Annotated in this window: 44 protein-coding genes (1 of these 44 running past the window's edge); 23 read left to right on the forward strand and 21 right to left on the reverse strand. The window is 61.7% G+C overall.

Translation table 11 applies throughout. The annotated features are described in order from the left end of the window. Positions 1–166: 166 nt before the first annotated feature. From I5S59_RS11965 to I5S59_RS11975, 3 genes are all read right to left on the reverse strand, one after another. On the reverse strand, positions 167–1207 hold the full coding sequence (locus I5S59_RS11965; protein WP_197876803.1) for a low specificity L-threonine aldolase: 1041 nt from the start codon (positions 1205–1207) through the stop codon (positions 167–169). A 190-nt stretch (positions 1208–1397) separates the two neighbouring features. Continuing rightward, a complete protein-coding gene (locus I5S59_RS11970; protein ID WP_197876804.1) occupies positions 1398–2150 on the reverse strand; it encodes a hypothetical protein in 753 nt (250 codons plus the stop codon). A gap of 23 nt (positions 2151–2173) precedes the next feature. Further along, complete coding sequence (locus I5S59_RS11975) at positions 2174–2650, reverse strand: hypothetical protein (RefSeq protein ID WP_197876806.1); 477 nt, start codon at positions 2648–2650, stop codon at positions 2174–2176. Positions 2651–3014: 364 nt separating this feature from the next. Between I5S59_RS11975 and I5S59_RS11980 the strand changes: the two genes are divergently transcribed. The 9 genes from I5S59_RS11980 to I5S59_RS12020 all read left to right on the forward strand — a co-directional run bounded on the left by I5S59_RS11980 (position 3015) and on the right by I5S59_RS12020 (position 13338). Further along, positions 3015–4268: a serine hydroxymethyltransferase gene (locus I5S59_RS11980; RefSeq protein ID WP_197876807.1), complete on the forward strand. Its 1254-nt coding sequence runs from the start codon at positions 3015–3017 to the stop codon at positions 4266–4268. Positions 4269–4288: 20 nt separating this feature from the next. Next, on the forward strand, positions 4289–5539 hold the full coding sequence (locus I5S59_RS11985; protein ID WP_128323341.1) for a sarcosine oxidase subunit beta family protein: 1251 nt from the start codon (positions 4289–4291) through the stop codon (positions 5537–5539). Between the two features lie 14 nt (positions 5540–5553). Then, complete coding sequence (locus tag I5S59_RS11990; protein WP_128323342.1) at positions 5554–5883, forward strand: sarcosine oxidase subunit delta; 330 nt, start codon at positions 5554–5556, stop codon at positions 5881–5883. Continuing rightward, complete coding sequence (locus tag I5S59_RS11995) at positions 5880–8897, forward strand: sarcosine oxidase subunit alpha (protein WP_197876809.1); 3018 nt, start codon at positions 5880–5882, stop codon at positions 8895–8897. Before I5S59_RS11990 ends, I5S59_RS11995 begins: the two co-directional genes overlap by 4 nt. 169 nt (positions 8898–9066) lie before the next feature. Beyond that, positions 9067–9699 (forward strand): sarcosine oxidase subunit gamma, encoded by a 633-nt coding sequence (locus I5S59_RS12000; protein WP_197876811.1) that lies wholly within the window; start codon positions 9067–9069, stop codon positions 9697–9699. A gap of 10 nt (positions 9700–9709) precedes the next feature. Then, the gene (gene purU, locus I5S59_RS12005) at positions 9710–10567 is read left to right on the forward strand and encodes a formyltetrahydrofolate deformylase (RefSeq protein WP_197876812.1); all 858 of its coding nucleotides are present in this window, start codon (positions 9710–9712) and stop codon (positions 10565–10567) included. 142 nt (positions 10568–10709) lie between these two features. Further along, positions 10710–11909 (forward strand): formaldehyde dehydrogenase, glutathione-independent, encoded by a 1200-nt coding sequence (gene fdhA / locus I5S59_RS12010; RefSeq protein WP_128323346.1) that lies wholly within the window; start codon positions 10710–10712, stop codon positions 11907–11909. 384 nt (positions 11910–12293) lie between these two features. Beyond that, positions 12294–12605 (forward strand): DUF3077 domain-containing protein, encoded by a 312-nt coding sequence (locus tag I5S59_RS12015; protein ID WP_128323347.1) that lies wholly within the window; start codon positions 12294–12296, stop codon positions 12603–12605. 166 nt (positions 12606–12771) lie between these two features. After that, complete coding sequence (locus I5S59_RS12020; RefSeq protein ID WP_197876814.1) at positions 12772–13338, forward strand: DUF2780 domain-containing protein; 567 nt, start codon at positions 12772–12774, stop codon at positions 13336–13338. A gap of 41 nt (positions 13339–13379) precedes the next feature. Here the strand turns inward: I5S59_RS12020 and I5S59_RS12025 are convergent, their stop codons facing one another. Then, positions 13380–14744, reverse strand: coding sequence for an APC family permease (locus I5S59_RS12025; protein WP_197876816.1), 1365 nt, complete (start codon positions 14742–14744; stop codon positions 13380–13382). A 225-nt stretch (positions 14745–14969) separates the two neighbouring features. Then, on the reverse strand, positions 14970–15857 hold the full coding sequence (locus I5S59_RS12030; RefSeq protein WP_197876818.1) for an acyltransferase: 888 nt from the start codon (positions 15855–15857) through the stop codon (positions 14970–14972). A 180-nt stretch (positions 15858–16037) separates the two neighbouring features. On the opposite strand from I5S59_RS12030, the gene I5S59_RS12035 reads away from it, so the two are divergent. From I5S59_RS12035 to creD, 4 genes are all read left to right on the forward strand, one after another. After that, positions 16038–16538 carry an ATP-dependent zinc protease gene (locus I5S59_RS12035; RefSeq protein ID WP_197876819.1) on the forward strand — a complete coding sequence of 167 codons (501 nt, stop codon included), beginning with the start codon at positions 16038–16040 and terminating at the stop codon, positions 16536–16538. A gap of 87 nt (positions 16539–16625) precedes the next feature. Further along, the gene (gene creB, locus I5S59_RS12040; RefSeq protein WP_197876821.1) at positions 16626–17309 is read left to right on the forward strand and encodes a two-component system response regulator CreB; all 684 of its coding nucleotides are present in this window, start codon (positions 16626–16628) and stop codon (positions 17307–17309) included. Further along, a complete protein-coding gene (gene creC / locus I5S59_RS12045) occupies positions 17309–18742 on the forward strand; it encodes a two-component system sensor histidine kinase CreC (RefSeq protein ID WP_197876822.1) in 1434 nt (477 codons plus the stop codon). The genes creB and creC overlap by 1 nt, the downstream gene beginning before the upstream one ends. 84 nt (positions 18743–18826) lie before the next feature. After that, positions 18827–20161 carry a cell envelope integrity protein CreD gene (creD, locus tag I5S59_RS12050; protein WP_197876824.1) on the forward strand — a complete coding sequence of 445 codons (1335 nt, stop codon included), beginning with the start codon at positions 18827–18829 and terminating at the stop codon, positions 20159–20161. Between the two features lie 187 nt (positions 20162–20348). Here the strand turns inward: creD and msrA are convergent, their stop codons facing one another. The 4 genes from msrA to aceE form a co-directional block, all read right to left on the reverse strand. Next, positions 20349–21014, reverse strand: coding sequence for a peptide-methionine (S)-S-oxide reductase MsrA (gene msrA, locus I5S59_RS12055; protein ID WP_128323355.1), 666 nt, complete (start codon positions 21012–21014; stop codon positions 20349–20351). A 67-nt stretch (positions 21015–21081) separates the two neighbouring features. Further along, positions 21082–23775 carry a putative bifunctional diguanylate cyclase/phosphodiesterase gene (locus I5S59_RS12060; protein WP_197876825.1) on the reverse strand — a complete coding sequence of 898 codons (2694 nt, stop codon included), beginning with the start codon at positions 23773–23775 and terminating at the stop codon, positions 21082–21084. Between the two features lie 318 nt (positions 23776–24093). Then, positions 24094–25725, reverse strand: coding sequence for a dihydrolipoyllysine-residue acetyltransferase (gene aceF, locus I5S59_RS12065; RefSeq protein ID WP_197876826.1), 1632 nt, complete (start codon positions 25723–25725; stop codon positions 24094–24096). A 12-nt stretch (positions 25726–25737) separates the two neighbouring features. Further along, complete coding sequence (aceE, locus tag I5S59_RS12070; protein ID WP_197876827.1) at positions 25738–28383, reverse strand: pyruvate dehydrogenase (acetyl-transferring), homodimeric type; 2646 nt, start codon at positions 28381–28383, stop codon at positions 25738–25740. Between the two features lie 383 nt (positions 28384–28766). Between aceE and glnE the strand changes: the two genes are divergently transcribed. The 8 genes from glnE (at position 28767) to I5S59_RS12110 (ending at position 38821) form a co-directional block, all read left to right on the forward strand. After that, on the forward strand, positions 28767–31703 hold the full coding sequence (gene glnE, locus I5S59_RS12075) for a bifunctional [glutamate--ammonia ligase]-adenylyl-L-tyrosine phosphorylase/[glutamate--ammonia-ligase] adenylyltransferase (protein WP_197876828.1): 2937 nt from the start codon (positions 28767–28769) through the stop codon (positions 31701–31703). A 157-nt stretch (positions 31704–31860) separates the two neighbouring features. Then, entirely contained in the window at positions 31861–32910 is a 1050-nt protein-coding gene (gene waaF, locus I5S59_RS12080) for a lipopolysaccharide heptosyltransferase II (RefSeq protein WP_197876829.1), read from the forward strand. Continuing rightward, positions 32911–33969: a lipopolysaccharide heptosyltransferase I gene (gene waaC / locus I5S59_RS12085; RefSeq protein ID WP_197876830.1), complete on the forward strand. Its 1059-nt coding sequence runs from the start codon at positions 32911–32913 to the stop codon at positions 33967–33969. Continuing rightward, positions 33969–35093: a glycosyltransferase family 4 protein gene (locus tag I5S59_RS12090; RefSeq protein ID WP_197876831.1), complete on the forward strand. Its 1125-nt coding sequence runs from the start codon at positions 33969–33971 to the stop codon at positions 35091–35093. The genes waaC and I5S59_RS12090 overlap by 1 nt, the downstream gene beginning before the upstream one ends. After that, positions 35090–35896: a lipopolysaccharide core heptose(I) kinase RfaP gene (rfaP, locus tag I5S59_RS12095; protein ID WP_197876832.1), complete on the forward strand. Its 807-nt coding sequence runs from the start codon at positions 35090–35092 to the stop codon at positions 35894–35896. The genes I5S59_RS12090 and rfaP overlap by 4 nt, the downstream gene beginning before the upstream one ends. Continuing rightward, the gene (locus I5S59_RS12100) at positions 35896–36630 is read left to right on the forward strand and encodes a lipopolysaccharide kinase InaA family protein (RefSeq protein ID WP_197876833.1); all 735 of its coding nucleotides are present in this window, start codon (positions 35896–35898) and stop codon (positions 36628–36630) included. The genes rfaP and I5S59_RS12100 overlap by 1 nt, the downstream gene beginning before the upstream one ends. Further along, the gene (locus I5S59_RS12105; RefSeq protein ID WP_197876834.1) at positions 36627–37379 is read left to right on the forward strand and encodes a lipopolysaccharide kinase InaA family protein; all 753 of its coding nucleotides are present in this window, start codon (positions 36627–36629) and stop codon (positions 37377–37379) included. The genes I5S59_RS12100 and I5S59_RS12105 overlap by 4 nt, the downstream gene beginning before the upstream one ends. Continuing rightward, positions 37379–38821: a lipopolysaccharide kinase InaA family protein gene (locus tag I5S59_RS12110; protein WP_197876835.1), complete on the forward strand. Its 1443-nt coding sequence runs from the start codon at positions 37379–37381 to the stop codon at positions 38819–38821. The genes I5S59_RS12105 and I5S59_RS12110 overlap by 1 nt, the downstream gene beginning before the upstream one ends. Here the strand turns inward: I5S59_RS12110 and I5S59_RS12115 are convergent. From I5S59_RS12115 to I5S59_RS12150, 8 genes are all read right to left on the reverse strand, one after another. Next, complete coding sequence (locus tag I5S59_RS12115; protein WP_197876836.1) at positions 38794–41586, reverse strand: dermonecrotic toxin domain-containing protein; 2793 nt, start codon at positions 41584–41586, stop codon at positions 38794–38796. The genes I5S59_RS12110 and I5S59_RS12115 overlap by 28 nt on opposite strands. Before the next feature lie 67 nt (positions 41587–41653). Then, entirely contained in the window at positions 41654–41845 is a 192-nt protein-coding gene (locus tag I5S59_RS12120) for a hypothetical protein (RefSeq protein WP_197876837.1), read from the reverse strand. Next, entirely contained in the window at positions 41842–42960 is a 1119-nt protein-coding gene (locus I5S59_RS12125; RefSeq protein ID WP_197876838.1) for a PepSY-associated TM helix domain-containing protein, read from the reverse strand. Before I5S59_RS12125 ends, I5S59_RS12120 begins: the two co-directional genes overlap by 4 nt. A gap of 82 nt (positions 42961–43042) precedes the next feature. Then, complete coding sequence (locus tag I5S59_RS12130; protein ID WP_197876839.1) at positions 43043–45478, reverse strand: TonB-dependent siderophore receptor; 2436 nt, start codon at positions 45476–45478, stop codon at positions 43043–43045. 143 nt (positions 45479–45621) lie between these two features. Continuing rightward, positions 45622–46587, reverse strand: a complete 966-nt coding sequence (locus I5S59_RS12135) for a FecR domain-containing protein (RefSeq protein WP_197876840.1) — start codon at positions 46585–46587, stop codon at positions 45622–45624. Then, positions 46584–47102 carry an RNA polymerase sigma factor gene (locus tag I5S59_RS12140; protein ID WP_128323372.1) on the reverse strand — a complete coding sequence of 173 codons (519 nt, stop codon included), beginning with the start codon at positions 47100–47102 and terminating at the stop codon, positions 46584–46586. The genes I5S59_RS12135 and I5S59_RS12140 overlap by 4 nt, the downstream gene beginning before the upstream one ends. A gap of 95 nt (positions 47103–47197) precedes the next feature. After that, the gene (locus tag I5S59_RS12145; protein ID WP_197876841.1) at positions 47198–47902 is read right to left on the reverse strand and encodes a PolC-type DNA polymerase III; all 705 of its coding nucleotides are present in this window, start codon (positions 47900–47902) and stop codon (positions 47198–47200) included. Continuing rightward, entirely contained in the window at positions 47899–49836 is a 1938-nt protein-coding gene (locus tag I5S59_RS12150; RefSeq protein WP_197876842.1) for a DUF294 nucleotidyltransferase-like domain-containing protein, read from the reverse strand. Before I5S59_RS12150 ends, I5S59_RS12145 begins: the two co-directional genes overlap by 4 nt. A 237-nt stretch (positions 49837–50073) precedes the next feature. Here I5S59_RS12150 and I5S59_RS12155 point away from each other — a divergent pair, with 237 nt between their 5' ends. After that, positions 50074–50517 (forward strand): response regulator, encoded by a 444-nt coding sequence (locus I5S59_RS12155; RefSeq protein WP_197876843.1) that lies wholly within the window; start codon positions 50074–50076, stop codon positions 50515–50517. A 45-nt stretch (positions 50518–50562) separates the two neighbouring features. On the opposite strand, the gene I5S59_RS12160 is transcribed toward I5S59_RS12155, so the two are convergent. Beyond that, positions 50563–52740, reverse strand: a complete 2178-nt coding sequence (locus I5S59_RS12160) for a malate synthase G (RefSeq protein WP_197876844.1) — start codon at positions 52738–52740, stop codon at positions 50563–50565. Positions 52741–53172: 432 nt separating this feature from the next. On the opposite strand from I5S59_RS12160, the gene I5S59_RS12165 reads away from it, so the two are divergent. Next, complete coding sequence (locus I5S59_RS12165) at positions 53173–53691, forward strand: glycine cleavage system protein R (RefSeq protein ID WP_197876845.1); 519 nt, start codon at positions 53173–53175, stop codon at positions 53689–53691. 349 nt (positions 53692–54040) lie between these two features. Here I5S59_RS12165 and rarD read toward each other — a convergent pair whose 3' ends face one another. From rarD to I5S59_RS12180, 3 genes are all read right to left on the reverse strand, one after another. After that, entirely contained in the window at positions 54041–54928 is an 888-nt protein-coding gene (gene rarD, locus I5S59_RS12170; RefSeq protein WP_197876846.1) for an EamA family transporter RarD, read from the reverse strand. A gap of 63 nt (positions 54929–54991) precedes the next feature. Next, positions 54992–55966, reverse strand: coding sequence for a serine/threonine protein kinase (locus I5S59_RS12175; protein ID WP_128323379.1), 975 nt, complete (start codon positions 55964–55966; stop codon positions 54992–54994). A gap of 65 nt (positions 55967–56031) precedes the next feature. Continuing rightward, on the reverse strand, positions 56032–57671 hold the 3' portion of the coding sequence (locus I5S59_RS12180) for a PhoX family protein (protein WP_197876847.1). Its footprint extends 262 nt past the window's final position; only the last 1640 of its 1902 coding nucleotides appear in the window; its start codon lies off the right edge, out of view; it ends in the stop codon at positions 56032–56034.

Genomic DNA, 57671 nt, shown 5'->3' on the forward strand with positions numbered 1-57671 from the left:
TTAAAACCCCCCCGGGGGGGGTCCGGGTGGGCAAGCGTTCGCCGGGGGCTACGCCGGCTACCGCGCGCGCCGCGGCCGCCTATTGTTCCAACCTAAATCGGCCGGGGGGGGGGGGGCGCCCCCCATCGCCGGCGCTGCCGACTCCCACAGGGGGCAACTTACGGCGTCAGGCGCCCATGGCCTCGCGAATGTCCGCGGCCAGTTCGCGCACCCGCGCTTCATCGGTGTCCCACGAGCACATGAACCGCGCACCGCCGCTGCCAATGAAGGTGTAGAAGCGCCAGCCCTTGTTGCGCAACGCTTCCAGGGCCGGTTCAGACATTTGCAGAAACACCCCGTTGGCCTCGACCGGGAACATCAGCTCGACACCTGGCACATCGCTCACCAGCTTGCTGAGCAGTTGTGCGCAGCGGTTGGCGTGGTTGCCGTACTTCAGCCAGGCGTCACCTTCGAGCAAGCCTACCCAGGGGGCGGCCAGGAAGCGCATTTTCGACGCCAGTTGGCCGGCCTGCTTGCAGCGGTAGTCGAAGTCTTCGGCCAGCTTGCGGTTGAAAAACAGGATCGCCTCGCCGACCGCCATGCCGTTTTTGGTACCGCCAAAACACAACACGTCGACACCAGCCTTCCAGGTCAGCTCGGCTGGCGAACAGCCCAGGTAGGCGCAGGCGTTGCTGAAACGGGCGCCGTCCATGTGCAGGTTAAGGCCCAGTTCCTTGCAGGTAGCACTGATCGCCTTGAGCTCGTCGGGGCGGTACACGGTGCCGACTTCGGTGGCCTGGGTAATGGTCACGACCCGGGGCTTGGGGTAGTGGATGTCCTGGCGCTTGAGGGCAACTTCGCGAATCGATTCGGGAGTCAGCTTGCCGGCCACAGTGCGCGCGGTCAGCAGCTTCGAGCCGTTGGAGAAGAACTCCGGGGCGCCGCATTCGTCAGTCTCGACGTGGGCGGTCTCCGAGCAGATAACGCTGTGGTAGCTCTGGCACAAGGACGACAGCGCCAGGGAGTTGGCCGCGGTGCCGTTGAAGGCGAAGAACACTTCACAGTCGGTTTCGAACAGCTTGCGAAAGTACTCGGCGGCACGGGCGGTCCACTGGTCATCGCCGTAGGAACGGTCGTGCCCCTGGTTGGCTTTTTCCATCGCCGCCCAGGCTTCGGGACAGATGCCGGAGTAGTTGTCGCTGGCGAATTGTTGATTATTATCGGTCATGACGCCTTTCCTTGTTACGACTCACAAGGAGGCACTGTAAACCATTGATTTGAAGCTTGCCTATAAAGTTTTTGGCACCACGAAGCTGCGGTTGCGTAACTTCCCTGCTGCGGTGTTCGTCTTTCACGTTATAGCGGTTTATTTGATGTGGGCTTGCAGTCACACAAGCCCGCATCATCAAGTCTATTTGTTAGACGGGGTGAAGGCTGCCAAGCATTCGCACCGGGTTGAATCTAGGGCAGCCGGTTGCATGAAGTTCCAGGCGACCGAAATAAATCTCATATGCCTGGCCATCGATTTTTAGTTTATGGTTCTGCGGAAGTCCCATAATGCTGAGTGCGGAGTCACCAGCAATATCAAGGTAGGTTTCGGTGGCATAGTTATATAGAATGCACCTGGGGGAAAAGTTGGAAGTGTCGGCGTTTGCGGTGGGGGCGGTGTCACGGCCTTTTGGAACGGAAGTCTGGGTGCCGAAAATTTCGATAGTATCGATCTCGACAGTGCCATAATTTTCTTTGGTCAGAAAGTTGTGCGATTCGATTTTGACTTCGAAGCCCGTATCGTTATCGAGGAATACGGCAACCGAGCCAAGGCCTGAAAGCTTGGCGATTAGCCAGGCGATTCGATCGTGTACTTCGAATGTATGTTGTTCAAATTTGATTTTCATGGTGTGTTCTCCGGGTTGTTTGTTGGTTGCGAAGTAAATATCGGGCTTGGCGCGAATGTGTTCAACTGGTGAAGTTGTTAGTTGGCAGGTGGTGAGTTCTTGAGCTTTGCGATCCTGTTTATTGCAATTTTGACTCGAACGGTTGTCTGTTTCATCAATTGACCATCGCCAACGGATGGCACCGCGAAGCTGAGGCTGGGTAACTTCCCGATCGTGGTGTTCGTCTTTCGCGTTATAGTGATTTTTTGATGTGGGATGATGGGCTTGCAACTGCACAAGCCGATCATCAAATCTACTTGTCAGACGCGCTCAATGGTGCCAAGTAACTGCACTAGGTTAGATCCAGGCTGATCTACTATATGAAGTTCCAGGGAAGTGAATTCAATCTTATGCTCCGTGCTATCGATTTTTAGCCGTTGGTCCTGCGGGTATCCCATAATGCTAAGTGCGGAGTCGTCAAAAATATCAAGGTAAGTATTGGTGGTTCGGTTCCATAAAGTGACCCTGGGCGAGAAGCTGGAAATTTTGATGTCGCGAGTGTCGCCGGTGTCATGGTCTTGCGCAGCGAAATGCTTGGTGCCGAAAATTTCGATAGCCTCGATTCCGATGTTGCCATTAGTCTCTTTGGTTTGAAAATTGTGCGACTCGACACTGGCTGTGAAAATATGTTTATTTCCGTTGACTACTCTAATCGTGCCGCGGCCTGTAAGTTTGGTGATTGCCCAGGCGATTTGATCCTGTACTTCGAAAGTGTGTTGCTGAAATCTGAATTTCATGGTGTATTTTCCGGGTTGTATGTTGTTTGCGAAGTAAATATCGAGCCTGGCGCGAATGTGTACAACTGGTAAGGTTGTTAGTTACCAGGTAGTGGGTTCTTGAGCTTTGCAAACTTGTTTGATGCAATGTTGAGTCAAACAGTTGTCTGTTTTCATCAATCGACCTCGCCAGCGTATTGGCGCGGCGACTGCGGGTTCAAGGCCTGTCCTCCGAGGACACGCCTGCATCATGTTTGGTTGAGCAATGTCGTAAACGCGCCATTGCAAGGCGCGCGCAGGCATCTGGCTTGCCCGCTGCAGTCATACCATCGCTGCAAAAGGGCCAACGCCCGACAAGACCGATGCCGCTGCCGGGAGAGATGCAATGTTCAGCAAGCAAGACCAGATCCAGGGTTATGACGACGCACTGCTGGTGGCGATGAATGCCGAAGAACAACGCCAGGAAGATCACATCGAACTGATCGCCTCGGAAAACTACACCAGCAAACGCGTCATGCAGGCCCAGGGCAGCGGCCTGACCAACAAGTACGCCGAAGGCTACCCGGGCAAGCGCTACTACGGCGGCTGTGAGCACGTCGACAAAGTCGAGGCGCTGGCCATCGAGCGCGCCAAGCAGCTGTTCGGTGCCGACTACGCCAACGTCCAGCCGCACTCCGGCTCTTCGGCCAACGGCGCTGTGTACCTGGCCCTGCTGCAGGCCGGCGACACCATTCTGGGCATGAGCCTGGCCCACGGCGGTCACCTGACCCACGGCGCCAAGGTGTCGTCCTCGGGCAAGCTCTACAACGCGGTGCAGTACGGCATCGACACCGCCACCGGCCTGATCGACTACGATGAGGTCGAACGCCTGGCCGTGGAGCACAAGCCGAAGATGATCGTTGCCGGCTTCTCGGCCTACTCCAAGACCCTCGACTTCCCGCGTTTTCGTGCCATCGCCGACAAGGTCGGGGCGCTGCTGTTCGTCGACATGGCTCACGTTGCCGGCCTGGTTGCCGCCGGCTTGTACCCGAACCCGCTCCCGTTCGCCGATGTCGTCACCACCACTACTCACAAGACCCTGCGCGGCCCGCGTGGCGGCCTGATCCTGGCCAAGGCCAACGAAGAGATCGAGAAAAAGCTCAACGCCGCGGTGTTCCCCGGCGCTCAGGGCGGCCCGCTGATGCACGTAATCGCCGCCAAGGCGGTGTGCTTCAAGGAGGCGCTGGAGCCGGGCTTCAAAACCTATCAGCAGCAAGTCATCGACAACGCCCAGGCCATGGCCAAGGTGTTTATCGAGCGCGGCTATGACGTGGTCTCCGGTGGCACCGACAACCACCTGTTCCTGGTCAGCCTGATCCGCCAGGGCCTGACCGGCAAAGACGCCGACGCCGCCCTGGGCCGTGCGCATATCACCGTGAACAAGAACGCCGTCCCCAACGACCCGCAGTCGCCATTCGTTACCTCGGGCCTGCGCATCGGCACCCCGGCCGTCACCACCCGTGGCTTCAAGGTGGCCCAGTGTGTGGAGCTGGCCGGCTGGATCTGCGACATCCTCGACAACCTCGGCGATGCCGACGTCGAGGCGGATGTAGCGAAGAACGTGTCGGCACTCTGTGCAGATTTTCCGGTTTACCGCTGAGTGGGTCAGGAGTGAAAACTATGCAACGTTACTCGGGCTTCGGCCTTTTCAAACACTCGCTCAGCCACCACGAAAACTGGCAGCGCATGTGGCGCACGCCGACCCCGAAAAAGGTCTACGACGTGGTCATCGTCGGTGGTGGCGGGCACGGCCTGGCGACCGCCTATTACCTGGCCAAGGAGCACGGCATCACCAACGTTGCCGTGGTCGAGAAGGGCTGGCTGGGCGGTGGCAACACCGCGCGCAACACCACCATCGTGCGCTCCAACTACCTGTGGGACGAGTCGGCGCACCTGTATGAACACGCCATGAAGCTGTGGGAAGGCCTGTCGCAAGACATCAACTACAACGTGATGTTCTCCCAGCGCGGCGTCTACAACCTGTGCCACACCCTGCAGGACATGCGCGACTCCGAGCGCCGTGTCAGTGCCAACCGCCTCAACGGCGTGGACGGCGAACTGCTCAATGCCCAGCAGGTGGCCGACGAGATTCCGTACCTGGATTGCTCGAAAAACACCCGCTACCCGATCATTGGTGCCACTGTGCAACGACGCGGCGGCGTGGCCCGTCACGATGCCGTGGCCTGGGGCTTTGCCCGTGCCGCCGATGCCCTGGGTGTGGACCTGATCCAGCAGACCGAGGTGATTGGCTTTCGCAAGGAAAACGGTGTGGTCATCGGCGTCGAGACCAACAAGGGCTTCATCGGCGCCAAGCGCGTCGGTGTGGTCACTGCCGGTAACTCCGGGCACATGGCCAAGCTCGCCGGCTTCCGCCTGCCAATCGAATCGCATCCGCTGCAGGCGCTGGTGTCCGAACCGCTCAAGCCGATCATCGACAGCGTGATCATGTCCAACGCCGTACACGGCTACATCAGCCAGTCCGACAAGGGCGACCTGGTGATCGGTGCCGGCATCGACGGCTGGGTCGGCTACGGCCAACGTGGCTCGTATCCGGTCATCGAGCACACCCTGCAAGCAATTGTCGAAATGTTCCCGATCCTCTCGCGGGTGCGCATGAACCGCCAATGGGGCGGCATCGTCGACACCACGCCAGACGCCTGCCCGATCATCTCCAAGACCCCGGTGAAGAACATGTTCTTCAACTGCGGCTGGGGCACCGGTGGCTTCAAGGCCACGCCGGGCTCGGGCAACGTCTTTGCCGCCAGTCTGGCCAAGGGCGAAATGCACCCGCTGGCCAAACCTTTTTCCATCGACCGTTTCTACAACGGCGCCCTGATCGACGAACACGGCGCTGCCGCTGTCGCCCACTAACAGGAGAAATCCCCATGTTGCATATCTTCTGTCCCCACTGCGGCGAGTTGCGCTCCGAGGAAGAATTCCACGCCGCAGGCCAGGCGCACATTCCGCGGCCGCTGGACCCCAACGCCTGCTCTGACGAGGAGTGGGGCACCTACATGTTTTTCCGCGACAACCCGCGCGGCCTGCACCACGAACTGTGGATACACGCCGCCGGTTGCCGCCAGTACTTCAACGCCACCCGTGACACGGTGACCTACGAAATTCTGGAAACCTATCCGATCGGCGCCAAGCCGCAAGTGACCGGCAAAAACACCAGCCCGCAGTTGGCAGTCAGTGGTCAGGGAGAAAAGGTATGAGCCAGGTCTATCGCCTGTCCAATGGCGGTCGTATCGATCGCAGCAAAGTCTTGAACTTCACCTTCAACGGCCAGACCTACCAGGGCTTTGCCGGTGACACCCTGGCTGCAGCCTTGCTGGCCAACGGCGTCGACATTGTTGGCCGTAGCTTCAAGTACTCACGCCCGCGCGGGATCATCGCCGCAGGCGCTGAAGAGCCGAACGCCATTTTGCAGATCGGCGCCACCGAAGCCACCCAGGTACCCAACGTGCGCGCCACCCAGCAGGCCCTGTATGCAGGCCTGGTGGCAACCAGCACCAACGGCTGGCCCAGCGTGAACACCGACGTCATGGGGATTCTCGGCAAGGTTGGCGGCAAGCTGATGCCGCCGGGCTTCTACTACAAGACGTTCATGTACCCGCAATCGTTCTGGATGACCTACGAGAAGTACATCCGCAAGGCAGCGGGGCTGGGCCGTGCGCCGCTGGAACTCGACCCGGACACCTACGACTACATGAACCAGCACTGCGACGTGCTGGTGGTCGGCGCCGGCCCCGCCGGCCTGGCCGCAGCACTGGCCGCTGGCCGTAGCGGTGCGCGGGTGATCCTCGCCGACGAGCAGGAAGAGTTCGGCGGCAGCCTGCTCGACAGCCGTGAAAGCCTTGACGGCAAACCGGCTTCCGACTGGGTTGCCGCCGTGGTGGCCGAGCTGCGGGGCATGCGTGAAGTCACCCTGTTGCCGCGTGCCACCGTCAACGGCTACCACGACCACAACTTCCTCACCATTCACGAGCGCCTCACCGACCACCTGGGCGACCGTGCCCCGATCGGCACGGTGCGTCAGCGCATGCACCGGGTGCGCGCCAAGCGCGTGGTGCTGGCCACCGGCGCGCACGAGCGTCCGCTGGTGTACGGTAACAACGACGTGCCGGGCAACATGCTTGCCGGGGCGGTGTCTACCTACGTGCGCCGCTATGGCGTAGCGCCCGGCCGCAACCTGGTGCTGTCGACCAATAACGACCATGCCTACCGCGTGGCGCTGGACTGGCACGACGCCGGCCTGAAAGTGGTCGCTATCGCCGACGCCCGCCACAACCCTCGCGGCTCGCTGGTGGAAGAGGCGCGGGCCAAGGGCATGCGCATCCTCACCTCGAGTGCCGTGATCGAATCGCGTGGCAGCAAGCATGTCACCGCCGCCCGTGTTGCCGCCATCGACGTCAAGGCACACAAGGTCGCAAGCCCCGGCGAATGGCTGGACTGCGACCTGGTGGCTACTTCCGGCGGCTACAGCCCGGTTGTGCACCTGGCTTCGCACCTGGGCGGCAAGCCGGTCTGGCGCGAAGACATCCTCGGCTTCGTGCCGGGTGATGCGCCGCAAAAACGTGTGTGTGTCGGCGGCATCAATGGCGTGTTTGCCTTGGGCGACACCTTGGCCGACGGTTTCGAAGGCGGCGCGCGCGCGGCCACCGAAGCCGGCTTCAAGGCCGTGCAGGGCACTCTGCCCAAGGTGCTGGCGCGGCAGGAAGAGGCCACCGTGGCGCTGTTCCAGGTGCCGCACGACAAGAACACCGCACGGGCACCCAAGCAATTCGTCGACCAGCAGAACGACGTCACTGCCGCCGCCATCGAACTGGCCACGCGCGAAGGCTTTGAGTCGGTCGAGCACGTCAAACGCTACACCGCGCTGGGCTTCGGTACCGACCAGGGCAAACTGGGCAATATCAACGGCCTGGCCATTGCCGCCCGCTCGATGGGCATCACCATCCCGGAAATGGGCACCACCATGTTCCGTCCCAACTACACGCCGATCACCTTTGGCGCCGTGGCCGGGCGGCACTGCGGGCACCTGTTCGAGCCGGTGCGTTTTACCGCGCTGCATGCCTGGCACCTGAAAAACGGTGCCGAGTTCGAAGACGTCGGCCAGTGGAAACGGCCATGGTACTTCCCGCGTAACGGCGAAGACATCCATGCCGCCGTCGCACGCGAATGCAAGGCAGTGCGCGACAGCGTCGGCCTGCTCGACGCTTCGACCCTGGGCAAGATCGACATTCAGGGCCCGGATGCCCGTGAGTTCCTCAACCGCATCTACACCAACGCCTGGACCAAGCTGGACGTGGGCAAGGCCCGTTACGGCCTGATGTGCAAAGAAGACGGCATGGTCTTCGATGACGGTGTAACCGCCTGCGTCGGCGACAACCATTTCATCATGACCACCACCACCGGTGGCGCGGCGCGGGTGCTGCAGTGGCTGGAGATCTACCAGCAAACCGAATGGCCGGACCTCAAGGTGTACTTCACCTCGGTGACCGACCACTGGGCGACCCTGACCCTGTCGGGCCCCAACAGCCGCCAGCTGCTCAGCGAAGTGACCGACATCGACCTGGACAAGGACGCTTTCCCGTTCATGAGCTGGAAGGAAGGCCTGGTGGCGGGCGTGCCGGCGCGGGTATTCCGGATCTCGTTCACCGGTGAGCTGTCGTACGAAATCAACATCCAGGCCAACTACGCCATGGGCGTGCTGGAGAAGATCGCCGAAGCGGGCAAGCAGTACAACCTGACCCCCTACGGCACCGAGACCATGCACGTACTGCGGGCCGAGAAGGGCTTCATTATCGTCGGCCAGGACACCGACGGCTCGATGACCCCGGACGACCTCAACATGGGCTGGTGCGTGGGCCGTACCAAGCCGTTCTCGTGGATCGGCTGGCGCGGGATGAACCGCGAAGACTGTGTTCGTGAAAACCGCAAGCAACTGGTGGGGCTCAAGCCGGTCGACCCGAACCAGTGGCTGCCGGAAGGAGCGCAACTGGTGTTCGACCCGAAACAGGCGATCCCGATGGACATGGTCGGCCACGTGACCTCCAGCTACGCCAGCAACTCCCTGGGTTATTCCTTCGCCATGGGGGTGGTCAAAGGTGGCCTCAAGCGTCTGGGTGAACGGGTTTACTCGCCGCAGGCCGATGGCAGCGTGATTGAAGCCGAGATCTGTTCTTCGGTGTTCTTCGATCCCAAAGGCGAGCGGCAAAACGTTTGAGGGGAAATTGACGCGCAACCTGTGGGAGCTGGCCTTGCCGGCGATGGAGCGCAAAGCGGTCCCGGTTTTAGCAAGGCTTTGCCTTGCATCGCCGGCAAGGCCGGCTCCCACAGGAAATGCAGTGTCAGCTTTCCGGTTGTATGACCCCAGAGTTCAAGGCAGGTGAGTAATGAGCACTATCAACGTCTACCAGCAACGCCCAGGCAACGACGTCAAGGCCGAGTCGCCACTGCACCACGCCGACCTGCCCAGCCTGGTCGGCAAAGGCCGCAAGAACGCCGGGGTAATCCTGCGTGAGCACAAATTCCTCGGCCACCTGACCCTGCGCGGCAATGGCCACGACCAGGCCTTCGCCGGTGGCGTGTTCAAGGCCCTGGGCCTGGAGCTGCCCGTCGCCCTCACCGTGGTTGCCAACGGCGAGATGTCGCTGCAATGGCTGGGCCCGGACGAGTGGCTGCTGATCGTCCCCGGCGGCCAGGAGTTTGCCGTCGAGCAGAAACTGCGCGATGCCCTGGAGGGCCAGCATATCCAGATCGTCAACGTCAGCGGCGGGCAGACCCTGCTGGAACTGAGCGGCCCGAACGTGCGCGAAGTGTTGATGAAATCCACCAGCTACGATGTACATCCAAACAACTTCCCCGTCGGCAAAGCCGTGGGCACGGTGTTCGCCAAGTCGCAACTGGTGATCCGCCGTACCGGCGAGGAAACCTGGGAGCTGCTGATTCGTCGCAGCTTCTCCGACTACTGGTGGTTGTGGCTGCAGGATGCAGCGGCCGAATACGGTTTGAGCATCGAGGCCTAGGGAGCGATTTATGAGCCGAGCACCGGACACCTGGATTCTTACCGCTGACTGTCCGAGCCTGCTCGGCACGGTCGATGTGGTGACGCGTTACCTGTACGAGCAGCAGTGCTATGTCACCGAACACCATTCGTTCGATGACCGCTTGTCCGGGCGTTTTTTCATTCGTGTGGAGTTTCGTCAACCCGACGACTTCGACGAGGCCAGCTTTCGTGCCGGCCTTGCCGAACGGGGCGAGGCCTTCGGCATGCTGTTCGAGCTGACCGCGCCCAAGCATCGGCCAAAAGTGGTGATCATGGTCTCCAAGGCCGATCACTGCCTCAACGACCTGCTCTACCGCCAGCGCATCGGGCAATTGAGTATGGACGTGGTGGCAGTGATCTCCAACCACCCCGACCTTGAGCCGCTGGCCAACTGGCACCGGATTCCCTACTACCACTTTGCCCTCGATCCGCTCGACAAGCCGGCGCAGGAGCGCAAGGTGCTGAAGGTGATCGAAGAGTCGGGCGCAGAACTGGTGATCCTTGCCCGCTACATGCAGGTGCTGTCGCCGGAACTGTGCCGCCGCCTCGACGGCTGGGCGATCAACATCCATCACTCCCTGCTGCCGGGCTTCAAGGGCGCCAAGCCCTATCACCAGGCGTACAACAAAGGCGTGAAGCTGGTCGGCGCCACGGCCCACTACATCAACAACGACCTCGACGAAGGGCCGATCATTGCCCAGGGCGTCGAGGCGGTAGACCACAGCCATTATCCGGAAGACCTGATCGCCAAGGGCCGCGACATCGAGTGCCTGACCCTGGCGCGGGCGGTGGGTTATCACATTGAGCGGCGGGTGTTTTTGAATGCCAACAGAACCGTAGTGCTCTGAAGGCCGCCATCGATCCCCTGTAGGAGCCGGCTTGCTGGCGATGAGGCCTTGGAGCCTAAAACAAGATTCCAGTAACACAGCGCCGCCTGCGGGCTGCGCACTTTGCACCGCTACATAACAACAAACTTAGCGAGGTAAAAGCATGTCTGGTAATCGTGGTGTGGTGTATCTCGGCGCAGGCAAGGTCGAGGTGCAGAAAATTGACTATCCCAAAATGCAGGACCCACGCGGCAAGAAGATCGAACACGGGGTGATCCTCAAGGTGGTCTCCACCAACATCTGCGGCTCCGATCAGCACATGGTCCGCGGCCGCACCACAGCGCAGGTCGGCCTGGTGCTGGGCCACGAGATCACCGGCGAGGTGATCGAAAAGGGCCGTGATGTCGAAAACCTGCAAATCGGCGACCTGGTCTCCGTGCCCTTCAACGTCGCCTGTGGCCGCTGCCGCTCGTGCAAAGAGATGCACACCGGCGTGTGCCTCACGGTCAACCCGGCGCGCGCTGGCGGTGCCTATGGCTACGTCGACATGGGCGACTGGACCGGTGGCCAGGCCGAATACGTGCTGGTGCCGTACGCCGACTTCAACCTGCTGAAACTGCCCAACCGCGACAAGGCCATGGAAAAAATCCGCGACCTGACCTGCCTCTCGGACATTCTGCCCACCGGTTACCACGGCGCAGTGACCGCAGGCGTGGGCCCGGGCAGCTCGGTGTATATCGCCGGTGCCGGTCCTGTCGGCCTGGCCGCTGCCGCCTCAGCGCGTTTGCTCGGTGCTGCGGTGGTGATCGTCGGTGACGTCAACCCGGTGCGCCTGGCCCACGCCAAGGCCCAGGGCTTCGAGATCGCCGACCTGTCCCAGGACACCCCGCTGCATGAACAGATCGCCAACCTGCTCGGTGAGCCGGAAGTCGACTGCGCCGTCGATGCCGTAGGTTTTGAAGCCCGCGGCCATGGCCATGCCGGTGCCAAGCACGAAGCCCCGGCCACCGTGCTCAACTCGCTGATGGGCGTGGTGCGTGTTGCCGGCAAAATCGGTATTCCCGGCCTGTACGTCACAGAAGATCCGGGTGCAGTGGATGCCGCCGCCAAGATCGGCAGCCTGAGCATCCGCTTTGGCCTTGGCTGGGCCAAGTCGCACAGCTTCCATACCGGGCAAACGCCGGTGATGAAGTACAACCGCCAGTTAATGCAGGCCATCATGTGGGACCGCATCAACATTGCCGAAGTGGTCGGTGTGCAGGTGATCAGCCTGGATCAGGCGCCGGAAGGGTATGGCGAGTTCGATGCGGGCGTGCCGAAGAAGTTTGTGATTGATCCGCATAAGACGTTTAGTGCGGCCTAAAAACGCCCGATAAAAGCCCCTCGTTAGAGGGGCTTTTGTTTTCTAATCAGGTGTGCGGTCGTATTTCCGGCATCAATTTGCGTATTTTCTGATGTGTATCGACTGGTCATTTTTGGTCCTAGGAAATAACCTACGCGGTCTGTCGATCCCCAATGCTTGCCCCAGGAAATCAGTCCTTCTAGTCTCCGTGAGTCGCTGAGGTCTCAGCGATCGGGTGTGGAAACCTGAGTGGTTTGTGGAATCGGCTGGCCTTTATGGCAGCTGTGCGCGGGAGGCGTATGCCTACCGGGTTGTCCACATGACCCGCTTTCCACCCCGTGTCACAGCTGCCACCCTACGTGTGGAAACGGACCGGTGTAGCTAAAACTCATGTGGAAGCTACTGATGAAAAAATTAGTCCCAGATCCACCCACTTCCCTCTACAACACCCTCAACAAACCCTTCGGCGATTGCGCTGCCGGTCACCCTCAGCTCTTCTCCGTCAATGCCGGTATTGCCCCGCATGATGCGCTGGTGCATGTCTCGCTGTACCTGCGTTGTGCCTATGACACCGGCTACAAGGCCATCGAGGGGGTTGATAAATCGACCACCGGTTTTCTCTGGTCCACCCTGCATTCGGTGGAGATGGCCAAGGGCCTGGTGGAGGCATTGCTGGAAGGGCTTGAAGACCGCGATATAAGCCAGCCGCTGCCTTGATCCGTGTGGGAGCGGGTTCACCCGCGAATAGGCCGGTGCGGCCACAATCGTATTCGCGGCGGCCTGGTAAACCTGCTCCCACAAAGCCGGTTGCAGCGGAACATTCCTTTGCCTGTGCAGTCCAAATCCTCGTTTTCCTGCCTTTTACGGCCGACGAGGTCCTTTGATGAAACGTATTGCACTGGTCACCCTGATGAGCCTGGCTGCCGGCTCGGTTTTCGCCTTCAACCTCAGCGATGCGGCCAACGCCGTGTCTGCCATGCAGGGCAACAAGGACGGTGCCGCAGTCCAGGCGCCCGCCGCCTCGGCCAACCTGCTCAACACCCTGGGCAGCGAGTTGAAAATCACCCCGGAACAAGCCATTGGCGGCACCGGCGCGTTGCTGGGCCTGGCCCGCAACCAGCTCAGCAGCACCGACTACGAACAGTTGAGCAAAGCCGTGCCGGGCATTGACCTGCTCTCTGGCGAGAACGCATTGGGTGGCTTGAGCGGCCTGGGCGAGTTGCTCGGCAAGAGTGGGAATTCGTCGGCCTTGAGCAATGCGTTGGGCAATAACGTCAAGAGCACCGATGACCTCAACAGCGCCTTCAGTGCCTTGGGCATGGATACCGGCATGATCGGTCAATTTGCCCCGCTGATCCTGCAGTACCTCGGCCAGCAAGGTGTTGCCGGTTCGCTGCTGCAGAATCTGGGTAGCTTGTGGGGGGCACCGGCTGCTGCACCATCGGTTTGAATAAGGGCCGCTTTGCAGCGGCCCATTACTAGCAAACCAGCTCAGCCCGCTTCAGAAAAGTCCATCTGCCGTGCCGGGCGACGGAAGCCTGCGGTGAGCATGGCCAGGTACGCCAGCCCCAGGGCAAACCAGCACAGGCCGATCACCATGGTCAGCGCCGACAGGCTGGTCCACAGCCACAGGGTCAGGCTCAACCCCACCAGCGGCACCAGGCCGTAGCGCAGCAGGCCGCCGAGGGTACGCTGGCTGGTGTCGGTGATCAGGTGGGTACGCACTACCGCCAGGTTCACTGCCGAGAAGGCCACCAGTGCACCAAAGCTGATCAGCGAGGCCAGGGTGGCCAGGTCGATCACCAGGGCCAGCAGCGAAAACGCCGACACCAGCAAAATGGCAAACACCGGCGTGCCGAAGCGTGGTGACAGCTTGCCGAAGGTGCGCTGTGGCAGCACCCGGTCGCGGCCCATGGTATAGAGAATGCGCGACACCGCCGCCTGGGAGGCCAGCGCCGAGCCGAGGCTGCCGGCCACATAGGCCGCGGTGAAGAAGTTGGCCAGGAACTGTCCGCCGGCCTTGAACATCACCTCGTTGGCCGCGGCGTCGGCATTGGCGAAAGTGCTGCCCGGCAGCACCAGCTGGCTGAGGTAAGCCAGCAGGGTGAACAGCACGCCCGCAAACAGGGTGGTGAGAATGATTGCCCGTGGTACATCGCGGCGGGCATCGCGGCTTTCTTCGGCCAGGGTCGAGACGGCGTCAAAGCCCAAAAATGACAGGCACAGTACCGCCGCACCGGCCATCAGCGGGCCAAAGCCCGGTGCACTGCCATCGCCCAGCAGCGGTGAAAGGAAGTCGACCGGCTGGCCGTTACCCAGGGTCTGCCAGGAGAGGGCGACAAACACGCCGATGAAGACAATCTGCGCACCGACGATCAGGTTGCTGGCCTTGGCCACCGAGTGGATACCCACCACGTTGAGCACGGTAACCAGCGCAATCGAGCCAAGCACGATGCTCCACGCCGGGATGGCCGGGAAGGCGATGTTGAGGAACAAACCGATCAGCAGGTAGTTGATCATCGGCAGGAACAGGTAATCGAGCAGCAACGACCAGCCAGCGAGAAATCCTACGTTCGGACCAAACGCCAGGTTGGTGTAGGAGTACGCCGAGCCCGCGACCGGAAAGCGTTTGACCATGAAGCTGTAGGAGGCAGCGGTGAAGAGCATGGCCAGCAGCGTGACCATGTAGGCGCCAGCGGTGCGGCCACCGGTCAGTTCAGTGACGATGCCGTAGGTGGTGAAAATGGTCAGCGGCACCATGTACACCAGGCCGAAGAACACCAGGGCAGGCAGGCCAAGGACCCGGCGAAGTTGAGGAGACGCTGCCTCGGCAGTGGAGCAGGGTTGAGTGGCCATTGTTCGATCCAGGCTTTTTTGTAGTTGTCTGTTGATCGATTTTTATCCACTTGGGTGGGGAAGACAAAAAAATAATACTAATGCTGATTATTAGCCTGGCTTCTAATTGAAGGAGCGTGGGGATTTACCGGCCTCTTCGCGGGCAAGCCCGCTCCCACAGAGGTTATCGCTGAACCTGTGGGAGCGGGCTTGCCCGCGATAGGGCCCGATCAAACAACAAAAAACTCAGCGCATTTCGCTGCGCAGTTGCGCAATGCGCTGGTCTTTCTCGACCCACAACTGGTTCACCCAGTCCTGCACGGTCTGGCGGAATGCCGGGTCGTTTTCGTAGTCACCTGCCCACAATGCCGGGTCCAGTTCGCGCACCTGAATGTCGATAATCACCCGACTGATACTGCCATTGAGCAAATCCCAGAAGCCGGGCGCCTTTTCGCCGGGGTACACGATGGTCACGTCCAGCAACGCATCCAGTTGCTCTCCCAGCGCCGCCAGCACAAAGGCCACGCCACCGGCTTTTGGCTTGAGCAGGTGGCGATAAGGCGATTGCTGTTCCTGGCGCTTGGCCTCGGTAAAGCGGGTACCTTCGAGGTAGTTGACCACGGTGACCGGCTGGCGCTTGAACAGCTCACAGGCGGCCTTGGTGATTTCCAGGTCCTTGCCCTTGAGCTCCGGATGCTTTTCCAGAAAGGCTTTGCTGTAGCGCTTCATGAAGGGGTAGTCCAGCCCCCACCAGGCCAGCCCGAGCAGCGGCACCCAGATCAGCTCTTTCTTCAGGAAGAACTTGAAGAACGGCGTGCGCCGGTTGAGGCTTTCGATCAGCGCAGGGATGTCGACCCAGGTCTGGTGGTTGCTCACGCACAGGTACGAGGTGTCGGTGCGCAGGCGCTCAACGCCGCGAATATCCCACCGGGTGGGGATGCACAGGGCGAAGATCAGCTTGTCGATCTCCGACCAGGTTTCGGCGATCCACATTACCGCCCACGAGGCGTAATCACGGCCGCGGCCGGGCAATACCAGCTTGATGAGGGCGAATACCAGCAAGGGGCCGATCAGCACCAGGGTGTTGAGCAGCAGCAGGGTGGTTGTAAGAATGCCGATCAGCAGGCGACGCATAAACGAACTCTGTTGTGTGACTTAAACAGTGGGTCATGATAAGCAGGGAGATGTACTACGCCAAATGTCCAGTGCCCGGTGGGTGAGACAAATGTTTCACATTGTGTTGGATACCCTGTGAAAACGAACCTATGCCATCTGTGCAGTCTAAGCACTGTCCCCTATCAAGGAAGTCGACTCGTGAAACAACTGCTTGCCCTGTTGGCGGCGCTGGCGCTGCCGGTGATGGCCGCCGAGCCTACGTTGTATGGCCGCTACGAATACATTGCCCTGCCGGAAATCGGCGAAACCCTCAAGGCCAAGATGGACACCGGTGCCCTGACCGCCTCGCTGTCGGCCAAGGACATCGAGCGCTTCACCCGTGACGGCGAGGACTGGGTACGGTTCCGCCTGGCCACTGACGGCGCCAGCGACAAGGTCTATGAGCACAAGCTGGCGCGGATCAGCAAGATCAAGGCGCGCTCCGATGAAGAAGAGGAGGGCGAAACCGTCGAGGCGGCACGCCGGCCGGTAGTCGAACTGGAAATGTGCCTGGGCGACGTGAAGCGTACGGTGGAGGTCAACCTGACCGACCGCAGCAGCTTCAACTACCCGCTGCTGATTGGTGCCAAGGCCCTGCGTGAGTTCAAGGCAGCGGTCAACCCGGCGCGCCGCTTCACGGTGGGCAAGCCGGACTGCTGATGGCATAGCTGCAAGCAGGGGCGGATCAGTGTAAGTTCACGCGATCCGCTTTCCCGTAAAGCTTGCAGCGCGAGGCTTGCCGCTCAGATGCCCCATATACTAATCGTCGAAGACGAAGCCGCCATCGCCGATACCCTGATTTTTGCCTTCCAGGGTGATGGTCACAGCACGCACTGGGTGACACTGGGCAGCGCCGCGCTGGAGCAGCAGCGCCTGCATCCCGCCGACCTGATCATTCTGGACATCGGCCTGCCGGATATCAGCGGCTTTGAAACCTGCCGCCAGCTGCGCCGCTTCAGTGACGTGCCGGTGATGTTCCTCAGTGCCCGCGACGGGGAAATCGACCGGGTGGTGGGCCTGGAAATCGGGGCCGACGATTATGTGGTCAAACCCTTCAGCCCGCGCGAAGTCGCCGCCCGGGTGCGGGCGATCCTCAAACGCATGGCGCCGCGCAGCGAGCCTGAAGACCGTGCGCAGGGGCCGTTCGAGGTCGATACTGTGCGTATGCAGATCCTCTATCGTCGTCAGCCACTGAGCCTGACCCGCCACGAATTCCGGTTGTTGCAGTGCCTGCTGGAACAGCCCGAGCGGGTGTTCAGCCGCGAGCAACTGCTCGATGCCGTCGGCGTGCCTGCCGATGCCGGCTATGAGCGCAATATCGACAGCCACATCAAAAGCCTGCGGGCCAAGTTGCGGCTGGTGGCAGTTGACGCCGAGCCGATCCAGACCCACCGCGGCGTGGGTTACAGCTACAGCCCGAGCCACGGCTGATGCGCCTGGGGATCCGGATTTTCCTGGTCTACTTCCTGTTTGTCGGGCTGACCGGCTATTTCGTCCTCAACACCGTGCGCGAGCAAATCCGCCCCGGTGTGCGCCAGTCGGCCGAAGAAACCCTGGTGGACACCGCCAACCTGCTGGCCGAAATCCTCCATGACGACGTCAAGGGCGGCACGCTGGGCGAGGGCCGTATGCCCGAGTTGCTGCGTGCCTACGGCAAGCGACAGCCGCGGGCCGATATCTGGGGTTTGCCGAAAAACCAGGTCAACCACCGTATCTATGTCACCGATGCCAAGGGCATCGTCCTGCTCGACTCCAGCGGTGAGGCGGTGGGCCAGGATTACTCGCGCTGGAACGATGTGTACCTGACCTTGCGCGGCGAATATGGTGCGCGATCAACCCGCGCTAACCCCGACGATCCGGAGTCGTCAGTGATGCACGTGGCTGCACCGATTCTGGATGAGGGCAACATTATCGGTGTGGTGACGGTCGCCAAGCCGAACTCGTCGTTGCAGCCATATATCGACCGTGCCGAACAACGTTTGCTGTACCTGGGACTGGGCCTGATCGGGCTGGGCTTGCTGGTGGGCGCGGCGCTGTCCTGGTGGCTGGCGCGCTCGCTGCGTCGCCTGACCCATTACGCCCAGGCGGTCAGCGAAGGCGAGCGCATGGCACTGCCCCATTACCGCGGCGGTGAGCTGGGGCAGTTGGCGGCGGCGGTGGAGCGCATGCGCACCCAGCTGGACGGCAAGGACTACGTTGAGCGCTACGTGCATACCCTCACCCACGAACTCAAGAGCCCGCTGGCCGCCATTCGCGGCGCGTCGGAGCTGCTGCAGGGGCCGATGCCGGACGAACAGCGCGAACGCTTCGCCGGCAACATCGAGCGTGAAAGTGGGCGCATGCAGCAGTTGATCGAGCGTTTGCTCAACCTGGCCCAGGTCGAACAGATGCAAACCCTGGAGCAGCAGCACCAGGTGCCGCTGGCGGCACTGGTCGATGAACTGCTGGTCGCCCAGAGTGCGCGGATCGAAAGCAACGGTTTGCAGGTGCGCCAGCGAGTGCCTGTCGGCATCCAGCTGTTGTGCGAGCCGTTCCTGATGCGCCAGGCGATAGGCAACCTGCTGGACAACGCCCTGGACTTCACCGGGCCGGGCGGCTTGCTGGTGTTTGAGCTGGAGCGCCGTGGCGATAGGGTTGCGTTGAGCCTGTACAACCAGGGCGAGGCGATTCCCGACTACGCACTGGGCCGGGTCAGCGAGCGCTTCTACTCGCTGCCGCGACCGGGCAGCGGGCGCAAAAGCACGGGTCTTGGCCTGAATTTCGTCGAGGAGGTCATGCAACTGCACGGCGGCACGCTGGAGGTGGCCAACGTCGAGGACGGTGTGCGCGTGCGCCTGTGGTTGCCGGCCAACCGCCTGAGCTGAATCTCCACACAAACTCCACAATCGCTGCACGCAGGCTCCTTATCGGCTGCGCAGACTCTGCGCATCGAAACCGGAGCCACACACATGAACCGAACCCTGAGCTTTAAACTGGGCGCGATAGCCTTTTTGATCGTCTTGCTGCTGATCCCGTTGCTGATGATCGGCAACCTGATCAGCGAGCGTCAGGCATTGCGCGACAGCGTGGTGCAGGACATTGCCCAGAGCTCCAGCTTCAGCCAGCAGATCAGCGGGCCGCTGCTGGTCGTGCCGTACCGCAGAACGGTGAAGAGCTGGCTCACCCAGGACGGCCATACCTTCCAGGAAGCCAAAGAGAACAACGGCTTTCTGTATTTTCTGCCGGAGACTTTCGAGCTTCAGGGCACGGCCCAGACCGAACTGCGCTCACGCGGCATCTACGAAGCGCGGTTGTTCCATGCCAACAACCGCATCAGCGGTCAGTTCAAGGTGCCCGCCAACTGGGGGATTACCGATGACCTGGAAGGGTACCGCTTCGACACGCCGTTTATTGCAGTGGGCGTCAGTGATATTCGCGGCATCGAAAAGGGCCTCAGCCTGACGCTCAATGGTCAGACCCTGGACTTTCAGGCGGGCACTGGTTTGAGCTGGTTGGGTGGCGGGGTGCATGTGCCGCTGGAACACCTCGACGGCAAGGTGCAAACCCGCCTGGACTATGCCTTCGACCTGGCCTTGCAGGGCACCGGTCAGCTGCATGTGGTGCCGGTCGGACGCACCAGTACGGTAAGCCTGAAGGCCAACTGGCCACACCCGAGTTTTGTCGGCAGCTACCTGCCCGCCGAACGTGAGGTTAACGCCGAGGGCTTTAGCGCGCGCTGGCAGGCGTCTTTTTTCTCGACCAACCTGGAAGACGCGTTGAGCCTGTGTGCAAGCCAGGGCAGTTGTGACGACCTGCGCGGTCGTACCTTTGGCGTGAGCTTTGTCGATCCGGTGGACCAGTACCTTAAAAGTGACCGGGCGATTAAATATGCCCTGCTGTTCATTGCGTTGACCTTTGCCGGCTTTTTTCTCTTTGAGGTGCTCAGGAGTCTTAGTGTGCACCCGATCCAGTACGCCCTGGTCGGCGCGGCGCTGGCGTTGTTCTACCTGTTGTTGCTGTCGTTGTCGGAGCACCTGGGGTTTGGCCTGGCATATGGGCTGTCGGCTTCGGCCTGCGTGCTGTTGATCGGCTTCTACCTCAGCCATGTGCTGCGCAGCGGGTGGCGGGCGATGGGTTTTGCCAGCGGCCTGGCGATGCTCTACGCCATGCTCTACGGCCTGCTCAGCGCCGAGGACTATGCCTTGCTGATGGGGGCGCTGTTGCTGTTCGGACTGTTGGGGGTGTTCATGGTCCTGACCCGGCGTCTGGACTGGTACAGCGTAGGTCAGGGGAAACTGCAATGAGCGGGCTGCGGGAAGAGCGGTGCCAGGGCAGGGTGCTGGCGGAAAGAATCGCCAATCTATGGACAACAGAAGTCATTGTAGGAGCCGGCTTGCCGGCGATGGCATCTGCGCGGTCTCAGCCATTGCGCGGCGTCTGCATCGCTGGCAAGCCAGCTCCTACAGGCTGACGTATGGATTAGTCGGACTCTCAGTTGCCTTGCAGGCTAGGCGGCAGGCAAACACCGGTGCCGCCGATACCGCAGTAGCCTTCTGGGTTCTTGGCCAGGTATTGCTGGTGATAGGCCTCGGCAAAGTAGACGGTTGGCGCCTGGTCGATCTCGGTGGTGATCTCGCCAAAGCCGGCCTTGGTCAGTTCGGCCTGGTAGGCCTGCTTGCTGGCCAGGGCCAGTTCCAGTTGCTCGGGGCTGGTGCAGTAGATCACCGAGCGGTACTGGGTGCCGATGTCGTTGCCCTGGCGCATACCCTGGGTCGGGTTGTGCAGTTCCCAGAACATGGCCAGCAGTTCCTGGTAACTGACCTTGTCTTTGTCGAACACCACCAGCACCACTTCGGTGTGGCCGGTCAGGCCCGAGCAGACTTCTTCGTAGGTCGGGTTCGGGGTAAAGCCGCCGGCATAGCCGACCACGGTGCTGACCACGCCTTCACGTTGCCAGAAACGGCGTTCGGCACCCCAGAAGCAACCCAGGCCAAAAATGGCAAAGTCGACGTTTTCGAAGAACGGGCCAAGCAGCGGGGTGTCTTTGAAGACGAAGTGCTTTTCCGGCAGGGCCATCGGGGTTTCACGGCCAGGCAGTGCCTGTTCCGCGGTAGGCAGGACGTTTTTGTTCACGAGAATCTCCGAGCGCAGGACCATGACCCACTCCTCTAAAGGCAGGGTGTGTAGGGATAGAGTCGTAGTGTGCCCGAGTGTTACGCCGCTGTCAGTCGATCGGGCCGCGCGGATAACGCTTGAGTTTGTTCACCAGCTCGGCGCCCGGAATCGGCCGGTCGAACAGGTAACCCTGGCCCACGTCGCAGCGGTGGCGGCGCAAAAAGGCCAGTTGCTCGGCGGTCTCGATACCTTCGGCAACCACTTTGAGCTTGAGGTTGTGGGCCATGGCCACCACGGCCGAGGTGATCTCCATGTCGTCCTGGTTGTCGGGGATTTCATGGATGAAGCTGCGGTCGATCTTGATGATGTCGATCGGAAACTTCTTCAGGTAGCTGAGCGAAGAATAACCGGTACCGAAGTCGTCCATGGCCAGGGTCAGGCCCAGTTGCTTGAGTTGGTCGAGCTGGCGGTGGGTGTCTTCGGTGGCCTCAAGCAGCAGGCCTTCGGTCAGCTCCAGCTCCAGCAAGTGCGGCGGCAGCGCCTCTTCCTGGAGGATGTTGGCGATGGAGGCGACCAGGTCCGGATCGGAAAACTGCTTGGGCGAGAGGTTGATCGCCACCTGCAGGTTGCCCAGCCCTTCGGTGCGCAGCTTCTGGCTCATGCGGCAAGCCTGGCGGGCAATCCACTTGCCGATCGGGATGATCAGGCCGGTTTCCTCGGCCACGCTGATGAACTGGTCCGGGCGGATCATGCCCTTGTCCGGATGGTTCCAGCGCAGCAGGGCTTCGAGGCCCAGCAGCCTTCCGCTGCGCAGGCACAGCTTGGGCTGATAGAACACGTCCAGCTCGTTCTGGGTCAGGGCCCGGCGCAGGTTGTTCTCGACGAACAATTTGTAGCTGGCTTCGGCATTCAGGGCTTCGGTGAACACTTGCGCCTGGTGCTTGCCGTTGGCCTTGGCCTTGTGCAGGGCCAGGCCTGCGTTTTTCATCAGGGTCTGCGGGTCGCGGCCATGCAGGGGGGCGCAGGCCAGGCCCACGGAGCCGGTGACGTTGATCAGCTGGTTATCGACGAACATCGGCTTGTCGAGCGTGCGCAGCAACTGCTGGGCAATCTGCTGGCCGCTCTTGAGGTCGGTGTTCTCCAGCAGCACGGCAAATTCGTTACTGGCAAAGCGCGCCAGGCTGCCGTCGGCGCTGAGGCTGTTGCGCAGCCGCCGTGCGAGGCTGATCAGCAGTTTGTCACCGGTCTGGTGGCCGAGGCTGTCGTTGATCCGCTTGAAGTTGTCGATGTCTACCAGCAGCAGGCAGATGGGGCTGTCGCTGTCGCGGGCAAAGCGTTCGTCGAGGTTGCGGATGAACGCCGGACGGTTGCCCAGGCTGGTCAGGTTGTCGGTGTAGGCCAGGCGTTCGATACGTTGCTGGGCCAGCTTGCTCTGGGTGATGTCTTCGTAGATGCCGATGTAGTGGGTCAGCTCGCGGTTATCGCCATACACCTTGGAAATCGACAGCTGCCCCCAGTAGGGCTCCAGGTTCTTGCGCCGGCTCTTGAACTCGCCTTGCCAGCTGTTGCTCATGGCCAGGCTTGAGGTGGCGTCGAACAACAGTTCGCTGAGGTTCTCCAGCGCGGGCAGCTCCGAGAGCCGGTTACCGTGAACCTCGTCGGTGCTGTACTGGGTAATGGCGGTGAAGCTCGGGTTGACGTACTCCACCACGCCGTCGCGGTTCACCAGCAAAAAGGCGTTGGCGCTTTGCTCCACAGCACGCTGGAACAGGTGCAGGGCGCTGGTGGCGGTTCGCCGGTTGTGGTTGTTGATGACCTGGGCGAACTGATCGGCCAGTTCACCGGCAAAGGCGATTTCGTCCGACTGCCAGGCCCGCGCCGAACCTGTGTGTTCCAGGCAGAGCACGCCGACTACCTGGCCATCGATGCGGATACTGGCATCGAGCATGGCGTTGATGTCACGCGGGCGCAGGCTTTCGGCCATCTCCCGGGTGCGCGGGTCATGGCTGGCGTTGTGCGCGTCGATCGCCCGGCTGGTGTGCAGGGCCTCGAGGTAGTCGGGAAAACGACTGGCATCGATGGGCTCGGGCAGGTGGTATTCCTGGGCTTCTCGGTAGTACGCAGAGATCGGCTCGAGGCGCTGGCCTTCCAGGTACCAGATGCTGGCACAGTCGATTTTGTAGATCTCGCAGGCGCTGCGGGTGATCAGCTCGGCAGCTTCGAGCAATGAGTTGCTGGCGCTGTAGCGATGGCGCGCCAGGTGCAGGATCAGCTCCTGCTGGGCGCGTACCCGCTCCAGGTGTTCGAGCTGTTCCTGCTGGGCTTGCTGGTTGAGCTGCAGGGCAATCTGCAGGCGATTGTTGCGGGTCTCAAGGTCGGCCGCGCTGAGGTCCTGGACATCGTCCGAGTGGCTGTCGACCACCATCAGGTAGCCGCGCAACAGCTGGCGGTTGTGTTGCTTGTAGGCTTCGCCCAGCTCCAGCAGGTGCAATGGCCCCTGCGCGGTATGCAGGGTATAGCGCACCCGGTAGTTCGGGCGGTCAGCCAGTTGCTGCTGGATGTCATCGTGCAGTTTGTAGCGCGCCTCGGGCTCCATCAGGCTGGCATAAGGCGAGCCGACCAGAGCGCAGAGGTCGACCGCGGCCATGCCGAACTGGCGCTCGCAGGCAGGGTCGAGGTACAGCAGGGCCCAGCTGGCCTCGTTCAGCCGTTCGAAACGCAGCATGCCGAGCCGCGAAGGCACGGGTAACTGCGTCACGACCTCGGCCGCCATACGGCTGGCGGCATCGGAATGGCTTTTCATTGAGAGCTCGCTTCAATAAGGCGGTTGGCGCGGGCTGGGCAAAGTGCTGCTACGCGGTTGGGCAAGGTTGCATCATGCGTCGATGGCTGACAAGCGATACAGCGGCGTTCTAATGACTGTATATCGGCGTAGCGAATGATTTCTTGACCCGAAAACCACGCAGCCCCTTTGCGAACCGGTGTTGTCGGCTCACAAGAAGGTGAAAGCGCATAAATCGCAGACAAAAAAAGCCCCGCCAAAGTGACGGGGTTGAGGTACGAGCGTGGCAGCTCGAAAAGGGAGCCTGTCTCCCCCGGCAGGGGGAGACAGGAAACAGCATTACAGCAGCATGGTGCGGATATCGGTCAGCAGGTCGCCCAGACGCTTGGTGAAGCGTGCAGCAGCTGCACCGTTGATCACACGGTGATCGTAGGACAGCGACAGCGGCAGCATCAGCTTCGGCTGGAAGGCTTTGCCATCCCAGACTGGCTGGATGGTGGCCTTGGAAACACCGAGGATCGCCACTTCCGGCGCGTTGACGATCGGCGTGAAGCCGGTGCCGCCAATGTGACCGAGGCTGGAGATGGTGAAGCAGGCGCCTTGCATGTCGTCAGCCGACAGTTTTTTGGTCCGGGCTTTTTCAGCCAGGGCCGCCGCTTCGCCAGCCAGTTGCAGCAGGCTCTTCTGGTCGACGTTCTTGATCACAGGGACCAACAGGCCATCCGGGGTGTCGACGGCGAAACCGACGTTGACGTATTTCTTGCGGATGATCGCTTTGCCGCTAGGGGCCAGCGAGCTGTTGAAGTCCGGCAGTTCCTTGAGCAGGTGGGCGCAGGCCTTGAGCAGCAGCGGCAGTACGGTCAGCTTGACGCCAGCCTTCTCTGCAACGGCTTTCTGGGCAACGCGGAAAGCTTCCAGCTCGGTGATGTCGGCGCTGTCGAACTGGGTAACGTGAGGCACGTTCAGCCAGCTGCGATGCAGGTTGGTAGCACCCATCTGCATCAGGCGGGTCATCGGCACTTCTTCGGTTTCGCCGAAGCGGCTGAAGTCGACTTCCGGGATCGGCGGGATGCCTGCACCACCGGTTGCACCGGCGGCCGGGGCTTCCTTGGCCTTCTGCATCATGGCCTTGACGTAAACCTGCACGTCTTCCTTGAGCACGCGACCGTGCGGGCCAGAGGCGGCAACGGCGCTCAGCTCGACGCCGAACTCACGGGCCAGCTGACGCACGGCAGGGCCGGCGTGAACTTTGGCACCGCTGACAGCAGCAGGAGCAGCAGCCGGTGCGGCAGCAGGGGCCGCGGCTACAGGCGCAGCAGCAGGCGCTGCTTCAGCCTTGGCCGGCGCCGGTGCCGCAGCCGCCGGAGCCGGTGCAGCGGCAGGCGCGGCACCAGCTACTTTCAGCTTGAGGATCAGGTCGCCGGTACCGACTTCGTCGTCCAGCTTGGCAATCACGGCTTCGACCACGCCAGCGGCTGGAGACGGGATCTCCATCGAGGCTTTGTCCGATTCCAGGGTGATCAGCGACTGGTCGGCTTCGACGGTGTCGCCGACCTTGACCAGTACTTCGATGATCTTGGCCTTGCCCGAAGAGCCGATGTCCGGAACGTGGATGTCCTGAACAGTGGCAGCAGCAGGCGCGGCGGCCGGAGCAGGTGCAGCTTCTGCAGCCGGAGCGGCAGCCGGTGCAGCTGCAGCCGGGGCCGCAGCGGCCGGAGCCTCAGGCGCCGCAGCGGCGCCCTCGACTTCCAGTTCCATCAGCTCGTCGCCTTCTTTCAGGCGGTCGCCGAGCTTGACCTTCAGCGACTTGATCACGCCGGCCTTTGGGGCCGGGATCTCCATGGAGGCCTTGTCGGACTCCAGGGTCAGCAGGCTTTGGTCAGCCTCGATGCGGTCGCCGACTTTGACGAACAGCTCAATGATTTCACCTTCACCGCTGCCGATGTCAGGTACGCGAATGAGTTCGCTCACTTAAAATACTCCTCAGCAGTCCAGTGGGTTGCGCTTGTCCGGGTCGATGCCGAACTTGGTGATGGCATCGGCCACAACCTTCGGTTCGATCTCGCCACGGTCAGCCAAGGCTTCCAGTGCAGCCAGCACGACGAAGTGACGGTCGACTTCGAAGAAGTGACGCAGCTTCTTGCGGCTGTCGCTGCGACCGTAGCCATCGGTACCCAGGACTTTGAATTCTTTGCTCGGCACCCACTGACGGATCTGCTCGGCGAACAGTTTCATGTAGTCGGTAGAGGCAATGACCGGGCCCTTGCGACCGTTCAGGCACTGCTCGACGTAGGTCTGCTGTGGCTTCTGGCCAGGCTTGAGGCGGTTGCTGCGCTCTACGGCCAGGCCGTCGCGACGCAGTTCGTTGAAGCTGGTAACGCTCCAGACGGCGGCGCCGACGTTGAACTCTTCACGCAGGATCTTCGCCGCTTCACGCACTTCACGCAGGATGGTGCCGGAGCCCATCAGCTGGACGTGGTGCGCCGCTTCGCGGGTATCTTCCTCGAGCAGGTACATGCCCTTGATGATGCCTTCCTCGACACCGGCCGGCATGGCTGGCTGCTGGTAGGACTCGTTCATCACGGTGATGTAGTAGAAGACGTCCTGTTGCTCTTCGGTCATCTTCTTCATGCCGTCCTGGATGATCACTGCCAGCTCGTAGCCGTAGGTCGGATCATAGGTGCGGCAGTTCGGGATGGTACCGGCCATCATGTGGCTGTGACCGTCTTCGTGCTGCAGGCCTTCACCGTTGAGGGTGGTACGGCCGGCGGTACCGCCGATCAGGAAGCCACGGGTGCGGCTGTCGCCAGCGGCCCAGGCCAGGTCACCGATACGCTGGAAGCCGAACATCGAGTAGAAGATGTAGAACGGCAGCATCGGCTGGTTGTGGCAGCTGTACGAAGTACCGGCAGCGATGAACGACGACATGGCGCCGGCTTCGTTGATGCCTTCTTCGAGGATCTGGCCTTTCTTGTCTTCGCGGTAGAACATCACCTGGTCTTTATCGACTGGCTCGTAGAGCTGGCCGACGGACGAGTAGATGCCCAGCTGGCGGAACATGCCTTCCATACCGAAGGTACGGGCTTCGTCCGGGATGATCGGAACGATGCGCTGGCCGATTTCCTTGTCCTTGACCAGTTGCGCGAGGATCCGCACGAAGGCCATGGTGGTGGAGATTTCACGGTCGCCCGAGCCGTCCAGGATCGCCTTCAGGGTTTCCAGTGGCGGGGTCGGTACGCTGAAGCTCTTGGCGCGGCGCTGTGGCACGAAACCACCGAGGGCGGCGCGGCGTTCAGCCAGGTAACGGGCTTCGGCGCTACCTTCTTCCGGTTTGAAGAACGGCAGGTTTTCCAGCTCGTCGTCCTTGACCGGGATGTCGAAGCGGTCGCGGAACTGGCGCAGGCTGTCGACGTCGACCTTCTTGGTGTTGTGCGCGGTGTTCTTGGCTTCGCCAGCACCGGTGCCGTAACCCTTGATGGTCTTGGCCAGGATGACGGTCGGTTGCTCTTTGTGGTTGACCGCCTGGTGGTAGGCTGCATAGACCTTGTACGGGTCGTGGCCACCACGGTTGAGCTTCCAGATTTCGTCGTCGGACAGGTCTTCGACCATGGCCTTGAGTTCTGGGGTGTTGAAGAAGTGCTCACGGACGAACGCGCCGTCCTTGGCCTTGTAGTTCTGGTACTCGCCGTCGATGACTTCGTCCATGCGGCGCTGCAGGGCACCGTTGGTGTCCTTGGCCAGCAGTGGGTCCCAGAAACGGCCCCAGACGACTTTGTTGACGTTCCAGCCACCGCCACGGAACACGCCTTCGAGTTCCTGGATGATCTTGCCGTTGCCGCGAACCGGGCCGTCGAGGCGCTGCAGGTTGCAGTTGATGACGAAGATCAGGTTGTCCAGCTTCTCGCGGCCGGCCAGGGCGATTGCGCCCAGGGATTCCGGCTCGTCGCACTCGCCGTCGCCCATGAAGCACCAGACTTTCTGCTTGCCGGCCGGGATGAAGCCACGGGCTTCCAGGTACTTCATGAAACGTGCCTGGTAGATCGCCTGGATCGGGCCCAGACCCATGGATACGGTCGGGAACTGCCAGAAGTCAGGCATCAGCCAAGGGTGCGGGTAGGACGACAGGCCCTTGCCATCGACTTCCTGACGGAAGTTGTTCATCTGGTCTTCGCTGATGCGGCCTTCCATGAAGGCGCGGGCGTAGACGCCAGGCGAGGCGTGGCCCTGGAAGAACACCAGGTCGCCGCCGTGTTCTTCGGTCGGGGCCTGGAAGAAGTAGTTGAAGCCGATGTCGTACAGGGTGGCGCTGGAGGCGAAGCTCGAAATGTGGCCGCCCAGATCCGAATCTTTCAGGTTGGTGCGCATCACCATGGCCAGCGCGTTCCAACGGACCAACGAGCGAATGCGGCGTTCCATGAACAGGTCGCCAGGCATGCGTGCTTCGTGGGTAACAGGGATGGTGTTGCGGTATGGCGTGGTGATGGCGTACGGCAGCTGGGAGCCACTACGGGTGGCCAGCTCGCCCATACGGGTCATCAGATAGTGAGCGCGGTCTTCGCCTTCTTTGTCGAGAACCGACTCCAGGGCGTCCAGCCATTCCTGGGTTTCGACGGGATCGAGGTCTTGCATGGCTTGCTCCAGGGCGGAAAGGCTTCCAGAATCGGTTGCCTGAGTTTGCGACTGGCCTTTTGGGCAGACGACATGAAATTCTTGGATTACCGGAGAGTGTACCGGCGTTGTGTAGTTTTACTACAAATGAATCACCATTTCATGCTTTTGACGTGAAGAAGCAGTAGTAAAACTACAGAAAAATGGCTCGTGGCCTCTGTTCGGGTTGTGGGATAAATCGATACCGGTGGTTAAAAACAAGTTGCGAAAAGGTTTGCAGCGATGGTTTCTGCCAGAAAATCAGATTTTTCAGCTATTTCTAACTTTTGTATGACAGTCCAACCGTGGTCAGGGTTTCCTCGCCCGTGCGCTGCCAATCTTTTCTCGCCGATCAAGGATAGTCCATGAGCCTGCCTTTGCTGGCCGTAGTGCCCGCCACCCTGGTGCCGTTTGTCAGTCGCAGTGAGCAATCGTTGCGTGACGCCGTTGCCCAGACACCCTCTTTATCGCTCGATAGCTGGACGGTGGAGCGTTGGGCGCAGTTCGCCCGGGTCACCGCAGCCAGCGACTTTGTCTTCGAACAGGCAATACGCGATCCGGCCATGCTCCTTGATCTGGTCGCCAGCGGCGAACTCGACCGTAGTTTCGCGCCGGGCGAGTTGTGCGCACATATTGCTGCCGCCACTCAGGCTGCCGAGAGCGAAGACGAGCTGGCGCGCAACCTGCGTCGTCAGCGTAGCCGCCAGCAGGTACGGATAATCTGGCGTGACCTGAACCGTCAGGCGGACCTGGTGCAGACCTGTCGTGACCTGTCGGACCTGGCGGACGCGTGTATCGACCAGGCTTACCAATGGCTGTACCCGCGCCATTGCCAGCAGTTCGGTACCCCCATCGGCCATCGCAGCGGCCTGCCTCAACATATGGTGGTGCTGGGCATGGGCAAGCTTGGCGCGGTCGAGCTGAACCTGTCGTCGGACATCGACCTGATCTTTGCCTTCCCTGAAGGCGGCGAGACAGAAGGCGTCAAGCGCTCACTGGATAACCAGGAGTTCTTCACCCGTCTGGGTCAGCGACTGATCAAGGCGCTGGATCCGATCACCGTCGATGGCTTCGTGTTCCGTGTCGATATGCGCTTGCGCCCCTACGGTTCCGCCGGCGCCCTGGCACTGAGCTTCAACGCGTTGGAGCAGTATTACCAGGACCAGGGCCGCGACTGGGAACGCTACGCGATGATCAAGGCGCGGGTGGTGGCCGGCGACCAAGTGGCCGGGGCGCAGTTGCTGGATATGCTGCGACCTTTCGTTTACCGGCGTTATCTGGATTTTTCCGCCATCGAAGCGCTGCGCACCATGAAGCAGCTGATCCAGCAGGAAGTACGGCGCAAGGGCATGGCCGACAACATCAAGCTGGGTGCCGGTGGCATTCGCGAAGTCGAGTTTATCGCCCAGGCGTTTCAGCTGATCCATGGCGGGCGCGACTTGAGCCTGCAACAGCGACCTTTGCTTAAAGTCCTGTCGACCCTTGAAGGACAGGGCTATCTGCCGCCTGCCGTGGTTGCCGAGCTGCGCGAAGGCTATGAATTCCTGCGTTACACCGAGCACGCGATCCAGGCGATTGCCGACCGTCAGACCCAGATGTTGCCGGATGATGAGCTGGACCGTGTGCGTATTGCCTTCATGCTCGGTTTTAGTAACTGGGCGAGCTTCCGTGACCAGCTGATGTATTGGCGTGGGCGCATCGACTGGCACTTCCGTCAGGTCATCGCCGATCCGGATGAGGATGAAAACGAAGAGGGCGAGGTCATTGTCGGCGGTGAATGGCTGCCGCTTTGGGAAGAAGTCCAGAATGAAGAGGCCGCGTGCCGTCAGTTGCAGGAAGCCGGTTTCGCCGACCCGGTCAAGGCGCTCAAACAACTCGCCGGGCTGCGTGCCAGTCCGCAGCTGCGGGCCATGCAACGCTTGGGCCGCGAGCGCCTGGACGCCTTCATCCCACGCTTGTTGGCACAAGCGGTAGAACATGCCGACCCGGACCTGGTACTGGAGCGTGTGTTGCCACTGGTAGAAGCGGTCGCCCGGCGCTCGGCCTATCTGGTGCTGCTGACCGAGAACCCCGGGGCGCTGCGTCGCTTGCTGACCTTGTGCGCCGCCAGCCCGTGGATCGCCGAACAGATCACCCGCTTTCCGCTGCTGCTCGATGAGCTGTTGAACGAAGGCCGCTTGTACAGCCCGCCGTTGGCGCCGGAGCTGGCGGCCGAGCTGAATGAGCGTCTTACACGGATTCCCGAGGACGATCTGGAGCAGCAGATGGAAGCGCTGCGTCACTTCAAACTGGCTCACAACCTGCGCGTGGCCGCGTCGGAAATCGCCGGGAATCTGCCGCTGATGAAGGTCAGCGATTACCTCACCTGGCTGGCCGAAGCCATCCTCAATCAGGTACTGGCCCTGGCCTGGCGCCAGACCGTGGCGCGCCATGGCCAGCCCAAGCGCAGTGATGGCAGTTTGTGCGACCCGGGTTTCATTATCGTCGGCTATGGCAAGGTTGGCGGCATCGAGCTAGGCCATGGCTCGGACCTGGACCTGGTGTTTGTCCATGATGGCGACCCTCAGGCCGAAACCGATGGCGCCAAACCCATCGACGGTGCGCAGTTTTTCACCCGGCTGGGGCAGCGGATCATCCACATGCTCACCACCCAGACCAACTCCGGACAGCTCTATGACGTGGACATGCGCTTGCGTCCTTCCGGGGCGTCGGGGCTGCTGGTCAGTTCGCTGGGGGCCTTCGAGCGCTACCAGCTGAACGAAGCCTGGACCTGGGAGCATCAGGCACTGGTGCGGGCCCGGGTACTGGTCGGCTGCCCGCAAGTGGGAACCGCCTTCGAGGCCGTGCGTGCCAAGGTGCTCGGCAAGGCGCGCGACCTGCCCAAGCTGCAAGCCGAGGTCAGCGAGATGCGCGCCAAGATGCGCGACAACCTGGGCACCCGCATCAGTGCTGCGGGCACCGGCCCCAATGCCTTCACACCCGGGGTGCCCTTCGATATCAAGCAGGATGCCGGTGGTATCGTCGATATCGAATTTATGGTGCAATACGCCGCTTTGGCCTGGTCTCACGACCACCCGGCACTGCTGCGCTGGACCGATAACATCCGCATTCTCGAAGAGCTTGAGCAGGCCGGGCTGATGCCCGCCAGCGATGCGGTGCTGCTGCGTGAGGTGTACAAGGCCTTTCGTTCCGCCGCACACCGCCAGGCCCTGCAGAAGCAGGCGGGGGTGATCGATGCCTCGCAGTTCGTGCAGGAGCGCGGCGAAGTAAGGCGTATCTGGGCTGAACTGGGCCTGACATAAGCGGTTAAACCAGGCGAATCAGGCGGCAGGAAGCCTGCCAAGACCACACTACAGCCCGAGTGGCGTACACTGGTCGACATATAGCCTGAATATAAAGAAGGGAGGCCAGGCTGTTCGCGGACAGGCTGCAGCCTCCCTGATCGTTTCTGGATAAAGCATGAGAATTTTGATCATTGGCCCAAGCTGGGTGGGCGACATGGTAATGGCGCAAACCCTGTTCCATTGCCTGAAGCAGCAACATCCGGCGTGTGTGATCGATGTGCTGGCCCCCGAGTGGAGCCGGCCGATCCTCGAACGCATGCCCGAAGTGCGCCAGGCCTTGAGCTTTCCGCTCGGCCACGGTGCGCTGGAACTGGCAACCCGTCGACGCATCGGCAAGTCCCTGGCAGGTCAATACGACCAGGCGATCCTGCTGCCCAACTCCCTCAAGTCGGCGTTGGTGCCATTCTTTGCGGGTATTCCCAAGCGCACCGGTTGGCGTGGCGAGCTGCGCTTTGGCCTGCTCAATGACGTGCGCAAGCTGGACAAGGCGCGTTACCCGTTGATGATCGAGCGCTTCATGGCGCTGGCCTATCCGGCCGGTACCGAGCTGCCCAAGCCATACCCGCGCCCGAGCCTGCAAATTGAAGCGGCCAGCCGCGATGCTGCCCTGGCCAAGTTCGGCCTGGCGCTGGACCGTCCGGTGCTGGCGCTGTGCCCAGGCGCCGAGTTTGGCGAAGCCAAGCGCTGGCCGTCGGAGCATTACGCCAAAGTCGCCGAAGCCAAGATCCGTGAGGGCTGGCAGGTGTGGCTGTTTGGCTCGAAGAACGACCACGCCGTGGGCGAGTCGATCCGTGACCGGCTGATTCCCGGCCTGCGTGAAGAGTCCTATAACCTCAGTGGCGAAACCTCGCTGGCCGAGGCCATCGACCTGCTGTCCTGCAGCGATGCAGTGGTGTCCAACGATTCGGGCCTGATGCACGTGGCGGCAGCGTTGAACCGCCCACTGGTGGCCGTTTACGGTTCTACCTCGCCGGGCTTCACCCCGCCGTTGGCCGACCAGGTCGAAATCGTCCGCCTGGGCCTTGAATGCAGCCCGTGCTTTGACCGCACCTGTCGCTTCGGCCACTACAACTGCTTGCGTCAACTTGAGCCAGAGGCCGTAGTGGCTGCATTGCAGCGCCTCAATGGACCGAGCCTTGTCGATGTCCTGGCTGAGGTCGATTAAGTGCGGGTATTGCTGATCAAGACGTCTTCTCTGGGCGATGTGATTCATGCGCTGCCGGCGCTGACCGACGCTGCCCGGGCGATTCCGGGTATCCGCTTCGATTGGGTAGTCGAGGAAGGCTTTGCCGAGATCCCGAGCTGGCACCCGGCGGTCGACAAGGTGATCCCGGTGGCCATCCGGCGCTGGCGCAAAAACCTCTGGCAGACGTTCAAGAGCGGCGAATGGCGCCAGTTCAAGCAGCGCCTGCGCGAAACCCCGTACGACCTGGTGATCGACGCCCAGGGGCTGGTCAAGTCGGCCTGGCTGACCCGCTCGGTGAAAGCGCCGGTGGCCGGGCTCGACCGTTATTCGGCCCGTGAAGGGTTGGCCAGCCGCTTCTATGACCGGCGCTTTTCGGTACAACGCGGGCAGCATGCCGTGGAGCGGGTGCGCCAGCTGTTTGCCCTGGCACTGGGTTACGACCTGCCGGCAGGCCTTGGCGATTACGGTCTGGACCTGGATCGCCTGCAACTGCCACCGGCAGCCCCGTTTGTGGTGTTCCTGCATGGCACCACCTGGGCGACCAAGCACTGGCCTGAGGCCTACTGGCGGCAGTTGGCCGAACGCCTTGGCCAGCAAGGTTTGCAGGTTCGCCTGCCGTGGGGCAACCCGGCGGAGCAGGCCCGTGCCGAGCGCATCGCCAAGGGCTTGAATAATTGCCAGGTGCTGCCCAAATTGAATCTGGTCGGCGTCGCCCGCGTGCTGGCGGCTTCCAAGGCTTGTGTGGCCGTAGACACCGGCCTCGGTCACCTGGCGGCCGCGCTGGATGTGCCGACCCTGTCGCTGTTCGGCCCGACCAACCCTGGCCTGACCGGCGCCTATGGCAAGTCCCAGGTGCACCTGGCCAGCGACTTTTCCTGCGCACCGTGCCTGCAGAAAAAATGCACTTACAAGCCGAGCGCTGACGATCAGCGCCGGTTCGATCTCAAACGCGAGTGGCCATTGTGCTTCACTCGCCTGAATCCCGAGCGTGTGGCGAGCCAATTGCGCGCGTTGCTGCTGGCTGAGGATGTTCGTTGATGCAACTGGCTTTTGTGCTGTACAAATATTTCCCCTTCGGTGGCTTGCAGCGCGATTTCATGCGCATTGCCCTGGAGTGCCAGCGTCGTGGCCACAAGATCCGCGTCTACACGCTGATCTGGGAAGGCGACGTGCCTGAAGGGTTTGAAGTGCTGGTGGCGCCGGTCAAGGCGTTGTTCAACCATCGGCGCAACGAGAAACTCAGCGCCTGGATGCAAGCAGACCTGGCCAAGCGGCCGGTAGACCGCCTGATCGGTTTCAACAAGATGCCGGGGCTGGACGTCTACTACGCCGCCGACGGCTGCTTTGAAGACAAGGCGCAGAACCTGCGCAACTCGCTGTACCGGCGCTGGGGCCGCTACCGGCACTTTGCCGAGTACGAGCGGGCGGTGTTTGCCAAGGACGCCAAGACCGAGATCCTGATGATTTCGGAAGTTCAGCAGCCGCTGTTCATCAAGCATTACGACACACCGCTGGAGCGTTTCCACCTGCTGCCACCGGGCATTTCCCAGGACCGTCGCGCTCCGGCCAATGCCGCCGAGATTCGCGCCGGGTTCCGCCGCGAGTTCGACCTCAAGGACGATCAGCTGCTGATGGTGCAGATCGGCTCCGGGTTCAAGACCAAAGGCGTCGACCGCAGCCTCAAGGCCCTGGCGGCCTTGCCGTCGGCACTGCGCAAGCGCACGCGCCTGATGGTCATTGGCCAGGATGATCCCAAGGTGTTCCAGCTGCAAAGCGCGACCCTGGGCTTGACCGATCAGGTGCAGTTCCTCAAGGGGCGCAGCGATATCCCGCGTTTCCTGCTGGGCGCCGACCTGCTGATTCACCCGGCGTACAACGAAAACACCGGCACGGTGCTGCTTGAAGCGCTGGTCGCCGGCTTGCCGGTGCTGGTTTCCGCGGTGTGCGGCTACGCCCATTACATCGCCGAGGCGGACAGCGGCCTGGTGCTCGATGAGCCGTTCGAACAGGAGCAGCTCAACCAGTACCTGCAACGCATGCTGGAAGACGATGCCGCCCGCAGCAGCTGGGGGCAAAACGGACTGGCCTTTGCCGACAGCGCCGACCTTTACAGCATGCCTGAGCATGCCGCCGACGTGATCCTGGCACCGGAGCGTAAATGAAACTGATATTGGCCGAGCCGTTCAAACGCCTGTGGGCCGGGCGTGATGCCTTCGATGCCGTGGAGGGCCTGCAAGGGCAGGTGTACCGCGAGCTGGAAGGTCGTCGCACCTTGCGCACCGAAGTCGAAGGGCGTGGCTACTTCGTCAAGATTCACCGCGGCATTGGCTGGGGCGAGATTTTCAAGAACCTGTTCACCGCCAAGTTGCCGGTGCTGGGGGCAGGCCAGGAGTGGCAGGCCATCGAACGCCTGCACCAGGTCGGCGTACCGACCATGACCGCCGTTGCCTACGGCGAACGCGGCAGCAACCCGGCCGCGCAGCATTCCTTCATTGTCACCGAAGAGCTCGCACCGACCATCAGCCTCGAAGACTTCAGCATCGACTGGGTCAAGCAGCCGCCGGCACCGCGCCTCAAGCGCGCGTTGATCGCCGAAGTGGCGCGCATGACCGGCATGATGCACCGGGCCGGGGTCAATCACCGTGACTGCTACATCTGCCATTTCCTCTTGCACACCGATCGCGAGGTGACGGCGGATGACTTCAAACTGTCGGTCATTGACCTGCACCGCGCCCAGACCCGTGCGAGTATTTCCCGTCGCTGGCGCAACAAAGACCTGGCCGCGCTGTATTTTTCGGCGCTGGACATCGGCCTGACCCGGCGCGACAAGCTGCGCTTTCTACGTGGCTACTTCCAGCAGCCGCTGCGCCAGGTCCTTGCCGAGGAGGCTGAGCTGTTGCGCTGGCTGGAAGGCAAGGCGCAGAAACTCTACGCGCGTAAACAACGATACGGGGACGCGCTCTGATGGCGGGTTGGACACTGGAGCCTGGTTACCAGGCACTGGCGGCGGATTTTGGCAGTATCGATGCGGTCTTCGCGCTCAAGGGCGAACGACTGACCCACGATCCGCTCAGCGAAGTGATTCGCGTAACGCGTGACGGGGTCAACTATTACGTCAAGCGTTACGTTGGTGCAGGCAAAGGCTTGCGCCGTTACCTGGGGCGCCCGCGGATCAAGGCTGAGTGGCAGAACCTCAAGCAGTTTGCCAAATGGGGCATCCCTACCGCTGAAGTGGTGGCCTGGGGCCTTGAGCGCAATGGCCTGGCGTTTGGCCGCGGGGCGATGATTACCCGCGAACTGCCGTGTACCGAAGACCTCTCGGCGCTTGCCGATCGCAAGGACGCCCGCCTGGCCGATCGCGGCTGGGTCGACCACATCAGCCGTCAGCTGGCCCGGCACACCCGGGTGATGCACGATCACCACTTCACCCATAACGACCTGAAGTGGCGCAACCTGCTGGTCGATGACCAGGCCACGGTATTCTTCATCGATTGCCCTACGGGTGATTTCTGGTGGGGCTTCATGCTGCGCTACCGGATCACCAAGGACCTGGCCTGCCTGGACAAAGTCGCCAAGTATCACCTCTCGGCGACCCAGCGCTTGCGCTTCTACCTGCAATACCGTGGGCGCGAACGCCTGAACGCATCGGACAAGCGCCGCATTCGGCATGTGGTGACGTTTTTCGAGGGACGCGAATGACTGATTTTCTCGCCAGTGCCGAGCAGGCACTGCTTGAGCGTCACGGGCTCAATGGCTTCGACCCGCTCTGGGAGGTCCAGCTTGACGCAGTGGATGAGCCCAACACGGGGCGTGGCGGCTGGAGCCGTGTGTACCGCCTGGAGCTTGAAGGCAAGGGTTACTACCTCAAGCGCCAGAGCGATTACCTGACCCGTACCCTGCACCGGCCGTTTGGCGAGCCAACGTTCGCCCGCGAGTTCCGCAATATTCTTCGCTACCAGAAGCTGGCGATTCCGGCGCTGCAGGCAGTGTATTACGGCGAGCGCACCATTAACGGTGAACGCCGGGCGATCCTGATGACCCGCGCGCTGGATGACTGGAGCGATCTGGACCGTTTGCTGGGGCAATGGCCGACACTCGATGCTGGTCAACGCCAGGGCATCCTGCGCGCCTGTGGCACGCTCGCGCGCACTGTGCATGCAGCCGGCCAGGTGCATGGCTGCTTCTACCCCAAGCACATTTTCTTGCGCGAGCGCAGTGATGGCTGGCTGGCGCAACTGATCGACCTGGAAAAAACCCGACCGCTGCTGCTGGGCGTGCGCGATCGTCTCAAGGACCTTGAGCCGCTCTTGCGTCGTGCACCGAACTGGAGCGAAGCTGAAGTGCGTCTGCTGCTGGCCAGCTACCTGGACCAGGCGGCTGACAGCACGCTGGTCGATACCTGGCTGCAGCGCCTGACGCGCCGCCGCCGTGAGAAAGAGGCACGTTGATGCGATTGTCCGAACTCAAGGATGCCGGGCGCCATCCGGATCTGCCCCTGAATATCAGCCTGGCGGATGCCGCAGGCAGTGCCGAGTTGCAACTGCTCAGCCTGCTGCGAGTGTTGCCCGGGCAGCGCTACGTCGGTGCGGGTATCTGGCGAGGCAAGCCGGTGCTGGCCAAGTTGCTGGTCGGTAGCAGTGCGGCGCGGCATTTTCAGCGTGAGCTCGACGGTGCGCGGCTGCTGGCGGCGCAAGGGCTGACCACGCCGCTGTTGCTTGCCGATGGCCTGCGAGAAGGCGAGGGCGGCTGGCTGTTGTTCGAATTCCTTGAAAACGCCCAGAGCCTGGCCGATGCCTGGGCCGAGGTTGAAGCCTTGCCGCCTTTGGCCGATGAGCAGCAACAGGTGCTTGGCGAAGCACTGGCTGCCGTGGCGCACATGCACGCCAAAGGCCTGTGGCAGGAAGACCTGCACCTGGACAACCTGTTGCGTCATAACGGTTCGCTGTACCTGATCGACGGGGCAGGCATAAAGGCAGAAACCCTGGGCAAGCCCTTGTCTCGCCCGCTGGTGCTGCAGAACCTCGGCGTACTCTTTGCGCAACTGCCCAAGCGCCTGGAGCCGTTCATTGAAGAGCTGCTGGTGCACTACTTGCTGGCCAATGGCGAGCATGCGCTGCCGCTTGAGGCATTGCAGAAGCAGATCGACAAGGTGCGCAACTGGCGCCTGAAGGACTACCTGGAGAAGGCGGGGCGTGAGTGCACGTTGTTCAGCGTCGAGCGCAGCCTCTCGGGCCTGCGTTCGATTCGCCGCTCTGAACTGGCGGCCATGCTGCCGGTGCTGGAGCAGGCCGATACGCTGATCGACCAGGGCCACCTGTACAAGACCGGCGGTGCTGCCAGTGTTGCCCGTATCGACGTCGATGGGCGGCCGTTGGTGCTCAAGCGTTACAACATCAAGAACACCGCTCACTGGTTCAAGCGCTTCTGGCGCCCGAGCCGGGCCTGGCATTCCTGGATTGAAGGGCATCGCCTGGAATTCCTCGGCATTGCCACGCCGCGGCCGCTGGCTGTGCTTGAGCAGCGGGTCATGGGGCTGCGCAGCCGCGCTTACCTGGTGACCGAATACGCCAACGGCCCCGATCTGATCGAGAGCTTTGCACCGTATATCGACAGTGGCGAGGTGCCCGAGGCGCAGCTTCAGGCGTTGCAGGCGCTGCTGCAACAGCTGATCAATGCGCGCATCAGCCACGGTGACATGAAAGGCCACAACCTGTTCTGGCAGGACGGGCAGTGGTCGCTGATCGACCTGGATGCCATGTGCCAGCATGCCACCCAGCTCAGTTTCGCCCCGGCCTTTGCACGTGACCGCGCGCGGCTGTTGCGTAACTGGCCAAGCAGCAGCGCCTTGCACCAGCAGCTGGATCAGCTGTTGCCGCGGCTTTCGGCATAAGCGGCGGGTAACGCCAGCCAGTCGCTGCTGCGACCGGGCTGGCGAACCCTGATGCGCCATTGCCCCTCATCCCGGCGCAGCACCGCCCAGGCCAGCACCGGCGCATGCGGGGCGAGCGGGATGATCAGGTGGTAGTGGTGCGCTAGCAGATGGCGGCGCAGGGGTAACTGCCGGCTGCCGGCCTGCAGGTACAGTTCACCGTTATCCTCGTACACGCCTTGGCCGCCATCGACAGGTTGCCCGTCACGCAGATCCAACAGGCGACAAGTCTCGAGCATCGCGTCCAGGTCGGGCAGGCCTTCGTTCCAGATCACCGGCGAATCGATCAGCCAGTCGCCGTCCTCATGCTTGAGCGGAAGTTGCAGGTAGGCGTCCGGTTGCTCGGGATCGATCGCGCGCCAGCGCTGCCCGTCGAAACTGACCTTGTAATAGCGGCCCTGTTTATCCTGCACAAAGTATTGCGATAACCCTTCGAACGCCGACGGCTTTTCGTATACCCCTTCGCCATAGATACCGTCGATGCGGTAGCGCAGCGTGCTGCGCTCGGCGTTGACCTGGTAGCGAGCTGGCACCGGCAGCGGCGGACGCTTGGGCATCCCGCGCAGCGCCCGGCGCATGAAGCCGGAACCGACGTAGCTGGTCGCCGCATCGTTGGAGTGGCTAAGGGCGTTGTAGGCGTGCCTGAGGATGCCCTCACGGTCTTCATGGCTGAAGGCCTCGGCCCCCTCCCAGACTTCAATGACTGCGCGGCCGATGGACAGCGCCACCATGGTGCGACTGGGCAGCACCAGGCTGACCAGATCAACGATCAGCCAAGCAGTGTCGATGACCGATTGCGCGTTGACCTCGGCAGTGGTTCGCGTGCTCGCGTTGACCCGCGCGAGCACGCTGCGAACCTCCGCCATGTAGCACGCGAAGAACAGTTCGCCGGTGATGGCCGGTTTGCCGAGGTGAGGGCCCAGTCGGCCTTTGGTCAGTAATTGCTCAACCACAGCCGGGTTGAGTTGGGGCAGGCGTTGGCTGATGTACTGACGCAGCTGCGGGTTTTGGCGCACAGCGCGCAGCAGTTCGCGCACGCTGGAGAATTCGCGCCAGGCACGCCTGTCGGGTGCGTCGGGGGTGTAGAGGACAAAGGACGGGACGCTCTGTTCCTGGGCATTGATCAACATTACGCCCTCTAGGGAGTGACCTTTGATCAGCAGTTGGCGCACTTGTATCGTTTGGCCTTCAACGGTGGGACGGTAGTCGTTGTCGGGGTAATCGAGCACGGTGGTTACCCAGTGGTAACCGCGCTCTAATCGGTCCTTGGCGAAATGACCGGCATAGCGGGCTTTGACGGCTTCGGCGCGCATTCGCGCACGGTTGATCCGTGCATGCCCTTGCAGGCGCCATTTGCCGGCGCGCGAATCGATCAACTGGGTATAGAGAAACTGCGCGTAGCTACCGCCAACGTTCAGGTCGCGGATCAGGTTCTTGACGTAACTCGGTGAGAGCGTGGCAGGGATCTCCAGTCCGTGAACATGAGAAATTCTCGCCGTCAGCCAGTAGTCAAAATCGAACCAGGGCAGGTTGTGCAGGGCCAATACATCTAGCGGGTAGCTGTGGGTGACGTTGTACACCAGCTCGTCGCCCGTGCGGACCATGCCTTGCCAGGTGACATAGCTCGATGGGTTCAACGGGTTGACGTGGGGCCCGGTCTGCAGCCCTTGGGTGACGTTGACCCTGACCTGCTCAGGGGCTAGTGCGAGGTTCAGGTCGTGGCGAATCCGTGATTGCAGGCGCTCACGGGTCCATGCCAGCAAGCTGTGCTGCTGTTGAAACTGGCCAAGGGTGAGGATGCCCGGAGCGGTTGATGCTTCTGTTGCCAGCACCAGCTCCTGCATGGTCTGCATGATATGGCTCAGTGCCTGGGTGCTGCTGTTGCGCAACCAGTTGGGCAGGTGTTTCTCCAACAGCAACGAATAGCGCGTTTTCAGTGCTGCCTGGGCGCCGATAGCGTCCTTCAGGCTTATGGCGGTGTTGAGCTGCGCCTCACGTTGGTCATGCGGGTTCTCGACCCAGGTGTTGCTCAGGCGCTGTCGCTGGGTTTCCAGAAGGCGCTCGACCTGTGCGTCGAGCAGGTCATCGGCGAACCAGTCATAGCGCAGCCGCTCGGCATGGCGCGCGCGTTCGGCGTCCTCTATGTTGCAAAAGAGATGAAGCAAGGGTTGGCTTTGCAGCGGGTCGTCGAGGCGCTCGCACAGGTCGGCATGCAGCTCGGCTAGCGAGGCATAGGCCTCGATACCGTGAGACAGACTGCACAGCAATGCTCCGCCGGTGGTGTCTTGCGACGTGAGCAACTTACCTTCCGGGACGTTCGCAGTGATGACCAGCGCGCCATGCAGAAAGCTGCGCCAGTTGGGATGGGTGCCCTCCAGCAGCGGCCGGAATACCTGTGGTCGTTGCTGCTGTGGCAGGTGTCGGCGTTGCCAGGACTGCGGCAGCGCGAGGCAGGTACGTATCTGCCTGGCCTGGTCGGCATCGAGGGTCTGGTCGGCAACCCGCAGGTCGACTTCGGCGAGCAACAGTTCACGGCGTAGCGTCAGCAATTTCTGTTTGCGGGTGATCCCGTCAGGACCCTGCGCTGACCAGAAAGCCGCCAATGCCCACTGTAGGTGCTGAAGCGCACCATGGCTGGCGTCTATGGGTTGTGCCGGAGAGGGAAGGTCGCCGAGCAGGTCAGTGATCTGCTGATCAAGGGATTCAATGCGTTCAAGAGGAGTCATGGGCCAGCGCCTGGAAAAAGGAGCTGGCCATGCTAGGGCGGCGCGCAGCAGCGCAGTCGTTATAGGGTTATGGCACGTTGGCCTTGGGTTTCAGCAGCCCGCGCAGGCCAAGCACGGCAGGAATTCCCAGCCCCACCCAGGACAGCACATCCCAGCCGCCATCACCCAGCAGCGCGGCAAACAGTCCGGCGGCACCCAGCAGGCCGATCAGTAGCGGCCAGGCAAACACCGTACGGGTGGATTGCGAGCGGTGGCTCATGCGGTTGCCTCCTGTACGCGTGGGCGTCGTTGTTTGCTCCACCACAGGTACAGGCCGCTGCCCAATACGATGATGGTGAGCACGTCGAGCACCGCCCAGAGGATCTGCATCGGCCGGCCACCGTAGTCACCGAAGTGCAGGGGCTGCGACAACATCATCGCGTCCATGTACCAGGGCCGGTCGCCGACAGCGGTCACCGCCAGTGTGCTGGCGTCGATCAGTACTGGCGTCAGCAAGTGTGCAGTGAGGTGGGTGCCGCCTTTCATGAACACCGCGTAGTGGTGTTCGCTGGAAAAGCGTGTGCCCGGGAAGGCGATGAAATCCGGCACCATGCCCGGCGCTGCCTCGCTGGCGATGTCGAGTACGCGGCTGACGGGAGCCAGTTCGGTCAGCGGCGGGGCATCGCGGTAAGGGGCGACCAACGCGCTCAGGCTGTCGTTGCGCCAGGCGGCGATGACCAGGTCCGACAGCGCGCTGATCACGCCGGTCACGCCCACGACCAGCGCCCAGGTCAGGGTAACGATGCCGATGAGGTTGTGCAGATCCAGCCAGCGCACACGCCGGGATTTTTCATGACGTACGGTGGCGAATTTCAACCGGCGCATGAAAGGTGCATAGAGCACCACGCCGGAGATGATCGCCACCACGAACAGCACACCCATGAACGCTAGCAGCAGCTTGCCGGGCAGGCCGGCAAACATGTCCACATGCAGGCGCAGCATGGTCATCATGAAACCACCGTTGGCTGATGGCGTTTCCACGGCTTCACCGGTGCGCGCATCGAGCATGAAGGTGTGCGACGCGTTCGGCTCGGTGCCCGCCGTGGCCGCCATGATGGTCAGCACGCCGTTGCTGTCGTCCTCATCCCAACCGAAGTACTGCATCACCTCGCCCGGGCGGTGGGCCTGGGCCTTGAGCACCAGTTGCTGCAGGTCCAGCTTCGGCGTGTCGGCCGGCATGACCTTGAACTCGGGGGCATCGCCGAGCAGGTGGTCGATTTCATGATGGAAAATCAGCGGCAGTCCGGTGACTGCCAGCAGCAGCAGAAACAGGGTGCAGATCAGGCTGGTCCAGGTATGGATGAAGGACCAGCGGCGGATGGTTGTGCTTTTCATTACATTTTATTTCTCGGCTTTCAGAAAAACCAAAGCCGTCCACAGGGGACGGCTCGGTCACTGAGCATAAGACGTCAGTGGCTTACCACTTGTAGGTGGCACTGGCGACGACGCTGCGCAGGTCGCCGTAGTAGCAGTAGAAACTGTCACAGGTGGAGATGTAGTCCTTGTTGAACAGGTTGGTGGCGTTGACGGCCACCGACGCGCCTTTGAGGCTGTTGTCCAGGCGACCGAGGTCATAGTGCACGGCTGCGTCGAACACGGTGTAGGCATCGGCCTTGCCCAGCCAGGTGTTGCCCTGGTCGCCATAGGTGTTGCCGGTGTAGCGTGCGCCGGCACCGATACCGAAGCCGTCCAGTACGCCGTCGTGCCAGGTGTAGTCACCCCACACCGAGGCTTGCTGGTTTGGCATCAGTTGCAGGCGATTGCCTTTGAAATCGCCGTCCTGTACTTCGGATTTGGCCAGGGTGTAGGCGGCAATGACTTTCAGGTTTTCGGTGACGTCGGAGACAGCTTCAAGCTCCAGGCCATGGACTTTCACTTCGCCGGTCTGGCTGGTGACAGGAATGCTGTTGATGGTGTTGGTCACCGCGACGTTCTTCTGGGTCAGGTTGTACACCGCTGCTGTCAGCAAGGTGTTGGAGCCCGGTGGCTGGTACTTGATACCCAGTTCCCACTGCTCACCCTCGGTGGGTTTGAACGACTCCGTCGGCGACACCGCAGCATTGCTGGCCGGCTGGAACGACTCGGCATAGGACAGGTACGGCACGAAGCCCGAATCGAACACATAGCTGATCGCGGCGTTGCCGCTGAATTTCTTGTCGCGCTCGGTGTTGGTTGCATCGCTCTTGTTGAAGAACTTGGTGCCGGTGTGCACCCAGTCCTCACGCCCGCCCAGCGTCAGGCGCCAGTTGTCGAGGGCCATCTGGTCCTGCACATACAGGCCGGTCTGGCGGGTTTTCTGGTTGTAGTCGTAGAAGGCGTCGGAGCGTGGTGGGCGGACGATCGGCAGGCCATACACCGGATTGTTGACGTTGGTGGGCGGCACGTTGAAGCCGAAGATCGCCAGGTAGTTTGTGTTGGTGCGCTGGTGGTCCAGGCCGATCAGCAGTGTGTGGCTGATGTCACCGGTGGCGAAGTCGGCCTGAAAGTTGTTGTCGACAGCGAACTGGCTGATGTCTTCATCAACGTTGGTAGAGAGGCGACTGGCGTTGCCCTGATCGTCGACCGGGCCACCGGGTTGAAAGTAGCTGGAGACGGTAATCGTCTGGAATTCCAGATCTGATTTGGTATAGCGCAGGTTCTGACGGAATTGCCAGACATCGTTGATGCGATGCTCAAAGGCGTAGCCCAGCGCATAGTAGGTACGATCATAGAAGTCGTAGTCCGGATCGCCCAGGTTCTTGTGGTGAGAGATGTCACCGAACGGCATGTCGATCTTGGTGCCCTGGATCGGCCGGAACTGGCTGGTGACACCGGTATCGTCACGGGTGAATTGCGACAGGAAGGTCAGGCTGGTGTCTTCGTCAATGTTCCAGGTCAGGCTTGGGGCAATGTTGTAGCGCTTGTCGTCGATGTGGTCGACCTGGGTGCCACCGTCACGCAGCACGCCGCTCAGGCTGTAGAGGAACTGGCCTTCCTCGTCGATCTTGCCGGTGCTGGCAAAGTTGATCTGACGGTGGTTGTCGCTGCCGTACTGAACCTGGATTTCATGGCTGCTTTCGGCTTGAGGACGGCGGCTGACCATGTCGAGCAGGCCACCGGGTGGTGTCTGGCCGTAAATGGAGGAGGCAGGGCCGCGCAACAGGGCGAGGCGGTCCAGATTCCAGGTTTCGGCTTTCGGGTTGGCGTACACGCCGCGGGGCAGTGGCAGGCCGTCGAGAAACTGGGTCGGCTCGAAGCCACGCACGCGCATCCAGTCATAGCGTGTGTCGCTGCCAAAGCTGGCAGAAACGATGCCAGGCATGTAACGCACGGCATCATCCAGGCTGTGTACGCCGCGATCATCCATTTGTTCGCGGGTTGCGACAGAAATCGAGCGTGGTGCCTCGACGAGTGCGGTGTCGGTCTTGGTGCCTGCTGCAGTGCGTTTAGCCAGGTAGCCCTCTACCGGGCCCCAGGCGTTCTCCTGGTTAACGGAGGCATTGATATCAGTTACCGGCAGGGCCATCGCGCCTTCCGGCACGGCGACAACGGTGTAGGTTCCCGAATCACTTTGCTGCAATTGCAGGCCGGTGCCCCGCAGAGCGGCCTGCAGGGCGCCGATGCCGCTGTATTGACCGCTGACGGGCGACGAAGTGCGGCCGCTGGCCAGGCTTGGGTCCAGGCTCAGGGCAATGCCGGACTGGCTGGCAATCTGGGTGAGGGTGCTCGACAGCGGCGCTGCAGGCAGGTTGTAGGAGCGCTGCTCGCCCAACTGTTCGGCGGCGACCAGTGCGCTGCTCGCCAACGGGGTGGTCAGGGCGATGGCCACGGCCAACAGGCTTGGGCGCAAAATGGTTTTGATGGCGCGGGACATGCAGCAACTCCTCGACGAATAAGGGCTAATTAGCTTCCATGCCGAGCGAGAGCGGAAAAGTGATAGGGGTCTTATTGAAAATAATTTAGATTTTTATTGCGGCAAGGACGGCGGTCGCCGTCCGTCGCAAATGTCACCGGTAATCACTGCGTTTTGGGGCGGGGCACTACGGTCACCCACCAGGGGGTGTGCTGTTCGATGTTTACCGGCAGGGTTGGTAGCAATGAGGCCAGCGCCAGGTCGGTATTGGTCAGCGGGAAGCTGCCGGTAATGCGCAGATCGGCGACCTCTGGAGCAACGCCCAGATGGCCAGTGCGGTAGCGCCCCAATTCGTCGAGCAAGTCGCTCAAGCGCACGTTGTCGACCACCAGCATGCCGCGGATCCAGGCATCGGCTCCGATGTTCACACCCACAATCTGGCCGAGTTTGTCGTGGCTCATGAGCACTTGCTGACCTTCGTGAAGGATCTGCTCGTTGCCGCTGTCCTGAGGCCTGGCGGCCACGGCCGATTGCAGGACGCTCAAGCGCGTGCCCTGGTCTTCGAGTTTGACCAGAAAGCGCGTACCCAAGGCGCGCAGGCGCCCGTCTTCGGTGGCGACAATAAAGGGACGATCATCCTTGTGCCCGGTTTCGATGGAAATCTCGCCTTCGTGCAGGACGATCAGGCGCTCTTTCTCGTTGAACCGGATATCCACCGCCGAATGGGTGTTGAGGCTGATCAGGGTGCCGTCGGTCAGGCGCAGGCTGCGTTGTTCGCCGGTGGCCGTGCGCTGGTCGGCGAGCCAATAGCCCAGCGACTGATGGGCGCTGAGCCAGCTGAGCATCCCCACGACCAGTACCAGGCTGGCCAAGCCACTGCCAACCTTGCGTACGCGCTGGCGCAGACCGGCACGTGATTGCAGCAAGGCCTGGCGGGCGGGGCCGGCTGCGGCACTGAAGCGTTGGTCGAGCATGCCCAGTTGCATCCAGGCCCGTGCGTGTTCTTCACTGGCGGCATGCCAGCGGGCGAACTCGGCGCGCTCGTCGGCGCTGCCGTTGCCGGAGTCCAGGCACAGCTGCCAGGCAATGGCCGCGTCGAGGACGCGCGCACTGACCGGTTGGCCGTTCATGTCGGCTCGCCGTACAGGGCGATGTAGCACTGGCGCATGCCCTGCGCCAGGTACTGGCGCACACGCGACACGGAAACGCCCAGGCGCTCGGCGATTTCGCCGTGGTTCAGGCCGTCCAGGCGGTTGTAGAGGAAGGCCGCGCGGGCTTTGCTCGACAGTTTGCCCAGCAGGCGGTCGATGGCCTTGAGGTCTTCGAGAATCAGGTGTTGTTCTTCCGGTGAGGGTTGTTCGGCTTCGGGGATCAGCATCAGTTCGGCCAGGTAGGCTTGCTCCAGGGCTGCGCGGCGAAAGTGATCGAACAACAATCCTCTGGCGATCGCCAGCAGAAACGCTCGGGGTTCGCGCGGCGCAGGCAACTGGTCGCGGCCCAGCAGGCGTACGAAGGTGTCCTGACTCAGGTCTTCGGCGCGCTCGGCGCAGGCGATATTACGCCGTAGCCAGCCGAGTAGCCAACTGCGATGGTCGCGGTAAAGCGTACCGACCAGCTCACTGTGTGGGCTTTGTGCGGACGACAAGACGTTCCCCGAAAAAGATGCGTTAACTAACGAGAATTATTCGCGATTGTTACAGAATCTTCGCAGAAAACGCAATTGACACTCATCGGGTGACGCTAGAAACCGTGATTTTGCTGGCCTTTTCGCCGCCAGCGCTGAATCTGCCGGTCGAGCAAAGCCGGGCTGTCGAGTTGCTGGCGCCGGGCCTGGCTGAAGAGGATCAGGGCCAGTTCGGCGGTGACCATGGCATCGGCACTGGCATTGTGCCGGGCGATGGCCTCGAGGCCGAAGCAGGCCGTCCAGTCGTCGAGTCCGGCTTCACGCAGGGTGAGTTGCGGGTTCAGCAGGGGGGCAAGTTCGGCCAGGTCGAGAAACGGGTGCTGCAGTCGATAGCCCAGGTGGTCTTTCAGGGCACGGGCGAGCATGCGTTGGTCGAACGGGGCATGAAAACCCAGTACCGGGCTGTCGCCAATGAAGGCCATCAGGTCAAGCAGCGCCTCGGCGGGGTCGCAACCGGCGGCGATGGCACTGGGGCCCAGGCCATGGATCAGCACACTGGAGGTCAGCTTGTGATCGCGTTGATACAAGGTGCGCTCGAACTGCTGGCTGAAATCGATGGCGCCGTCCTCGATCACCACCGCGCCGATCGACAGCACCTGGTCGCGGTGGGTGTTCAGGCCACTGGTTTCCAGGTCCAGCACCACCCAGCGCTGGCTGCGCAGGCTGTTTTCACTCAAGGGCGCTGGCGCGGCCAGCTGTGCCACGCGCTGACGGATCGACTCCTCGACCTGCCGCGGCCGAAACCAGGCGAACAGGCTCACAGCTGATACCTCAGGGCCAGGCTGCTTTGCAGGCGCTGGGCCTGGCGCAGGGATTCGCGCAGGATGCGCCGGTCAAGGTGATTGAGGCTGTCCGGGTCGACGCGGTTGGAGTAGGGCAGGTTCTGCCGGCTCTGTAGCTGATGTTGCTGCATGCGGGTTTGCTGGATGAAGTGGTAGGCCTCTTCGTAGGCGGCGCCATCGAGCGGTTCGATGACCTCGCGCTTCACCAGTTCGCGCAGGCGCTCCAGGGTGTTGATAACGCTGATGCCGTTGGCCAGGGCCAACAGGCGTGCGCCGTCAACGAAGGGCGTAAGGCCCTGGACCTTGAGATCAAGGGTGCCGGCCTTGTCGTCGCCTTTGCGGGTCAGTACGAACTCGCGAAAGCGTCCGACCGGTGGCCGTTGGCGCAAGGCGTTGTCGGCCATCATGCGCTGGAACAGGCGGTTGTCGGCTACCTGCTCAAGGATGCTCTGGCGCAGTTGCTCGCAGGCCTGCTCCTCTCCCCAGACCACGCGCAGGTCGAAATAGATACTGGAGGCCAGCAGGTTTTCCGGGGTGGCTTCGCGAATGAACGCGGCGAAGCGCCGGGCCCATTCGGCGCGGGACAAACACAGCTCGGGGTTACCGGCCATGATGTTGCCCTTGCACAGGGTAAAGCCGCACTGGGCAAGGCCCTGGTTGATGTGCTGGGCCAGCGGTAGCAGGCGGCCGCGAATCTCGGCGGCGTGGGCGGCATCCCGGGCTTCAAACAGAATGCCGTTGTCCTGGTCGGTGTGCAGGGTCTGTTCACGGCGGCCTTCGCTGCCAAAGCACAGCCAGCTGAACGGCACACCCGGATCGCCCTTGTCCTGAATGGCCAGTTCGATCACCCGGCAAACCGTGTGATCGTTCAGCAAGGTGATGATCTGGGTGATCTGGGTCGAGGAGGCGCCATGGGCCAGCATGCGCTCGACCAGCTGGCCGATCTCGCCGCGCAGCGACACTAGGTTTTCGATGCGGCTGGCATGACGGATGGTCCGCGCCAGGTGCACCAGGTCAACGCGTTGCAGCGAGAACAGGTCACGCTCGGAGACCACACCGCACAAACGCTTGTCTTCGACCAGGCAGACGTGGGCGATGTGCCGCTCGGTCATGGCAATGGCAGCGTCGAATGCACTGGCCTGCGGGCTGAGGTAAAACGGCTCGGCGGTCATGTGCCCGGCAATCGGCTGGGCAAAGTCGGCGCTGGCGTTGGCCACCACCTGGCGCAGGTCGCGCAGGGTGAAGATGCCGACCGGAAAGCGCTGCTCATCGACGATGACGATACTGCCGACCTGTTGCTCATGCATCAGGGCTACGGCTTCACGCAGGGGCGTTTCGCGGCTGCAGACGACCGGGTGACGCATGGCCAGCTCACCCAGGTGGGTGTTGAGCGAGTACTGCGTGCCGAGGGTTTCCACCGCACGGCGCTGGACCTGTTGGTTGACCTGCTCCAGCAGGCTGCTGACGCCACGCAGGGCGAAATCGCGAAACACATGGGACAGTGCGAACAGGCGAATGAAGGCGGCCTTGTTCAGTTGCAGGCAGAAGGTGTCTTCGGCTGCCAGGTGTTCTGTGCGGGTGGCGCGTTCGCCGAGCAGGGCGGCCAGGGGAAAGCACTCACCGGTGGTGATTTCGAACGTGGTTTCGGTGCCGGGCCGCGTGACGTGCTGGCGCTCGCCGATCACCCGGCCCTGCTTGACGATATAGAAATGCTCGACGGGGCCGTCGCCGGGTTTGATGATGCTGTCGTGTGCCGAGTAGAAGCGCAGCTGGCATTGTTCCACCAGAAACGCCAGGTGGGCATTTTCCATCTGGTTGAACGGCGGAAAGCGTTGCAGAAACTGCAGGGTCCCTTGGATATTCTGCAGTACTGCAGTTTTTCCGGCCTGGGCGAAGGCGTCCGTTTTACTCATGAACCTTACCGCGTCTTTGTATGTCGGCGCAGGGGCGCCAACCTTGTTGTTTTCGACCCTCATGGTCGGTCGCCTGCTGCCCAGTGCCCATTGGACGTAAGTCTAAACAGTGCGACGTGTACGTAAGTCCATGTGTCAGGTGTCAAATAGCCGACGAAAGGCAGGTTGCAAGTCAGGCAAATGCAGTCTGAACTTGATTCAAAGGACATTTTTAGGGTCATAGATGATGAGACAGCCATGCCTGACCATGACGACATACTAAGTGATGCCGAGCGTGAAGCGCTGGCTACGGTGAGCGTTCCTGCGGCTGCAGTACAGAAGGTGTTGATCGTCGATGACAATCGGGTAGCGCGTGAATCGCTGACCAGTTATCTGAAAACCAAGGGCATTGGGTGCGTCACGGCAGCAAACGCCGAGCAGGCGTTGAAGTGCCTGAAAGCCGAACGGGATGTCGGGCTGTTGATTACCGACTTGCGCATGGGGCCATTCGATGGCCTGGAGCTGATCCGGCAGATTCGTGAATCGGAGCGAGCGGCGTTGCCGATCATCATCGTTTCAGGCGATGCCGATGTACCGGACGCCATCGCAGCGATGCACCTGAGCGTTGTCGACTTTCTGCTCAAACCCATCGATCTGGACAAGCTGGTAGCGCTGGTGCGCAAGGAGTTGGGCATTGCATAAACCCCAATCGCGACACCGCTTGGGCATCGCGATTGGGTAAGGGCATTACAGGCCGTTCTTGGCCTTGAACTCACGACGGCGACGATGCAGTACCGGCTCGGTGTAGCCGTTAGGCTGCTTGGTGCCTTCTACTACCAGTTCGACGGCTGCCTGGAAGGCGATGTTGCTGTCGAAGTCCGGTGCCATCGGGCGGTACAGCGGGTCGTTGGCGTTCTGCTTGTCCACCACCGGCGCCATGCGCTTGAGGCTTTCCAGCACCTGGGCTTCGGTGACGATGCCATGGCGCAGCCAGTTGGCCAGCAGCTGGGCGGAAATACGCAGGGTGGCGCGGTCTTCCATCAGGCCGACATCATTGATGTCCGGCACTTTCGAGCAACCTACGCCCTGGTCGATCCAGCGCACAACGTAGCCGAGGATGCCCTGGGCGTTGTTGTCCAGCTCGTTGCGTTTTTCTTCGTCCGACCAGTTGGTGTCGGTCGCCAGCGGGATGGTCAGGATGTCGTCCACCGAAGCCGGTGCACGCTTGGCCAGCTCTGCCTGACGGGCGAACACGTCAACCTTGTGGTAGTGCAGCGCATGCAGCGCAGCAGCGGTCGGCGACGGTACCCAGGCGGTGTTGGCGCCTGCCAGCGGGTGAGCGATCTTCTGCTCGAGCATGTCGGCCATCAGGTCCGGCATGGCCCACATGCCTTTACCGATCTGGGCGCGGCCTTGCAGACCGGTGGCCAGGCCGATATCGACGTTGGAGTTTTCGTACGCGCCGATCCACTTCTGGGTCTTCATGGCACCCTTGCGCACAACGGCGCCGGCTTCCATGGAGGTGTGGATTTCGTCACCGGTACGGTCGAGGAAGCCGGTGTTGATGAACACCACGCGCTCTTTGGCGGCTTCGATACAGGCTTTGAGGTTGACCGTGGTACGGCGCTCCTCGTCCATGATGCCGACCTTCAGCGTGTTGTGCTTCATGCCCAGCACGTCTTCGATGCGACCGAACAGTTCGTTGGTGAACGCTGCTTCTTCAGGGCCGTGCATTTTCGGTTTGACGATGTACACGGAACCGGTGCGGCTGTTCTTGCGGCTGGTGTTGCCGTTGATGTTGTGGATCGCCGCGAGGTTGGTGACCAGACCGTCGAGGATGCCCTCGGGCACTTCGTTGCCGTCCTTGTCGAGGATGGCGTCGATGGTCATCAGGTGACCGACGTTACGCACGAACAACAGGGAGCGGCCGTGCAGGGTGACGGTGCCACCGTTCGGTGCGCTGTATTCACGGTCCGGGTTCATGGTCCGGGTGAAAGTCTGGCCGCCTTTGCTGACGCTTTCCGACAGGTCGCCCTTCATCAGGCCGAGCCAGTTGCGGTAGATCACTACCTTGTCGTCGGCATCGACAGCGGCAACCGAGTCTTCGCAGTCCATGATGGTGGTCAGGGCGGCTTCCATCAGCACGTCCTTGACGCCTGCGGCGTCGGTCTGGCCGACCGGGGTGCTGGCATCGATCTGGATTTCGAAGTGCAGGCCGTTGTGCTTGAGCAAAATGGCGGTCGGTGCCGAGGCTTCACCGTGGAAGCCGATCAGTTGGGCATCGTCACGCAGGCCGGTGTTGCTGCCGCCTTTGAGGGCTACAACCAGCTTGCCGCCTTCGATGCGGTAGGCGGTGGAATCAACATGCGAGCCGGCTGCCAGCGGCGCGGATTCGTCAAGGAAGGCACGGGCGAAGGCAATGACCTTGTCACCGCGAACCTTGTTGTAGCCTTTGCCTTTTTCCGCGCCACCGGCTTCGCTGATGGCGTCAGTGCCGTACAGGGCATCGTACAGCGAGCCCCAACGGGCGTTGGAAGCGTTCAGGGCAAAGCGCGCATTCATCACTGGTACGACCAGTTGCGGGCCGGCCATGCGGGCGATTTCGTCGTCGACGTTTTGCGTCGAGGCCTGGAAGTCTGCAGCTTCTGGCAGCAGGTAACCGATTTCCTGGAGGAAGGCTTTGTAAGCCACGGCATCGTGAGCCTGGCCTTTGCGTGCTTGGTGCCAGGCATCGATCTGTGCCTGTAGCGCATCACGTTTGGCCAGCAGTGCTTTGTTCTTTGGAGCGAGGTCGTTGATGATCTTCTCTGCCCCCACCCAGAACTGCTCGGCGTTGACGCCGGTTCCGGGAATGGCTTCGTTGTTCACGAAGTCGAACAGGACTTTGGCGACCTGAAGGCCACCGACTTGAACGTGTTCAGTCATTGCTTGCCTCACTCTGCTCAGCTATTGCTCTTCTATTTAAGCCTGACGCGCTTCTCTAAACACGGCACCAGATCATGCCCTAAGGACGGCTGGGTGCAGCCAGCCAGACAGGCTGGCGAGCGTTTGCGTATTTTCACAGGCGCCTTGGCAGACATCGATTCGACGTTTTGTAGTCCGCGCTGCGGCATACTACATGATGCGCTGCGGTTGTGAAAATCAGACTAAATACGTCGTTCTGCGACCATTCGGCCACAGAGGGTCACGCTGGGAGACAGTATGTTCTCAAAAAAGTGGCAGATTGTTCCAGATAAATCTTGAAACAGTACACGATTTGTCTTCAAGCGCTGCTGCGGCAGGTTGCCGCGCCTTGCCTATACTTTCTGCGCGCCCTTTGATTTCAGGGGCCGAACCATAAAAGCAGAGGGTTAGCGCGTGGATCATCTCGTACTGACAGTAATCGCTCCCGACAAAGCCGGTCAGGTTGAACGTATTGCGCAATGCATTGCCGAGCACAACGGTAACTGGTTGGAGAGCCGGATGTCGCGCATGGCCGGACAGTTTGCCGGGATCCTCAAGGTAGCGGTGCCGGCAGAGTCCTACGAAGAGCTGGTCGGGGCCCTGAAAGCCCTGGAAAAACATGAGATTCGCGTGCTGATTGCTCAAAGCGGCATCGAGCCGTCGTGCACCTGGAAGCCGATCGCCATGGAGCTGGTGGGCAATGATCGTCCGGGTATCGTGCGAGACATCACGCGCTTGCTGGCGGATCAGGGCGTCAATGTCGAACGCCTGACTACCGAGGTGCGCCCGGCGCCCATGAGCAGCGAGCCGCTGTTTCATGCCGATGCGTTGCTGGCGATGCCTTTGACGCTTTCTCTGGATGTGCTTCAGACCAAGCTTGAAGCCCTGGCCGATGACCTGATGGTGGAGCTCAAGCTGCGCCCGGAGGATTGATTGAGATTGCAGGAGATTCTTGGCGACCGCTGCGCGCTCGATCGCAGGCTACGCCAGCTCCCACAAAATTTTCGGTACACCACGGACTTGTAGGAGCTGGCGACAGCCTGCGATTGAGCGCGCAGCGCTCACCTGGGGTTATCCCGGTTTCACGGGGATGGCCCTGTGGATAACCTGGGGGGATCGTTCGCCAGCCCAGTCACAGCGGGCCTTTGCGTCACTTGAGCAAAAAACCACCAATAATCAGTGGCTTGTGCACAAAGCACGGGGATGAGGGTGTGGATAACCTTGGGAGAGGTTGCTGCAGGCCACGGTTCGCGTGGCCTGCAGAGGTTTGTACGTTTTTTGATCAGCTGCGCTTGCGCAGGCTCAACCAGGCATCGACGCTGTAGAGCGCCAGACCCGCCCAGATAAACATGAAGGCAACCAGTGTGCTGCTCGACAGGTGTTCACCAAACAGCAGCACGGCCTGCAGCAGCACCAGGGTCGGCGCCAGGTACTGCAGAAAGCCCAGCGTGGTGTAGGGCAGGTGCCTTGCCGCGGCGTTGAAGCACACCAGCGGCACCAGCGTGACCGGTCCTGCGGCAATCAGCCAGAGTGCCTCGCTGCTGGTATAGAAATCCGGTTGGGCACTGGCCGCCAGCGGGTTGAGCAGCAGCCAGCCGATGGCCAACGGCACCAGCATCCAGGTTTCCACTACAAGCCCCGGCAAGGCGGCCACGGGGGCCTGTTTGCGGATCAGGCCGTAGAAGCCGAAGCTCAACGCCAGCACCAGCGACACCCACGGCAGGGTTCCCACCTGCCAGACCTGTTGCAGCACGCCCACCGTGGCCAGGCCTACCGCCAGCCATTGCAGGCGCCGCAGGCGCTCGCCAAGCAGCAACATGCCGAGCAGAACGTTGATCAGCGGGTTGATGTAGTAGCCGAGGCTGGCCTCAAGCATGCGCCCGTTGTTCACCGACCAGACGTAGGTCAGCCAGTTACCGGCGATCAGTGAGCCACTGAGCGCCAGCACCGCCAGGCGCTTCGGGTTCTCGCGCAACTCGCGCCACCAGCCGGGGTGTTTCCACACCAGCAGCAGCAACGAGCCGAACAAGGCCGACCACAACACCCGGTGGACGATGATTTCGACGGAAGGAACGCTTTGCAGCGCTTTGAAGTAGAGCGGGAATAAACCCCAGATGATGTAGGCGCTCAGGCCCAGTATGTACCCGCGGCGCGGGTTGGCGGCGTGCATGCAGATTCCTTGCTTAGGCAGCTATCTAAAAGCATCGCTATTGTAGACAGACTCGCGCCCGCTTCAGAACAATTTCAGCGGTTCTTCATCCAGCGCCGCCATCTGTTCGCGCAAGGCCAGTATCTGGTCGCCCCAATAGCGCTCCTGGCCGAACCAGGGGAAGCTGCGTGGAAAGGCCGGGTCGTCCCAGCGGCGTGCCAGCCACGCGCTGTAGTGCAACAGGCGCAGGGCGCGTAGGGGCTCGATCAGGGCCAGTTCACGCGGATCGAAATCGTGGAACTCGTTGTAGCCGTCCATCAGTTCAGCCAGCTGGCCCAGGCGTTCATGACGGTCGCCGGCAAGCATCATCCACAGGTCCTGAACCGCGGGGCCCATGCGGCAGTCGTCGAGGTCGACGATGTGGAAGATTTCATCGCGGCACATCATGTTGCCTGGGTGGCAGTCACCGTGCAGGCGGATGGTTTTGTGCCGGGTGTCGGCGTAAATGGCTTCTACCCGCTTGAGCAGATCACGGGCCACAGATTCGAACGCCGGCAGCAGGCTTTTCGGTACGAAATTGCCTTCAAGCAGCGTGGCCAGCGAAGCATGGCCGAAGTTATCCACTGCCAACGCTTCCCGGTGCTCGAAAGGGCGGGTAGCGCCGACCGCATGCAGGCGGCCGAGCAACTGACCAAGGCGATATAGCTGGTCCAGGTTGCCTGGTTCCGGAGCGCGGCCACCGCGACGGGGAAACAGGGTAAAACGAAAGCCGCTGTGTTCGAACAGGGTTTCGCCATTGTGGATAAGTGGCGCTACCACGGGCACTTCGCAGTCGGCCAGTTCGGCGGTGAAGCTGTGTTCTTCAAGAATTGCCGCATCAGTCCAGCGGTCAGGGCGGTAGAACTTGGCAATCAGCGGCTCAGCCCCTTCGATGCCTACCTGATAGACACGGTTCTCGTAGCTGTTGAGTGCCAGCACGCGGGCATCGCTGAGAAAGCCGATGCTCTCCACAGCGTCGAGGACCAGGTCGGGGGTGAGGGTTTCGAAGGGGTGCGACATGTCAGCTCCAGCTGTGCGGTTCCCTGCATGGTACCGCACATCGTCACACACCTGTGGACGCGGACTCAGGTGCCAACGATCCCGCCATCCTCCCGGCTGATCGCCATCACCGAAGAGCGCGGTTTGCCATTGGGCAGGTGCTCAGGGAAGGTCGAGCCGCCGGTTTCCCCAGGGTGCTGGATGCCTACGAACAAGGTGCGGTGGTCCGGTGCGAAGGCAATGCCGGTCACTTCGCAGGCTACTGGCCCGACCATGAAGCGACGGATCTCGCCGCTGGCCGGATCGGCGCAGAGCATCTGGTTGTTGCCCATGCCGGCGAAGTCGCCAGCATTGCTGTAGTCGCCGTCAGTGAGAATCCACAGGCGGCCGTCGGCATCGAAGCCCAATCCGTCCGGGCTGTTGAACATGTTCTGTGCGGTGACGTTGCTGGAGCCGCCCTTGGCATCGCCCGGGTGCGCCGACGGGTTGCCGGCAACCACGAACAAATCCCAGTCGAAGCTCATGGCGCCGTGGTCATCGGTGCTCTCGCGCCAGCGCAGAATCTGCCCGTAGAGGTTTTTCTCGCGCGGGTTGGGGCCGCCGACGGGCTGGCCCGGTTCGCCGCGTTTGACGTTGTTGGTCAGGGTGCAATAGACCTGGCCGTCTTTGGGGCTGACGACGATCCACTCGGGGCGGTCCATGCGTGTTGCCGCCACCTGGCTTGCCGCCAGGCGGGCATGGATCAGGACCTGGGCCTGGCTGGCAAAACCATTGGCGGCAATCAGGCCATTCTTGCCATGGGTGAGTTCCAGCCACTGGCCTTTGCCACGCGGGTGATCGGCGTGCTGATCGCCTTCGTCAAAACGCGCCACATACAACGTGCCGTGGTCGAGCAGGCTGCGGTTGGCGCTGGGGTTCTTGTGGTCGATGGGGTCGCGGCTGATGAACTTGTAGATGAACTCTCCGCGTTCATCATCGCCCATGTACACCACGGCACGGCCGTCGCGGGTTTCGCCGAGGGCGGCGTTTTCATGCTTGAAGCGGCCCAGGGCGGTGCGCTTGATTGGCGTCGAGTCCGGGTTGAACGGGTCGATCTCGACCACCCAGCCATGGCGGTTCAGTTCGTTGGGGTTCTTTGCCAGGTCGAACCGCGGGTCGTACGAGTGCCAGCCGATTTCCTTGCTGCTGACCGAGGCGCCGTAGCGCTTTTGCCCGGCATCAAATGCCTGGCTGGGGTCGCTGCTGCCAAAGCAGTCGGTGAAGTTTTCTTCGCAGGTCAGGTAGGTGCCCCAAGGCGTTTTGCCGTTGGCGCAGTTCTGGAATGTGCCCAGTACCTTGCGCCCGCTGTTGTCGGCCGCCGTCCTCAACAGGGCGTCGCCGGCTGCGGGGCCGCTTACACGGATCGGCGTGTTGCCATGGACGCGTCGGTTGTAGGGGGAGCCCTGGACGAACTGCCACTGGCCGTTGTTGCGCTTGACCTCAATGACCGAAACACCTTCGGCGGCCTGGGCCTTGTGCACCTCTTCAGCCGACGTCGGCTGGCCACCGTGGGCATACAGGTAGCGGTAGTTGGTGTATTCGTTGTTGATGGCCATCAACGCCCGGTTGTCATCATCCGGGAAGGGAAACAGGCTCATGCCATCGTTGTTGTCACCGAACTGCAGCTCCTGGGCCTGGGCGCTACCGTTGCCGGAGGCGTCGAACGCCGGCGCATTGTTGTGCAACG

The sequence above is a fragment of the Pseudomonas alkylphenolica genome (genome assembly GCF_016009175.1).
Taxonomy (GTDB): Bacteria; Pseudomonadota; Gammaproteobacteria; order Pseudomonadales; family Pseudomonadaceae; genus Aquipseudomonas; species Aquipseudomonas alkylphenolica_B.

Bases quoted from the DNA above. Each gene is read 5' to 3' on its own strand.
- I5S59_RS11965 (WP_197876803.1), bottom strand. From the start codon at position 1,207: ATGACCGATAATAATCAACAATTCGCCAGCGACAACTACTCCGGCATC.
- I5S59_RS11975 (WP_197876806.1), bottom strand. From the start codon at position 2,650: ATGAAATTCAGATTTCAGCAACACACTTTCGAAGTACAGGATCAAATC.
- I5S59_RS11980 (WP_197876807.1), top strand. From the start codon at position 3,015: ATGTTCAGCAAGCAAGACCAGATCCAGGGTTATGACGACGCACTGCTG.
- I5S59_RS11985 (WP_128323341.1), top strand. From the start codon at position 4,289: ATGCAACGTTACTCGGGCTTCGGCCTTTTCAAACACTCGCTCAGCCAC.
- I5S59_RS11990 (WP_128323342.1), top strand. From the start codon at position 5,554: ATGTTGCATATCTTCTGTCCCCACTGCGGCGAGTTGCGCTCCGAGGAA.
- I5S59_RS11995 (WP_197876809.1), top strand. From the start codon at position 5,880: ATGAGCCAGGTCTATCGCCTGTCCAATGGCGGTCGTATCGATCGCAGC.
- I5S59_RS12000 (WP_197876811.1), top strand. From the start codon at position 9,067: ATGAGCACTATCAACGTCTACCAGCAACGCCCAGGCAACGACGTCAAG.
- purU (WP_197876812.1), top strand. From the start codon at position 9,710: ATGAGCCGAGCACCGGACACCTGGATTCTTACCGCTGACTGTCCGAGC.
- fdhA (WP_128323346.1), top strand. From the start codon at position 10,710: ATGTCTGGTAATCGTGGTGTGGTGTATCTCGGCGCAGGCAAGGTCGAG.
- I5S59_RS12015 (WP_128323347.1), top strand. From the start codon at position 12,294: ATGAAAAAATTAGTCCCAGATCCACCCACTTCCCTCTACAACACCCTC.
- I5S59_RS12020 (WP_197876814.1), top strand. From the start codon at position 12,772: ATGAAACGTATTGCACTGGTCACCCTGATGAGCCTGGCTGCCGGCTCG.
- I5S59_RS12025 (WP_197876816.1), bottom strand. From the start codon at position 14,744: ATGGCCACTCAACCCTGCTCCACTGCCGAGGCAGCGTCTCCTCAACTT.
- I5S59_RS12030 (WP_197876818.1), bottom strand. From the start codon at position 15,857: ATGCGTCGCCTGCTGATCGGCATTCTTACAACCACCCTGCTGCTGCTC.
- creB (WP_197876821.1), top strand. From the start codon at position 16,626: ATGCCCCATATACTAATCGTCGAAGACGAAGCCGCCATCGCCGATACC.
- creC (WP_197876822.1), top strand. From the start codon at position 17,309: ATGCGCCTGGGGATCCGGATTTTCCTGGTCTACTTCCTGTTTGTCGGG.
- creD (WP_197876824.1), top strand. From the start codon at position 18,827: ATGAACCGAACCCTGAGCTTTAAACTGGGCGCGATAGCCTTTTTGATC.
- msrA (WP_128323355.1), bottom strand. From the start codon at position 21,014: ATGGTCCTGCGCTCGGAGATTCTCGTGAACAAAAACGTCCTGCCTACC.
- I5S59_RS12060 (WP_197876825.1), bottom strand. From the start codon at position 23,775: ATGAAAAGCCATTCCGATGCCGCCAGCCGTATGGCGGCCGAGGTCGTG.
- aceE (WP_197876827.1), bottom strand. From the start codon at position 28,383: ATGCAAGACCTCGATCCCGTCGAAACCCAGGAATGGCTGGACGCCCTG.
- glnE (WP_197876828.1), top strand. From the start codon at position 28,767: ATGAGCCTGCCTTTGCTGGCCGTAGTGCCCGCCACCCTGGTGCCGTTT.
- waaF (WP_197876829.1), top strand. From the start codon at position 31,861: ATGAGAATTTTGATCATTGGCCCAAGCTGGGTGGGCGACATGGTAATG.
- I5S59_RS12090 (WP_197876831.1), top strand. From the start codon at position 33,969: ATGCAACTGGCTTTTGTGCTGTACAAATATTTCCCCTTCGGTGGCTTG.
- rfaP (WP_197876832.1), top strand. From the start codon at position 35,090: ATGAAACTGATATTGGCCGAGCCGTTCAAACGCCTGTGGGCCGGGCGT.
- I5S59_RS12100 (WP_197876833.1), top strand. From the start codon at position 35,896: ATGGCGGGTTGGACACTGGAGCCTGGTTACCAGGCACTGGCGGCGGAT.
- I5S59_RS12105 (WP_197876834.1), top strand. From the start codon at position 36,627: ATGACTGATTTTCTCGCCAGTGCCGAGCAGGCACTGCTTGAGCGTCAC.
- I5S59_RS12110 (WP_197876835.1), top strand. From the start codon at position 37,379: ATGCGATTGTCCGAACTCAAGGATGCCGGGCGCCATCCGGATCTGCCC.
- I5S59_RS12115 (WP_197876836.1), bottom strand. From the start codon at position 41,586: ATGACTCCTCTTGAACGCATTGAATCCCTTGATCAGCAGATCACTGAC.
- I5S59_RS12120 (WP_197876837.1), bottom strand. From the start codon at position 41,845: ATGAGCCACCGCTCGCAATCCACCCGTACGGTGTTTGCCTGGCCGCTA.
- I5S59_RS12125 (WP_197876838.1), bottom strand. From the start codon at position 42,960: ATGAAAAGCACAACCATCCGCCGCTGGTCCTTCATCCATACCTGGACC.
- I5S59_RS12130 (WP_197876839.1), bottom strand. From the start codon at position 45,478: ATGTCCCGCGCCATCAAAACCATTTTGCGCCCAAGCCTGTTGGCCGTG.
- I5S59_RS12135 (WP_197876840.1), bottom strand. From the start codon at position 46,587: ATGAACGGCCAACCGGTCAGTGCGCGCGTCCTCGACGCGGCCATTGCC.
- I5S59_RS12150 (WP_197876842.1), bottom strand. From the start codon at position 49,836: ATGAGTAAAACGGACGCCTTCGCCCAGGCCGGAAAAACTGCAGTACTG.
- I5S59_RS12155 (WP_197876843.1), top strand. From the start codon at position 50,074: ATGCCTGACCATGACGACATACTAAGTGATGCCGAGCGTGAAGCGCTG.
- I5S59_RS12160 (WP_197876844.1), bottom strand. From the start codon at position 52,740: ATGACTGAACACGTTCAAGTCGGTGGCCTTCAGGTCGCCAAAGTCCTG.
- rarD (WP_197876846.1), bottom strand. From the start codon at position 54,928: ATGCACGCCGCCAACCCGCGCCGCGGGTACATACTGGGCCTGAGCGCC.
- I5S59_RS12175 (WP_128323379.1), bottom strand. From the start codon at position 55,966: ATGTCGCACCCCTTCGAAACCCTCACCCCCGACCTGGTCCTCGACGCT.